The 48,827-nt window shown below is 65.3% G+C and carries 56 protein-coding genes, 1 tRNA gene and 1 pseudogene; 17 read left to right on the top strand and 41 right to left on the bottom strand.

All coding sequences use genetic code 11. The features are described from left to right. Positions 1-755, bottom strand: a 755-nt coding sequence (locus KBZ22_RS12670; protein ID WP_255022230.1) for a hypothetical protein, incomplete at its 3' end; no start/stop codon positions are given. 57 nt (positions 756-812) lie between these two features. Here KBZ22_RS12670 and KBZ22_RS12665 point away from each other — a divergent pair. Beyond that, positions 813-1,079 carry a hypothetical protein gene (locus KBZ22_RS12665; RefSeq protein WP_255022229.1) on the top strand — a complete coding sequence of 89 codons (267 nt, stop codon included), beginning with the start codon at positions 813-815 and terminating at the stop codon, positions 1,077-1,079. A 152-nt stretch (positions 1,080-1,231) separates the two neighbouring features. Here the strand turns inward: KBZ22_RS12665 and KBZ22_RS12655 are convergent, their stop codons facing one another. The 5 genes from KBZ22_RS12655 to ftsH all read right to left on the bottom strand — a co-directional run bounded on the left by KBZ22_RS12655 (position 1,232) and on the right by ftsH (position 6,062). Next, positions 1,232-1,402: a hypothetical protein gene (locus KBZ22_RS12655; RefSeq protein ID WP_255022235.1), complete on the bottom strand. Its 171-nt coding sequence runs from the start codon at positions 1,400-1,402 to the stop codon at positions 1,232-1,234. 994 nt (positions 1,403-2,396) lie between these two features. Then, positions 2,397-2,469, bottom strand: a tRNA-Ala gene (locus KBZ22_RS12650). Between the two features lie 87 nt (positions 2,470-2,556). Continuing rightward, positions 2,557-3,195, bottom strand: a complete 639-nt coding sequence (gene lexA, locus KBZ22_RS12645; RefSeq protein WP_396112096.1) for a transcriptional repressor LexA — start codon at positions 3,193-3,195, stop codon at positions 2,557-2,559. Positions 3,196-3,238: 43 nt separating this feature from the next. After that, a complete protein-coding gene (argF, locus tag KBZ22_RS12640; RefSeq protein WP_255022228.1) occupies positions 3,239-4,192 on the bottom strand; it encodes an ornithine carbamoyltransferase in 954 nt (317 codons plus the stop codon). Between the two features lie 10 nt (positions 4,193-4,202). Further along, positions 4,203-6,062: an ATP-dependent zinc metalloprotease FtsH gene (ftsH, locus tag KBZ22_RS12635; RefSeq protein ID WP_254941974.1), complete on the bottom strand. Its 1,860-nt coding sequence runs from the start codon at positions 6,060-6,062 to the stop codon at positions 4,203-4,205. A 95-nt stretch (positions 6,063-6,157) separates the two neighbouring features. On the opposite strand from ftsH, the gene KBZ22_RS12630 reads away from it, so the two are divergent. Genes KBZ22_RS12630 through KBZ22_RS12620 form a run of 3 tightly spaced genes read left to right on the top strand, consistent with a single transcriptional unit; the run spans position 6,158 to position 7,526 of the window. Next, positions 6,158-6,796 carry an SOS response-associated peptidase gene (locus KBZ22_RS12630; RefSeq protein WP_255022227.1) on the top strand — a complete coding sequence of 213 codons (639 nt, stop codon included), beginning with the start codon at positions 6,158-6,160 and terminating at the stop codon, positions 6,794-6,796. Next, on the top strand, positions 6,793-7,038 hold the full coding sequence (locus tag KBZ22_RS12625; RefSeq protein ID WP_106502241.1) for a Nif11-like leader peptide family RiPP precursor: 246 nt from the start codon (positions 6,793-6,795) through the stop codon (positions 7,036-7,038). Before KBZ22_RS12630 ends, KBZ22_RS12625 begins: the two co-directional genes overlap by 4 nt. Continuing rightward, positions 7,038-7,526: a DUF427 domain-containing protein gene (locus KBZ22_RS12620; RefSeq protein WP_255022226.1), complete on the top strand. Its 489-nt coding sequence runs from the start codon at positions 7,038-7,040 to the stop codon at positions 7,524-7,526. Before KBZ22_RS12625 ends, KBZ22_RS12620 begins: the two co-directional genes overlap by 1 nt. Here the strand turns inward: KBZ22_RS12620 and KBZ22_RS12615 are convergent. From KBZ22_RS12615 to KBZ22_RS12585, 7 genes are all read right to left on the bottom strand, one after another. Further along, positions 7,492-8,511 (bottom strand): mechanosensitive ion channel family protein, encoded by a 1,020-nt coding sequence (locus KBZ22_RS12615; RefSeq protein ID WP_255022225.1) that lies wholly within the window; start codon positions 8,509-8,511, stop codon positions 7,492-7,494. The genes KBZ22_RS12620 and KBZ22_RS12615 overlap by 35 nt on opposite strands. Next, positions 8,508-9,611, bottom strand: coding sequence for a bifunctional diaminohydroxyphosphoribosylaminopyrimidine deaminase/5-amino-6-(5-phosphoribosylamino)uracil reductase RibD (gene ribD, locus KBZ22_RS12610; RefSeq protein ID WP_255022224.1), 1,104 nt, complete (start codon positions 9,609-9,611; stop codon positions 8,508-8,510). The genes KBZ22_RS12615 and ribD overlap by 4 nt, the downstream gene beginning before the upstream one ends. Before the next feature lie 7 nt (positions 9,612-9,618). Next, the gene (locus KBZ22_RS12605; protein ID WP_255022223.1) at positions 9,619-10,113 is read right to left on the bottom strand and encodes a DUF3122 domain-containing protein; all 495 of its coding nucleotides are present in this window, start codon (positions 10,111-10,113) and stop codon (positions 9,619-9,621) included. Beyond that, positions 10,110-12,611, bottom strand: a complete 2,502-nt coding sequence (locus KBZ22_RS12600) for a GH116 family glycosyl hydrolase (protein ID WP_255022222.1) — start codon at positions 12,609-12,611, stop codon at positions 10,110-10,112. Before KBZ22_RS12600 ends, KBZ22_RS12605 begins: the two co-directional genes overlap by 4 nt. Positions 12,612-12,754: 143 nt before the next feature. Continuing rightward, positions 12,755-13,159, bottom strand: a complete 405-nt coding sequence (locus KBZ22_RS12595; RefSeq protein ID WP_254941967.1) for a PIN domain nuclease — start codon at positions 13,157-13,159, stop codon at positions 12,755-12,757. Beyond that, complete coding sequence (locus tag KBZ22_RS12590; RefSeq protein ID WP_255022221.1) at positions 13,156-13,353, bottom strand: hypothetical protein; 198 nt, start codon at positions 13,351-13,353, stop codon at positions 13,156-13,158. Before KBZ22_RS12590 ends, KBZ22_RS12595 begins: the two co-directional genes overlap by 4 nt. A 121-nt stretch (positions 13,354-13,474) precedes the next feature. After that, entirely contained in the window at positions 13,475-13,717 is a 243-nt protein-coding gene (locus KBZ22_RS12585) for a hypothetical protein (RefSeq protein ID WP_255022220.1), read from the bottom strand. Positions 13,718-13,787: 70 nt separating this feature from the next. Here KBZ22_RS12585 and cbiE point away from each other — a divergent pair, with 70 nt between their 5' ends. Next, the gene (cbiE, locus tag KBZ22_RS12580) at positions 13,788-15,068 is read left to right on the top strand and encodes a precorrin-6y C5,15-methyltransferase (decarboxylating) subunit CbiE (protein ID WP_255022219.1); all 1,281 of its coding nucleotides are present in this window, start codon (positions 13,788-13,790) and stop codon (positions 15,066-15,068) included. Here cbiE and KBZ22_RS12575 read toward each other — a convergent pair. From KBZ22_RS12575 to pheS, 4 genes are read right to left on the bottom strand one after another with little or no spacing between them, the layout of a single operon-like run. Next, complete coding sequence (locus tag KBZ22_RS12575) at positions 15,031-15,522, bottom strand: DUF192 domain-containing protein (RefSeq protein ID WP_255022218.1); 492 nt, start codon at positions 15,520-15,522, stop codon at positions 15,031-15,033. The two genes, cbiE and KBZ22_RS12575, sit on opposite strands and share 38 nt — an antisense overlap. Further along, positions 15,519-16,190, bottom strand: a complete 672-nt coding sequence (locus KBZ22_RS12570) for a response regulator transcription factor (RefSeq protein WP_255022217.1) — start codon at positions 16,188-16,190, stop codon at positions 15,519-15,521. The genes KBZ22_RS12575 and KBZ22_RS12570 overlap by 4 nt, the downstream gene beginning before the upstream one ends. After that, on the bottom strand, positions 16,187-17,104 hold the full coding sequence (locus KBZ22_RS12565) for an NAD(+) kinase (RefSeq protein WP_255022216.1): 918 nt from the start codon (positions 17,102-17,104) through the stop codon (positions 16,187-16,189). The genes KBZ22_RS12570 and KBZ22_RS12565 overlap by 4 nt, the downstream gene beginning before the upstream one ends. A 55-nt stretch (positions 17,105-17,159) precedes the next feature. Further along, complete coding sequence (gene pheS / locus KBZ22_RS12560; protein ID WP_106502230.1) at positions 17,160-18,167, bottom strand: phenylalanine--tRNA ligase subunit alpha; 1,008 nt, start codon at positions 18,165-18,167, stop codon at positions 17,160-17,162. Between the two features lie 72 nt (positions 18,168-18,239). Between pheS and surE the strand changes: the two genes are divergently transcribed. Further along, positions 18,240-19,025, top strand: coding sequence for a 5'/3'-nucleotidase SurE (gene surE / locus KBZ22_RS12555; RefSeq protein ID WP_106502229.1), 786 nt, complete (start codon positions 18,240-18,242; stop codon positions 19,023-19,025). A gap of 11 nt (positions 19,026-19,036) precedes the next feature. Here the strand turns inward: surE and KBZ22_RS12550 are convergent, their stop codons facing one another. Beyond that, a complete protein-coding gene (locus KBZ22_RS12550) occupies positions 19,037-19,618 on the bottom strand; it encodes a DUF3611 family protein (protein WP_255022215.1) in 582 nt (193 codons plus the stop codon). Positions 19,619-19,695: 77 nt separating this feature from the next. Between KBZ22_RS12550 and KBZ22_RS12545 the strand changes: the two genes are divergently transcribed. From KBZ22_RS12545 to KBZ22_RS12525, 5 genes are all read left to right on the top strand, one after another. After that, the gene (locus KBZ22_RS12545) at positions 19,696-20,679 is read left to right on the top strand and encodes a bifunctional riboflavin kinase/FAD synthetase (RefSeq protein ID WP_255022234.1); all 984 of its coding nucleotides are present in this window, start codon (positions 19,696-19,698) and stop codon (positions 20,677-20,679) included. 76 nt (positions 20,680-20,755) lie between these two features. Beyond that, positions 20,756-21,835: a thiamine phosphate synthase gene (locus KBZ22_RS12540; RefSeq protein ID WP_255022214.1), complete on the top strand. Its 1,080-nt coding sequence runs from the start codon at positions 20,756-20,758 to the stop codon at positions 21,833-21,835. Next, complete coding sequence (thiS, locus tag KBZ22_RS12535; RefSeq protein ID WP_254998420.1) at positions 21,835-22,038, top strand: sulfur carrier protein ThiS; 204 nt, start codon at positions 21,835-21,837, stop codon at positions 22,036-22,038. Before KBZ22_RS12540 ends, thiS begins: the two co-directional genes overlap by 1 nt. Positions 22,039-22,120: 82 nt before the next feature. Further along, complete coding sequence (locus tag KBZ22_RS12530) at positions 22,121-23,038, top strand: DUF1517 domain-containing protein (protein ID WP_254942843.1); 918 nt, start codon at positions 22,121-22,123, stop codon at positions 23,036-23,038. Between the two features lie 106 nt (positions 23,039-23,144). Then, a complete protein-coding gene (locus tag KBZ22_RS12525) occupies positions 23,145-23,303 on the top strand; it encodes a hypothetical protein (RefSeq protein WP_254937779.1) in 159 nt (52 codons plus the stop codon). Here KBZ22_RS12525 and larB read toward each other — a convergent pair. Genes larB through KBZ22_RS12505 form a run of 4 tightly spaced genes read right to left on the bottom strand, consistent with a single transcriptional unit; the run spans position 23,277 to position 25,433 of the window. Further along, positions 23,277-24,023: a nickel pincer cofactor biosynthesis protein LarB gene (gene larB, locus KBZ22_RS12520; protein WP_255022213.1), complete on the bottom strand. Its 747-nt coding sequence runs from the start codon at positions 24,021-24,023 to the stop codon at positions 23,277-23,279. The genes KBZ22_RS12525 and larB overlap by 27 nt on opposite strands. Then, positions 24,020-24,412, bottom strand: a complete 393-nt coding sequence (locus KBZ22_RS12515; RefSeq protein WP_255022212.1) for a TIGR03792 family protein — start codon at positions 24,410-24,412, stop codon at positions 24,020-24,022. Before KBZ22_RS12515 ends, larB begins: the two co-directional genes overlap by 4 nt. A gap of 56 nt (positions 24,413-24,468) precedes the next feature. Beyond that, positions 24,469-24,954: a 2-C-methyl-D-erythritol 2,4-cyclodiphosphate synthase gene (gene ispF / locus KBZ22_RS12510; RefSeq protein ID WP_255022211.1), complete on the bottom strand. Its 486-nt coding sequence runs from the start codon at positions 24,952-24,954 to the stop codon at positions 24,469-24,471. A 59-nt stretch (positions 24,955-25,013) separates the two neighbouring features. Then, complete coding sequence (locus KBZ22_RS12505) at positions 25,014-25,433, bottom strand: NfeD family protein (RefSeq protein WP_255022210.1); 420 nt, start codon at positions 25,431-25,433, stop codon at positions 25,014-25,016. 75 nt (positions 25,434-25,508) lie between these two features. Here KBZ22_RS12505 and KBZ22_RS12500 point away from each other — a divergent pair, with 75 nt between their 5' ends. Beyond that, a complete protein-coding gene (locus tag KBZ22_RS12500) occupies positions 25,509-26,390 on the top strand; it encodes an SPFH domain-containing protein (RefSeq protein WP_255022233.1) in 882 nt (293 codons plus the stop codon). On the opposite strand, the gene KBZ22_RS12495 is transcribed toward KBZ22_RS12500, so the two are convergent. The 5 genes from KBZ22_RS12495 to era are packed head-to-tail and all read right to left on the bottom strand — an operon-like array spanning position 26,381 to position 29,348. Then, a complete protein-coding gene (locus tag KBZ22_RS12495) occupies positions 26,381-26,809 on the bottom strand; it encodes a heavy metal-binding domain-containing protein (RefSeq protein ID WP_396112087.1) in 429 nt (142 codons plus the stop codon). The two genes, KBZ22_RS12500 and KBZ22_RS12495, sit on opposite strands and share 10 nt — an antisense overlap. Before the next feature lie 11 nt (positions 26,810-26,820). Then, entirely contained in the window at positions 26,821-27,522 is a 702-nt protein-coding gene (trmD, locus tag KBZ22_RS12490) for a tRNA (guanosine(37)-N1)-methyltransferase TrmD (RefSeq protein ID WP_255022209.1), read from the bottom strand. Between the two features lie 4 nt (positions 27,523-27,526). Then, positions 27,527-28,030 (bottom strand): phycobiliprotein lyase, encoded by a 504-nt coding sequence (locus tag KBZ22_RS12485; RefSeq protein WP_255022208.1) that lies wholly within the window; start codon positions 28,028-28,030, stop codon positions 27,527-27,529. A gap of 13 nt (positions 28,031-28,043) precedes the next feature. Continuing rightward, positions 28,044-28,382, bottom strand: a complete 339-nt coding sequence (locus KBZ22_RS12480) for a hypothetical protein (RefSeq protein ID WP_255022207.1) — start codon at positions 28,380-28,382, stop codon at positions 28,044-28,046. 36 nt (positions 28,383-28,418) lie between these two features. Then, a complete protein-coding gene (gene era / locus KBZ22_RS12475) occupies positions 28,419-29,348 on the bottom strand; it encodes a GTPase Era (protein WP_255022206.1) in 930 nt (309 codons plus the stop codon). An 87-nt stretch (positions 29,349-29,435) separates the two neighbouring features. Between era and KBZ22_RS12470 the strand changes: the two genes are divergently transcribed. Together KBZ22_RS12470 and KBZ22_RS12465 are read left to right on the top strand one after the other, a co-directional pair. Continuing rightward, on the top strand, positions 29,436-29,957 hold the full coding sequence (locus tag KBZ22_RS12470) for a hypothetical protein (RefSeq protein WP_255022205.1): 522 nt from the start codon (positions 29,436-29,438) through the stop codon (positions 29,955-29,957). Positions 29,958-30,000: 43 nt separating this feature from the next. Beyond that, complete coding sequence (locus KBZ22_RS12465; protein ID WP_255022204.1) at positions 30,001-31,566, top strand: alpha/beta fold hydrolase; 1,566 nt, start codon at positions 30,001-30,003, stop codon at positions 31,564-31,566. A gap of 43 nt (positions 31,567-31,609) precedes the next feature. Here KBZ22_RS12465 and KBZ22_RS12460 read toward each other — a convergent pair whose 3' ends face one another. From KBZ22_RS12460 to KBZ22_RS12435, 6 genes are all read right to left on the bottom strand, one after another. Continuing rightward, entirely contained in the window at positions 31,610-32,347 is a 738-nt protein-coding gene (locus tag KBZ22_RS12460; protein WP_255022203.1) for a Bax inhibitor-1 family protein, read from the bottom strand. Between the two features lie 124 nt (positions 32,348-32,471). Continuing rightward, entirely contained in the window at positions 32,472-32,978 is a 507-nt protein-coding gene (locus tag KBZ22_RS12455; RefSeq protein ID WP_255022202.1) for an aromatic acid exporter family protein, read from the bottom strand. After that, positions 32,975-34,006: a PhoH family protein gene (locus KBZ22_RS12450; RefSeq protein WP_255022201.1), complete on the bottom strand. Its 1,032-nt coding sequence runs from the start codon at positions 34,004-34,006 to the stop codon at positions 32,975-32,977. Before KBZ22_RS12450 ends, KBZ22_RS12455 begins: the two co-directional genes overlap by 4 nt. 11 nt (positions 34,007-34,017) lie before the next feature. After that, positions 34,018-34,464 carry a 30S ribosomal protein S16 gene (rpsP, locus tag KBZ22_RS12445; RefSeq protein WP_255022200.1) on the bottom strand — a complete coding sequence of 149 codons (447 nt, stop codon included), beginning with the start codon at positions 34,462-34,464 and terminating at the stop codon, positions 34,018-34,020. Between the two features lie 49 nt (positions 34,465-34,513). After that, positions 34,514-35,995 (bottom strand): signal recognition particle protein, encoded by a 1,482-nt coding sequence (ffh, locus tag KBZ22_RS12440; RefSeq protein WP_255022199.1) that lies wholly within the window; start codon positions 35,993-35,995, stop codon positions 34,514-34,516. Between the two features lie 75 nt (positions 35,996-36,070). Continuing rightward, positions 36,071-38,017: an IMS domain-containing protein gene (locus KBZ22_RS12435; RefSeq protein ID WP_255022198.1), complete on the bottom strand. Its 1,947-nt coding sequence runs from the start codon at positions 38,015-38,017 to the stop codon at positions 36,071-36,073. A 164-nt stretch (positions 38,018-38,181) separates the two neighbouring features. On the opposite strand from KBZ22_RS12435, the gene pdhA reads away from it, so the two are divergent. After that, positions 38,182-39,294 (top strand): pyruvate dehydrogenase (acetyl-transferring) E1 component subunit alpha, encoded by a 1,113-nt coding sequence (gene pdhA, locus KBZ22_RS12430; RefSeq protein ID WP_396112081.1) that lies wholly within the window; start codon positions 38,182-38,184, stop codon positions 39,292-39,294. A gap of 10 nt (positions 39,295-39,304) precedes the next feature. Here the strand turns inward: pdhA and KBZ22_RS12425 are convergent, their stop codons facing one another. Continuing rightward, positions 39,305-40,231: a sigma-70 family RNA polymerase sigma factor gene (locus KBZ22_RS12425; protein WP_255022196.1), complete on the bottom strand. Its 927-nt coding sequence runs from the start codon at positions 40,229-40,231 to the stop codon at positions 39,305-39,307. Positions 40,232-40,372: 141 nt separating this feature from the next. Continuing rightward, the gene (locus KBZ22_RS12420) at positions 40,373-41,926 is read right to left on the bottom strand and encodes an NAD(P)H-hydrate dehydratase (protein ID WP_255022195.1); all 1,554 of its coding nucleotides are present in this window, start codon (positions 41,924-41,926) and stop codon (positions 40,373-40,375) included. A 23-nt stretch (positions 41,927-41,949) separates the two neighbouring features. Here KBZ22_RS12420 and mnmA point away from each other — a divergent pair, with 23 nt between their 5' ends. Further along, positions 41,950-43,161, top strand: a complete 1,212-nt coding sequence (gene mnmA / locus KBZ22_RS12415) for a tRNA 2-thiouridine(34) synthase MnmA (protein ID WP_396112073.1) — start codon at positions 41,950-41,952, stop codon at positions 43,159-43,161. Positions 43,162-43,219: 58 nt separating this feature from the next. Here the strand turns inward: mnmA and KBZ22_RS12410 are convergent, their stop codons facing one another. The 3 genes from KBZ22_RS12410 to KBZ22_RS12400 are packed head-to-tail and all read right to left on the bottom strand — an operon-like array spanning position 43,220 to position 45,396. Further along, complete coding sequence (locus KBZ22_RS12410; protein ID WP_255022193.1) at positions 43,220-43,465, bottom strand: 2Fe-2S iron-sulfur cluster-binding protein; 246 nt, start codon at positions 43,463-43,465, stop codon at positions 43,220-43,222. After that, positions 43,466-44,956, bottom strand: coding sequence for a cobyric acid synthase (locus KBZ22_RS12405; protein ID WP_255022231.1), 1,491 nt, complete (start codon positions 44,954-44,956; stop codon positions 43,466-43,468). It abuts the gene before it with no gap. Between the two features lie 44 nt (positions 44,957-45,000). Beyond that, positions 45,001-45,396: an Npun_F0494 family protein gene (locus KBZ22_RS12400; RefSeq protein ID WP_255022192.1), complete on the bottom strand. Its 396-nt coding sequence runs from the start codon at positions 45,394-45,396 to the stop codon at positions 45,001-45,003. A gap of 21 nt (positions 45,397-45,417) precedes the next feature. Between KBZ22_RS12400 and KBZ22_RS12395 the strand changes: the two genes are divergently transcribed. After that, positions 45,418-45,996: a nucleoside triphosphate pyrophosphatase gene (locus KBZ22_RS12395; protein ID WP_255022191.1), complete on the top strand. Its 579-nt coding sequence runs from the start codon at positions 45,418-45,420 to the stop codon at positions 45,994-45,996. Here KBZ22_RS12395 and KBZ22_RS12390 read toward each other — a convergent pair. From KBZ22_RS12390 to KBZ22_RS12380, 3 genes and pseudogenes are all read right to left on the bottom strand, one after another. After that, entirely contained in the window at positions 45,974-46,957 is a 984-nt protein-coding gene (locus KBZ22_RS12390) for a YcgJ family protein (protein WP_255022190.1), read from the bottom strand. The genes KBZ22_RS12395 and KBZ22_RS12390 overlap by 23 nt on opposite strands. Positions 46,958-47,136: 179 nt before the next feature. Then, positions 47,137-48,558: a photosystem II reaction center protein CP43 gene (gene psbC, locus KBZ22_RS12385; protein WP_261354064.1), complete on the bottom strand. Its 1,422-nt coding sequence runs from the start codon at positions 48,556-48,558 to the stop codon at positions 47,137-47,139. Next, a pseudogene (locus KBZ22_RS12380) lies at positions 48,506-48,827 on the bottom strand (photosystem II D2 protein (photosystem q(a) protein)); the annotation flags it as partial. The pseudogene KBZ22_RS12380 and the gene psbC, both read right to left, overlap by 53 nt.

The raw sequence follows: 48,827 nt of genomic DNA, 5'->3' as shown, positions 1-48,827 counted from the left end.
GTCACACCCAGGGAGTTGTTGATCTGGGTAGCACCACCGATGGTTGCAGTACCGGAGTTGGTGAGGTTACCAGTGTTGGCAAGTAGGCCGGTGTTGCCGATACCAGCAGTGGTGGTCTGGCCCGTCACACCCAGGGAGTTGTTGATCTGGGTAGCACCACCGATGGTTGCAGTACCGGAGTTGGTGAGGTTACCAGTGTTGGCAAGCAGGCCGGTGTTGCCGATACCAGCAGTGGTGGTCTGGCCCGTCACACCCAGGGCGCCGGTCACCGTGGTTCCTGTAACCGAGTCGACGCTGACACCGTTAGCACCGGCCTGCAGGACTGCAGTGCTCGCCACCACTGGATCGGCGGTGCCCACCCTTGTGGTCACCTGAGTTGTAGTCCCGTCAGTCGTCGTCTGGAATGCAGTCTGCGGGGCCCCGCCACCGCTGCCGGAGATCGTGATGGTTGAACCCGCGGTCGAACCCGCGCCGGCGTCACCATCTTGCAGCGTCAAAATGCCACTGTTTGTGCCTCCTTTAATGACCGCCTGACTGGCAGTAGCTGTTACGCCCGTGCCGATAGCGACTGAATTAGGACCTGTGGCGGAGGCACCTGAGCCGATGGCAATGGCGCCAGCGCCATTCGAGACAGCACCTGCCACCAAGCCATTGGAGGAGCCGAGGGCGATGGACCCACCGCCGGTTGCACTGGCACCATCTAGGGTGCCTACGGCGTTACCGATGGCCAAGGCTCCGGTACCGACAGCGGCCACGTTGCCGCCGGTCGCACCAACGGCACCGCCAGTACCGGCAACCCCAGCTACACCGTTTTGCCCGGCCGTTCCAGCTGTTCCTGGCGTGACGACCCCGGTCAGAGGATCTACCTGGGCCTGAGTTCCGCCAGTACCAGCAAGGCCTGGATCGCCGGCGGTGCCGTTGGTGCCATTGCCTCCGGTAAGGCCAGCACCAGCAGTGCCGATCACCATGGCGCCATCGCCATTCGCCGTGATGGAGCCGCCATTGCCCCCGTTGCCAGCTGCGCCACCAGAACCACCGGCACCACCGGCGCCACCAGCACCACCAGCGGCTCCCTGTGAACAGGTATCAAGGGAATTGAACGTATTGCATATAGCCTGGCTGCCCGATCCACCGCTACCACCTGCACCGCCAACGCCGGCAATACCGGCTGATCCTGCAATTCCAGCGGCACCAGCGGCCCCGATGGCCAGGCTTCCTGTACCAATCTGTGTCAGGCTCCCGATTGATCCGGCACTTCCAGCGGCACCTTTTGGTGCGCCAGAACCACCAGCTCCACCAGCTCCACCAGCTCCACCGCCTGCAGAGGCGGCCCCGAGACTGGCGGCATTCCCGCCGCCGCCGCCATTTCCTCCGACTCCACCAACTGAGCCAGAGGGATCATTTATGCCACCGGCGCCAGCGGCGCCACCGGTTCCGCCTAATGCAGGAGGAGCACTTGTGCCAGAAGCTCCTGGGCTTCCGTTCGGGGCAGCAGAAGCAGGGGCAATCTGCAAGCTGGCCGCAAGCACTAAGGATAGTCCTGATGCTTTGAAGAGCGATTGACGAGTTAGATCTTTTTTCAGACTAGCCATTTCAAATTTAAATTAACCCCTGAATTGTCATCTGCGGATTTGTGGCAACAAAGTGGAGCTGTTCACCTTTTAATAGTGATTCTTTATTTTTGGAGATTCTGGCTTGCCTAGGCCTTTGCATAAGATCTTTTTGGCTTTCCGCTAGTCCGCTAGTCCGCTAGTCCGCCAGTCCGCTAGTCCGCTACTCCGGTACTTCAGGGCTTCAGGCTGTCGAATTTCACTCCTTGGTGCTAAATTTGACCAATAATTCTTTTGGTGCATTTTGAAAAAAATCACACTGGATGTTCGCCCTGAACTGCACTACCGGCTTCGTCTGCTCTCAGTTGTGCTTGACCGATCCATCGCAAGCCTCGCGAGCGAGGCTGTCGAGAAGCTGCTTGATGGTTATCCGTCTGTCACCGCAGAGGCTTTGCGGGTGGGCGGTTCAACTAACGGTAATGGAAAAGCCACGGATCTTCCCTAAGGACCGCTGTACGTGTATCAACATATTTATGCGGTTTTGGCATTAACTTTGAGGCTCTGAATATTGTGAATTGATCATTGCGCCGATGCCCCCCCCCCCATTGCAGAAAAAGTCGTCAATTAGGCAATAGCAAAACGATCGACCCACGCAGGGGGGGGGACTGGTTTTGCTCACCACCCGCTGTTACCAGGGTGATAGTGGTTTTTTTAGTCGCTCATGCTTGGGCTCGAGCTCTGTTGATTTGTAAAGTGCGCTCAGCTTTTTCCAGGCTCTTGAGAGGGTCCCAGGCGGGCCAGGCCACCGGGCATTAAAAAACCCCTCAAGGAGAGGGGTTCTACTGATGGAGCCAAGCGGATTCGAACCGCTGACCCCCTGCATGCCATGCAGGTGCTCTACCAGCTGAGCTATGGCCCCGATAGAACGCCATGGCAACGGAATGCTGGTCATTCCGCTTGGCTTGTGGCCTTGCCTTGCGCTAACTGAGCTTACAACGCCATCCGTTTAGACCTGGCGCCAGACGGCCACTAGCTTGCCCTGCACCGTTACCTGGTCGGCGGGGAGCACGATTGGGGCATAGGCGGGGTTGGCTGCTTCCAGGGTCACCGTGGCTCCGCTGCGGTGGAAGTGCTTCAAGGTGGTGCCACTGCCGGGCACCAGGGCGCTGACAATCGTGCCTGCTTTGAGCCGGCTCGGGTCGCTGACAGGTTCGAGCAGCACCACATCCCCGTCGGCGATGTGGGCGTCCACCATTGAATCGCCATTCACGGTGAGGGCAAAAAGGCCGCGGGTATCGAGCACGGGGGCCAGGTCGAGGCGCTCCTGGATGTCGTCGAAGGTTTCAACCAAGCCGCCGGCGGCCACGGCGCCGAGCACCGGGATGCCGCTGGCCATTCCGCCCAGCAGCTGAAGGGTGCGGGCTTGGCCCTCTTGCCAGGTGATCCAGCCCTTCTGCTGCAGGTGGCGCAGGCGGCTCTGGATCGGCGCCGGAGAGCGCAGCCCCATCGCTTCCATCATTTGGCGGATCGAGGGGCTGTGGCGGTTGCTGCCGATGTAGTCGCTAAGCCAGTCGTATAGCTCTTGCTGGGCAGAGGAGAGCTCTTGCTGGACTTGGTTGTTGCTGGGATGGGGCACGGACGCCACGTCGCTGATACAGATGTACCGCCTCGCGGCCTGTTTGTCCAGCTCAGATGCCGCCGAGTAGGGCTGCCAGTAGGGCTTGTTGGGCGTGGAGGCGGTTTTCGGCCTGGTCAAATATGCGGCTGGAGCTGCCCTCCATGGCGCCGGCGCTGATTTCGAGGCCGCGATAGGCCGGCAGGCAGTGCAGCACGATTGCGCTTGGATCTGCTTCTGCCACCAGCTCTTCGTTGAGACACCAGCCGGCGAAGGCCCTTTGCCGCTCTGCCTTTTCCTCCTCCTGCCCCATGGAGGCCCACACATCTGTGTAGAGGGCGTGGGCGCCGCGCACGGCAGCCACCGGCTCGTGCAGCACCACCACCTCGGATCCGCGAGCCGCCGCTAGGCGGCGTGACTGCTCAAGCACGGCTGCATCGGGTTCAAATCCAACCGGGCAGCCGATGCGCACATTCACCCCGAGCAGGGCGCCGCAGAGCATCAACGAGTGGGCCACGTTGTTGCCGTCGCCCACGTAGCTGAGGGTCAGGCCCTCCACTGCTCCGAAGACCTCCTGCAGCGTCAGATAGTCGGCGAGGGCCTGGCAGGGGTGCTCCAGGTCGGTGAGGGCATTGATCACAGGGATCGTGGCCCAGTGGGCGTACTCCTCGAGTTCGTCCTGGGCGAAGGTGCGGATCGCCAGGGCATCCACATAGCGGCTCAGCACCCGTGCCGTGTCTGCCACCGGCTCACCGCGGCCTACCTGGCTCACCTGGGGATTGAGATCGATCGTTTGGCCACCAAGCCTGGCCATGGCCACCGAGAAACTCACCCGAGTGCGGGTGGAGGCCTTACTGAAGATCAGTCCGAGGGTTTTGCCCCCTAAATCGATACTGCTGCGGCCGGCTTTTAGGTCTGCCGCCAGCTGCAGCAGGGCCTGGGTCTGTTCGCCGTTGAGGTCGGCAGAGGAGAGCAGGTCTCGCCCGCGCAGCTCTTCTAGGGGTGGATAGGCACTGATGGCGGCCATGGCTCAACTCCTAGGGCATGACGCTGCTGGCCAGCAGCTCCTTGAGATCGTCGCCTTCGATCACCTCCTTCTCGAGGATCTTTTCGGAGATCGATTCGAGCAGCTCGCGGTTGTGGTTAAGGATCGCCAGCGCCTTGTTATGGGCGTTGTCGACCAAGGAGCGAACCTCCTTATCGATCGCTTGGGCCGTGGCGTCACTCACCACCCGGCGGGGGTTGTTGTTGCCGCCGAGGAAGCGGCTGCCGCCCTGCTTGTCGTAGGCCAGGGGGCCGAGGGTTTCGCTCATGCCGAAGGTGCCCACCATCTGCTCGGCGATGTCGGTGGCGCGTTGCAGGTCGTTGGCGGCGCCGGTTGTGACCTCACCAAACACCACCTCTTCAGCGCTGCGGCCGCCCAGCAAGGTGGCAATTTGACCTTCGAGGTCTTCCTTGGAATTGAGGAAGCGCTCTTCGGTGGGCAGCTGCAGGGTGTAGCCCAGGGCGCTCATGCCGCGGGGCACGATCGAGATCTTGGCCACCTTGCTGCCGCCGGGCATCAGGTGCCCCACGATCGCGTGTCCAACTTCGTGATACGCCACCACTTTTTTCTCATCGGGTTGCAGCACCCGGCTCTTCTTCTCCAGACCAGCCACCACGCGCTCAATCGCCTCGTTGAGGTCGCCTTGCTCCACCTCGGTGCGATAGGAGCGGGCTGCGAGCAGGGCCGCTTCGTTCACGAGGTTGGCCAGGTCGGCGCCGGCAAAGCCGCTGGTGGCCTGGGCAATTTTGTCGAGGTCGACGGCGCTGGAGAGCTTCACCTTCTTGGCGTAGATCTCCAGAATCAGCTTGCGACCAGACAGGTCGGGGCGATCCACCAGCACCTGGCGGTCGAAACGGCCTGGCCGCAGCAGCGCAGCATCAAGGGTTTCGGGCTGGTTGGTTGCAGCCAGCACAATCACCGGCTTGTCCTGGCCGGCAAAGCCATCCATCTCCGTGAGTAGCTGGTTGAGGGTCTGCTCGCGTTCGTCGTTGCCGCCGACCACACCCATCGAGCCCGAACGGCTCTTACCAATGGCATCGAGCTCGTCGATAAAGATGATGCAAGGCGCTTTTTTCTTGGCTTCTTCGAATAGGTCGCGCACTCGTGCAGCGCCAGCACCAACGAACAGCTCCACGAATTCGGAGCCGGAAATGATGAAGAAGGCCACGCCTGCTTCACCTGCAACGGCCTTGGAGAGCAGGGTTTTGCCCGTGCCGGGAGGGCCCACCAGCAGCACACCTTTGGGAATGCGGGCGCCGATGGCGGCGTAGCGCTCGGGTTTTTTGAGGAAGTCGACGATCTCTGCCAGCTCGGCCTTGGCCTCATCCACGCCAGCAACGTCGGCAAAGGTGACCCGTGATTCCTCATCGGGCACGTAAACCTTGGCTTTGCTCTTGGTGAAGCTCAAAGCTCCCTGGGCGCCACCGCCCATCTGGCGGCGGGCGAAGAATTGCAGCACCAGGATGAAGATCAGAGGCGGCACCACCCAGCTCAAGGCGGTGGTGAGGAAGCTGGGCTTCTGGGGGGGCGCGGCGGCGAATTCCACCCCGTGCGACTCGAGCCGCTGGGGCAGATCCATGTCGAAGATCGGCGTGGTGGAGAGCACCGTGGGAGCACCTTCCTCTTCTGGCTCCTTGAGCTCGTAGCGGATCTGGTCTGAGGTGATGTAAGCCCGTTTGACGTTGCTGCCGTTCACCTGGTCGATGAACAGGGAGTAGGGCACCCGCGGCACCTGGGCGGCTGGATTGGGCAGGAAGTTGCTGAACAGCAGCAGCACACCAAAACCGATCAACACCAGGTTGATGATTCCGAAGCGGCGGTTAGGGCGGTTGTCGTCCTGGCGGATCGCCATGGTGCGGCAGCCAAAGGTGCACCCAAACTAGGGCTGTGGTCCCCTGGTCGTTTCGGCGACGGGTTGGGAGAACCGTACGAGGACCCAATCCAGCTATGTGTGGTCGCTATTCCCTCTGCGCTGGCTTCGATCGCCTGCAGCCCCGCTTGCAGGGCCCTCTGCCGCCCGGTCTGGCGGCCCACTACGCGCCGCGCTTGCAAGTGCTTCCCGGCGAACCCCTGCTGATTCAGCGCCAGGAAAATGGCCAGCTGCAGGTGGGGTTAGCCCTTTGGGGCCTGCTGCCCGACTGGGTCAAGGATCCCGCCACCGCCCACCGCTGCCTGCATGCCCGCGCCGAGACGGTGGCCTTCAAGCCCAGCTTTCGCGCCGCCTGGCGCCATCGCCGTTGTTTGATTCCAGCTGATGCTTTTTGGGAGCAGGGCCAGTGGCTGCGCCGCCGCGATGGCGATCTGTTTTGGCTTGCCGGCCTCTGGGAGCGCTGGATCGGCCCCGATGGCAGCGAGCTCGACAGCTGCTGCGTGCTCACCACCGCCCCCAATGCCCTGGTGGCGCCAATCCACCGGCGCATGCCGGTGGTGATTCCCAACGGCCTAGAGCAGGCCTGGCTCGAGCCCACCGATGGCCATGGCCTACGGGCCCTCGAACCGCTGCTGCTGCCCTGGGATGGGGGCGACTGGCAGGCCGATGGGGCAGCGATGGCGCTAGACCAACCGCAGTTGGAGCTGAACCTTTGAGCCTCGAGCGCCTCGATGCCTTTTTGGCGCATGCCCGCCAATCGCCCCAGCTGGCGACCCAGCTGGCGGAGCCCTTGGAGCTGCAGGACTTCCTGGAGCTGGCCCGCGGCGCTGGCTATGCCCTTGAGGAGGCTGATGTGATCGCCGCGCAGCAGCGGCAGGAGTCCAGCCTCAGCGATGCGGAGCTGCAGGAGCGGGCTGGCGCTGAAGGCCGGCGGTTGCGCAATTTCATCTATTCCTGATGGCCGCCCCTGAGCAGGTAGGCGCCTACCCCCGCCCACCGGCCCTGGTTGAGAGCAGCCAGCTGGTGCGGGTTGAGGCCCTGGGCCAGCTTCTGGCCGAGAGCCGCCGCAGTTTGCGGGTGCTGGAAACCTTTCACCCACCCACCTACTACCTGCCGCCTGAGGAGGTGCGCCAGGAGCTGCTTTTGCCCAGCAGCGGAGCCAGTTTTTGCGAGTGGAAGGGGGTGGCCCGCTACTTCGATGTGGTGGTTGATGCGGGCGGCCCGGCCGAGCGCCGGCTGCGGCGGGCGGTGTGGACCTACCCCGAACCCACCCAGGCCTTTGCTGCTTTGGCCGGTTGGTTTGCGGTGTACCCGGCCTTGATGGACGGGTGCTGGCTGGATGGTGAACCCGTGCAGCCCCAGCCTGGCGGCTTCTACGGTGGCTGGATCACATCCCAGGTGCAGGGGCCGTTTAAGGGTGATCCCTTGCATCCGGAGCTCGTATGAGCAGCCTGGTGGGGTAAGGCATCGAGCCACCGGCCTGGTCCACCACCTCGCCGATCAACAGCAGGGCTTGCTGCCGCAGGGCCCAGGCAGCGTGGATGTCGCTGCTGGCGGCGTAGCAGAGCAGGCGCAGCTGGAGGCTGGACTCGCCGTAGCCCACGAAGTGGGCTAGCTGATCCTTGGCCGGGTCTACGCCGGGCAAGTTTGAGAGGCGCTGCTCCAGGTTTTGGGTGATCGTGGCGACGCGCTCCCGGTCGGCGTAGCTGAGGCCGAATTCGATCCAGATGCGGCGGTTGTCGATCTGGGCCAGATTCAGGATTGCTTGGCTGGTGAACACCCCATTCGGCACATAAATGCGCTGGCGTTCCGGATCGCGCAGCTCGGTGTAAAACCAGCCCACCTGCTCCACCGTGCCCAGCAAATTCAGGCCGGGCAGGTTGATGGTGTCGCCGAGCACGAAGGGGCGGTTGACGTAGAGGCTCAAGCCACTGAGGCCGTTTTCCACGATGGTGCGGGCGCCGAAGCCCAGGGCCGCTGCTCCAACCCCCCCTGCGGTGATCAGCACTCCTGCCGATACACCCAGCAGATCTAGGCCCATGACCAGCACCACCAGTAGGGCTGCTGTGGTCAGCAGCTTGTCGAGCACGTCGAATAGGAACAGCTGATCCTTGCTGGAGAGATGCGGCAGTAACTGGGCGGCGTAGTGCTCGGCGCGCTGTTTGAGTTCGCCGCGCCAGCGCAGCAGGGTCCAAATCACGCCGATGGTGAGCAGCAGATTGCGCACCTCCAGGCCCGCCAGCCACCAGCCCGCACTGCTGAGCAACACCGTGCCCGCCAGGCTGACTCGCCCGCTCAGCAGCAGGGCTTGGCCTAGGGAGCCGCTACGGCAGCGCCTGCCGAGCCGGTCCAGCAGCAGCCAGGTGACTAGGGCCAGCAACACTCCCGCAAGGGGAATCTGCAGATCGAAGGGCAGCTTTGCGGCGATCATGGCTTCAGGTCTGCAGGTGAGCTGAGTTGCCAGACCAGATCGCTGCCCAGGCGCTGGGGCGCTTGAGCCTGCCAGCTCCGCACCTGGGCCATAGATGTGAAACCCAGCTCACCAAGGGGGGTGCGGGCCGGCTGGCCGCCCATCAGTTTCGGGGCGATCACGGCGGCCAGCTCCTGCACGCAGCCTTCGGCTATGGCGACGGCTGCCAGTTCAGGGCCGCATTCCCAGAGCACCTGGTTGCAGCCCCGCAGCGCCAAGGCCTCCAGTAGCAGCAGGGGGCTGCAGCCCACTAGCTCCAGTCGGGGCACGCCGCGTTTATCCAGGGAGGCTGCGGCCGCGGTGGGAGCCTCTGGCCCATGCACCACCAGGGTGGCGGCGGCGCTCTGATCCCAGAGCTTGGCCTCTGCGGGGAGCTCCAGGCTGCGGCTGAGCACCACCCGCAGCGGCTCGGGCTGGCGTTGGCCGCGGCTGGTGAGCAGGGGGTCGTCGGCGCGCACGGTGCCGCCGCCGACGATCACCGCATCGCAGCGGCAGCGCAGCTGGTGCACCCAAGCGCGGGCCTCGGGGCCACTGATCCACTGGCTGGCGCCATTGCTCAGGGCGGTGCGGCCATCGATTCCCATGGCCCACTTGAGGATGCCCAAGGGGCGGCCGCTGCTGATGCGGTGAATGAAGGCCCGGTTGAGGCAGCGGGCCTCGGCCTCGGCTACGCCGGTGATGACCTCGATGCCGGCGGCCCGCAGCTGGGCTAGGCCGCCCCCAGCCACCTGGGGGTTGGGATCGGCCATGGCCACCACCACCCGGGCGATGCCGGCGGCGATCACCGCCTGGCTGCAGGGGGGGGTGCGGCCGTGGTGGCAGCAGGGCTCCAGGGTCACCACCAGGGTGCCGCCGCGGGCCCGCTCGCCCGCCTGGGCCAGGGCGCCCACCTCGGCGTGGGGCTCGCCGGCTCGGGCGTGATAGCCCTCCCCCACCAGCGAGCCGCCGGCATCGAGCACCACCGCTCCCACCAGGGGGTTGGGGCTGGTGCGTCCGGCGCCCAGCTCAGCTAGCTGCAGGGCCCGTTGCATCCAGGGAAGCCAGGGCGCCGTGGAGTGCATCACTGGCTCATCCAGCAGCGCTGGGCAGGCTGCGCCATTCCGCCACCACAAATGGCGGCACCGGCAGCTCCACAAACACCCCCGGCAGCACCAGGCGCAGCGGCCGGTCCTGGTGCAGGTCGGCCAGCAGGGGGGCCAGATCAAACTCGGCGGCGGCGGCGCGGCCATCACCCGCCAGCTGGGGATTGGCCAGGGTCACATCGGCCAGCTCCCAGCTGAAGTGGCCGCTGCGCACCTGCAGGGATGTGGGGTGATCTAGCCGCACCTTGCCTGGATAGCCCACGATGCGCAGCTTCAGGGGGCCGCCTGGGGGGCCTTCGCGGTAAGCCACCACCTGCCAGCTCTGGTAGTCGAGGTCGCGCAGGCTTTCGAGGCTGCGCACCACCGGGATGCCGTTCTCGTCGTTGTGGGCGTGCACTAGGGCCTGGGCCGGTATGGGCAGGCTCAGCCAGAGCCCTAGCGCCAGCAAGGGGGCCAGCAGCAGGGAAAGCAGGTGTTTCATGGTTGGCGCTCAGCGCCTGGAATCCCTTGCCAGTTGGTGTGGGTAGCCCATAGGGCCCAGATCGCCATGGCGCGCAAGTAGTGGCAGGCCCGGAAGGTGTTCACGCCAGTGATCGCCTCGGGGGTGCGGAACTGCAGGCCGCCGCTATACACCTGCTCCACCACGGCGCCCGTGATGGCAAAGGCCGTGCTGGTTTCTCCCATCAAGCGGTAGTAGGCCGCCAGGCCGAAGTTGATGCCGGTCCACACCTCAAGGGGATGGGTGCCGTTGGGATCGAGCGGGGTGCCATCGCGGCGCAGGCCATTGGCCACGCCAAGCCGCCCGCCCTGGAAACCCTCAAAGCACGACTCTTTAATCGCTTTGAGCGCACTGCTGGCGCGCTCATCAGCCACCACGGCGGGCAGTCCCAGCAGGCGGGCATAGAAGTCGCCGCAGAGCTGGTCTGCCATCACCACCGGCGTGCCGCTCTCGGCATCGATTTTGTAAAACTCGCCGTTCCAGAGCAGCAGGTCGAAGTTGGCGCGCGACTGCTCCAGCCAGCCGCCCAGTTGGCGCTGTTCGCCGCTGGTGTCTAGCCCTAGCTCCAGTTGCAGCTGCTGGGCGATCGCTAGCCCCGCCTCCAGGGCGGCGATCCAGAGGGCGCCGCAGTAGGCACTGACGCCCTTAAGCGGCCAGTCGTCGAAGGTTTGGTCGGGGGCGCCGCCGTTGTCGGGCAGGCCGTCGTTGTTGACGTCGAAAGTTTTGAGGTAGGTGAGGGCCTGGATAGCCGCCGGCCAGCACTCGGACAGGAAGCCGAGGTCTGGGCCGTTGGGAGCGAGCTTGAAGGTGCGCCACACCTGCAGCACATAGTCGCTGGCCAGGTCTTTCCAGAGATTGCAGTCTTGATAGGCGGTGTAATTGGTGGCCTCAAACGGCCGCTCGTTGGGGGCACCCAGATCGTGGGGGGTGGCACCGGCCAGTTTGCGGGCGGCCTCCACCCGGCCCTTGCCCTGGGTGAAATACCAGCCGATCGGCCGCAGCGTGGAATCGGCAGCGGGGATGGCGCGGGCGAAACTGCGCAGCACGGCCTTGTCGAGCTCGGGCCAGAGCTGCAGCAGGGCAAAGGAGCCATAAAGCCGCACGTCCAGGCTTTCGTACCAGGCGTAGTCGAGGCACTCGAGCACGCCAAACTGACCCACCGGATCGCCTGCAGCCGCAGCTGTCCAGAGGCTGCCGCCACTGGCTAGGTCGTATAGCTCGTTGAACAGCGCCATCCGCAGTGGTTCGGGCAGATCGCTGCGCTCCAGCACCGGCTTTTGCCAGGCCTCGATCTGGGCGCGCCAGTCGCGCCAGTCGCGCAGAGCCTCGGCGGCGATGGCGGCGGCGCTGGTGCCGCTATCGCCGCTGGCCTCTCCGCCAAAAAAATCGCTGTAGCGGCGCAGGGCGCGGCTGCCGGTGGCGAAGGCCGTGACCGGCAGGTCCCAGCTGATCACCAGGGGGATTTCGATGCTGGCTCCCGGCTCCAGGCAGCACTTCACCGCCAGGGCGGCGCTGGCAGGGTCGCTATCGCCACTGCGGCGGTCGTTGTTGCTATCAGGAATCGAGCCGTCGCGGGCGAAGGGTTCCCACAGCTCAGCGCCACTGCCGCTGGGATCCCAACGGCTGCAGCGCTGCACTTCGAGGTGGTCGGCGGTGGCGATGCACCACTGGCCCTGGCCCTCGGCGAGGGGGGTGACGCGCTCACCATCAAGCAGCACCCCCTTGAGCCCCGGTTGCTCCACCCAGGTATTGCGGTGGCCCTTGCTGCGGCCGATCGCCGGCACGTAGTTGTGCTCTGGGCTGCCGTCATCTCGAAACGTGACTGCTGCTGTGGGATCTGTGTTGGTGAACCAGCCCGTGGTGTTGCGCCAGCTCAGCAGCAGGGAGAGGTCGAGGGGCCGGTTGGTGGGGTTGGTGAGGGTCCAGACGAACACCGCCACCGGGTAGCTGGTGCGCTGGTAGTCGCCCGGCAGGATCGGACTGAAGGCTTCGCAGCTCACCTCGGCTTGGAACACACCCGTGTACTGGGTGCTGCTGATCGGGTAGCGGGCGGCATAGGTGCCGGTGCGCTGCTTGTCGCTACTGGCGGGATACCAGCTCCAGGCGCTCAGGGGTTCGCCGGCTGCGGGCCTGGAGGCATCGACCTCTGGCTTCACCGCTAGGGCATGGGCGCGACTCTGGTCGCCGTCGGTTTCAAACAGGGCGAACTGGCAGTCGGGCAAGTTGCCAAACCAGTGCTCGCCGCCATCGAGGTGCCACAGGTTGAAGGAGCCATCGGGGGCGCGGCCGATGCAGCCGGCGCCGAAGCCCCCCAAGGGCATGCCGTGGTTGGGGCCGTCGTCGAGGTTGCTGGCATAACGCACCGTGTAGGGCTGCTCCCAACCCAGGCCAAAGGCCCGGCTCCAGCTACTGCTGCCAGCGGTGGGAGCCCCGTTGCCCTTCAGCAGCGATGTGAGGGCTGAAAGGCCGAAGCGCGCCATGGGGCCAGAAAAGGTGCGTCCAGCTTGTCAGAGGTTGCTGGCGGCTGGGACTGGGCTTCCTGCAGGGGCTCTAACGGAAGTGGTGTGAGCAGAAGATGGCAGGAAAATGCGATGGCTAGATGAACGTAAAGGCCTCGAATGGGTCAGGCAGGGCGTTCAAGGCGCTGCAGGCGCAGCTCACTCACCGAGGCGATGGCTTCGAAATCGGCATCGAAACTCACCAACACCGCGTTGTGGTGCAGAGCCACGGCGGCCACAAGGAGGTCGAGGCTGAGAACCGTCTGACCGATCTGGCGGCAGGCCTGGCCCAGGTCGATCGCCCGCTGCCACAGATCTGCAGGGGTGGAGAGCGTGGGCAGGGTGGCGAACTGGGCTGTCAGTTGGTGGGTTTCGTCTGGACGGGCTGAACGCAGCATCTCAAAACGCACCGGTTCCGCCAGGTGGGCCTCAGGGTCGAGCACGAAGGGCGCAATGAACTGTTTGAGGGGGGCCGGGCTCCGGGAACGGGTGAAGTCGATCCACAGGCTGGTGTCGAGCAGCAGGGTCATGGAGCGAACTCCTGGTTCCGTTGGCGCTCGCGCTCCTGGTCGGCCTCGTAGCTCTCCAGCTGCACGCCCCATTCGCCGCTGAGAAATCGCTGAGCGATCTGGGCGCGACGGTGCTGCTGCAGGGCCTCCTCCATCAGGCGGCGGATGGCGGGCCCCTTCTTGCGCTCGCCGGTGAGCTCCAGGATTTCGGTCATCTCAGTATCCGAAAGTTCAACAGTCACTTTCATGGTTTCAGTCTCTTCAAGTCCGACCCTGGGAGCAGTTTATGCGGATTTTGATGTTGGACTGGTGGTCGGGATTGAGCAGAGCCGATCACTAGGCCTGGTTCGCTGGCGCCTGGAAACCCCCATTCACCTCCTGATCCACCAGGGCGTCGAGGGTTACGGCCGAGCGCACCAGGGCCTGATAGCGCTGCACCACCCGGCGGTTGCGTTCGATCCAATTGCCGGGATCGCCGCTGGGCAGGCCCGTGCCGTCGCCGGCCAGCAGCTCCAGGTCGTTTTGCTGGGCTAGCAGGGCCAGCACCAGGTCGTGGATGCGCTGGCGGCGGTCGCTCATGGCTGGGTCCGGTGGCACAGGCCGGCCATCATGGCTGCAGTGACCGTGGGGCGCCCTGGCTCAGCAGGCCGTGTTGGAGGTGGTCGGCACCGATGCCGGGGGGGTGGCTGCGCTGCCGGCCCCCAGCCTCGCCTTGGTGCGAGATGCCCAGCTGCTGCTTGCCCCCCAGCGCTTGCTGGCGGAGCTTGGCCCCTGGTGGCAGGAGGAACAGGGGGGCGGCCGCATCCCGGCGGGGAACCCCTGCCCCCAGCTCCTGGCCAGCGATCGGCCCGAGCAGATTTTCGGCCCGCTGGAGCAGGCCCTGGCGACGGGCCGGCCGGTGGTGCTGCTCGCTAGTGGCGACCCGCTTTGGTTTGGCATCGGCCGCCTGCTGCTGCAGCGCTTTCCGGCCGCCCAGCTGCGCTTTCATCCCGCCCCCTGCTCGCTGCAGCTGGCCTTTGCCCGCCTCGGTCGCCCCTGGCAGGACGCCAGCTGGATCAGCCTGCATGGCCGCGACCCCGAACCCCTGGCCGCCGCCTTGCAGAAGCGACCACCTGCCTTGGCGGTGCTCACCGACCCGGGCCGCGGCGGCGCCGAGGAGGTGCGGCGGATCCTGGCGGCCTCTGGCCTGGAGGCGGCCTATGCCTTCTGGCTGTGCGAGCGGCTGGGCCATCCGGCGGAGCGGATGCAGCGGCTGGTCCCCGGAGCACCGCTGCCGATCGACTTCGATCCGCTGCATCTGGTGCTGCTGATCGCTGAGCCGCCGGCGCCCCCGGCTGATCCCGCCGCCCTACCCCTGTTTGGCCTTGAAGACGGCCTGTTCCTCCAGCACGACGACCGCCCCGGCTTGATGACCAAGCGGGAGGTGCGCATTCAGCTGCTGGCCGATCTGGAGCTGCCCGAGTGCGGCGTGCTCTGGGATATCGGCGCCGGCGTGGGTTCGGTGGGGCTCGAGGCGCTGCGGCTGCGGCCTGGCCTGGCTCTCTGGGCCTTGGAGGCGCGGGGCGGCTCTGCAGCTCTGATCGCAGCCAATGCCGAGCGGCTGGGGGTGCGGCCGGAGGGGATTCACGAGGGCCGGGCCCCCGAGGCCCTGGCGGAGCTGCCCGATCCGGATCGGGTGCTGATCGGCGGAGGTGGCCGGGAGCGGGTGGCGGTGCTGGCGGCGGTGCTGCAGCGACTGCAGCCCGGCGGGGTGGTGGTGATCCCCCTGGCCACGGTGGAAGCTTTGGCGGAGTTGCGGCCGCTGCTGGAGCAGGCTGGCTGCCAGGTGGCGCTGGCCCAGCACCAGGCCTGGCGCGGTGCCCCCCTCGCCGATGGCACCCGTCTGGCGCCGCTTAATCCCGTGCTGGTGCTGAAGGGGCGGCTGCCTTGATGGCCTCTAGCCGCACCGCCGTGCCCACCTGGATGCCCTGGGCTGCGGCCTGGCCGGCGGCAAGCTCCAGCACGCCGTCCACCTCCTGATCAGGGCCGTAGCTGCGGCAGGGCAGGTGCAGGCAGGGTTTGGTGTGGGCTTCGATCGCCACCACCCGGCCGCCCTGCACAAACAACATGTCGAGGGGTTCGGGGGTGCGATGCATCCAGAAGCGCGCCAGAGACGGCGGGTTGTAGGGGAACCACATGCCCCGCAATGGCGTTAGCGCTGGGCGCAGCTGCAGTCCCTTGATTTGCTTTTCGGGGGTGTCGGCCACCTCCAGCGCGATGCAGCGATCAGGCGCCAGGCACCACCGGGCCGTGATCGGCAGCCATTGGGGCGGCGGCGGCGTGAAGCCGCACAGCAGGGCAGCCACTCCAGGCAGGGCTAGCCCCCAGCCGCGTCTGGCGCTCATTCGCGGGTCTCCAGCTGGGGCAGCCGCTCGCTCAGGCAGTAGCCCTGACCGCGGATCGTGTGGATCAGCCGTCGTTCGCCGCCCTCCTCCAGCTTCTGGCGCAGGTAGCGCACATACACCTCAATCACGTTGCTGCTGCTGTTGCTGGCCTGCTCATCGTTCCATACCTGGCGCAGGATCAACTCCCTGCTCACCACAGTGCCCTTGCGCTCCAGCAGCAGCAGCAGCAGCTGGTATTCCCTGGCCGTCAGGCCCACGGGCCGCGCTCCCCGTTTCACTTGGCGGGTGCTGGGATTCAGCACCAGGTCGCTCACCTGCAGTAGCTGGGCTGGCACATTGGCGCGGCTTGTGAGATCTAGATGCAACCGCAGCCGCATCAGCAGGTCGCTGGGGCCGAGGCTCGAAAGCCAGAAGTCGTCTGCTCCTGAGCTGAGGCAGTGGACCCGCGCCTCCACCGTGTCGTCGCCCACATCCAGCAGGACGGGGATGGTGCCCCACTGCTCTCGCAGGGAGGCGATGCGGCCCGAATCGCCGCTGGAGAGCAGCACCGCATCTGGGGTTGCCCCAGCCGGCACAGGCTCCCTGCTGCACGAGTAGCCGGATGCCTCCAGCCGCGGCGCCAGGGCCTCGGCCTCCGGGCCCAGCAGCAGGATGTGGGAATCGTTCATGGCGCCGTGCCGTTGCCGGGCTTGGCCACGTGGGGCAGACCCCAACCCAATTTGTTGCGCAGCACCTGGAAAAACTCGTGGTTGGCCAGCCGCACGAAGCGCACGGGCTGCTCGCTGCGGCGCACCAGGATTCGATCCTCCGGCCAGATGTAACAACCAGCGCTGCCATCCACCACCATCATCAGCCTCTCAGGCGTGGCGGGAAACACCGTCACCGGCTCGCGGTCGCTGAACACCAGGGCGCGCGAAGCCAGCGAATGGGGCGCGATCGGCGTGAGTTGCAGCACCGGGCAGTCGGGGGTGATCACCGGTCCGCCGGCGCTGAGGGCGTAGGCGGTGGAGCCAGTGGGGGTGGCAAGGATCACCCCGTCGGCGGCGATATCGACCGGCGCATGGCGGCCGATGGCGATTTCGAAGTGGCACATCGAGGTGAGCGGCTCGCGGTGCAAGGCCATTTCGTTGAGGCAGAGCACTTCCCAGCGCCGCTGCTCGCCGCGCATCACGCTGACGATCAGCATCGTGCGCTCCTCCACCGTCCACTCGCCGGAGAGCACCTGCTCCAGTGCCCCCTCCAGCTGGTGCAGGTAGGCCTCCGCCAGAAAGCCCAGATGGCCCGTATTGATGGTGAGGATCGGGACGCCAACCGGAGCCGTTTGACGGGCGGCTGAAAGCACGGTGCCGTCGCCGCCCAGCACCACCGCCAGGCTTAGATCCCGGTCGAAGCCGGCCGGCACGCAGGCCGCATAGCCCAGGGTGCGCAGGTGCTGGTCGGGGTTGGCGAAACCCACCATGCCGCCGGAGCTGCTAACCCGCACCACGCCGTATCCGGCCGCCGTAAAGCGCGCCTCGATGGCATCGGCGGTGGACAGGGCGAGGTCCTTGCCGTCATTCACGATCAGTCCGACGCGGGGCACCGATCGGGAAGCGAGGGGCTGCCCGAGTTTATGGGGCTCCAATCAAACCGCCCAACTAAAACTGCTCCAGGAAGCGCAGGTCGCTGGTGTAGAGCCGGCGAATGTCGTCGATGCCGTGGCGCACCATGCAGAAGCGCTCGACACCCAGGCCAGCGGCAAAGCCGCTCCAGCGCTCTGGATCGAGGCCCATACCGGTGAGCACGGCGGGGTCGACCATGCCGCAGCCCATCACCTCCAGCCAGCGGCCACGCCACTGCACATCCACCTCGGCGCTGGGTTCGGTGAAGGGGAAGTAGCTGGCCCGAAAGCGCACCGGTAGGTCGCCGAAAAACTGCTGCAGAAAGGCCGTGACGGTGCCGCGCAGGTGGCTGAAGTCCAACCCCTCATCAATCGCCAGCACCTCCACCTGGTGGAACACGGGCGAGTGGGTGGCATCCACGGCGTCGCGGCGATAAACCCGCCCTGGGGCGATCACCCGCACTGGCGGTGGGTTGTTCTCCAGGTAGCGGATCTGCACCGGCGAGGTGTGGGTGCGCAGCAGTTGGCTATCGCCCAGATAAAAGGTGTCCTGCATGTCCCGGGCGGGGTGATGCTCGGGGATGTTGAGGGCCGTGAAGTTGTAGTAGTCGCTCTCGATCTCAGGCCCCTCCGATACCCGATATCCCAGGCCGGCAAAGATGTCGACGATCTCCTCGATCGTGCTGATTAAGGGGTGGCGGTGGCCCGGCGGCGTGAAGCTGCAGGCCGCAGTGACGTCAATGGTTTCGCCGGCGAGACGCTCGGCCATGGCTGCGCTTTTCACTGCCGTAAGCCGCTCGCCAAGGAGCGCCTGCACCTGCTCTTTGAGCACGTTGGCCCTTTGGCCGATCAGGGGCCGCTCATCGCCAGGCAGCTTGCCCATGGCGCCGAGCACGCCAGAAAGGCGCCCCTTCTTGCCGAGCAGTCCCACTCGAAGTTCTTCCAGTTCAGCAGCGGTGCTGGCGGTGGAGATCTCTGCTGCAGCCTGGCTTTCCAGCGCCTGGAGCTGGTCGGTGAGCTGCTGCAGGGAAACGGTGGCGCTCACGGCAGGGGCGGAGGGATTGCTGACTGTAAGGAGCCGCCCCAGTTACCTTGCGGCTAAATGGCGTTAGGCCCGATGGCACCGCTCAAGATCCTGATCAGCAACGACGACGGGGTCTTCGCTGAAGGCATTCGAACTCTGGCCAATGCGGCTCTGGCCCGCGGCCACCAGGTGAGTGTGGTGTGTCCTGACCAGGAGCGCTCCGCTACGGGCCACGGTCTCACCCTGCAGACCCCCATACGGGCGGAGCGGGCTGATGAGTTGTTCGATGATGGCGTCCAGGCCTGGGCCTGCAGCGGCACCCCCTCGGACTGCGTCAAGCTCGCCCTGTTTTCCTTGCTGGATGAGTGGCCGGATCTGGTGCTCTCCGGCATCAACCACGGCCCCAACCTGGGCACAGATGTGCTGTATTCCGGCACGGTGAGTGCGGCGATGGAGGGCACGATTGAGGGCCTTCCCGCCCTGGCAGTAAGTAGTGCCGACTTTCAATGGCGCCAATTTGCGCCAGCGGCACGCCTCGCCCTCGATGTGGCTGAGCGGATGCTGGCGGAGGGTTGGCCCAGCAACATGTTGCTCAATCTCAATGTGCCGCCCCGGCCGGCTGAGGCGATTGGAGAGCTGCGCTGGTGCAATTCAGCGGTGCGTCGCTACACCGACCAGTTCGAGCAGCGGGTAGACCCCCGCGGCCGCAGCTACTACTGGCTGGCGGGGGAGGTGGTCAACGATCTGGAGGCTCAGGTGTCGGGGCCGGCGGCCTGGCCCACCGATGTGGCCCAGATCAATGCCGGTGGTGTCTCCCTGACGCCGCTCCAACCGGATATTTTTTGGCGCGGCCGCACGGCTGATCTGCCGGTTTGGTGAGCGGCCGTTAATCAGGCTGTGCGGTAAACCCGCTGCAGCAGCCAGAGGCTGATCCAGAGCCCGATCAGATGGGCAAACAGCACTTGGGTGTTGCCCAGCACGGCCAACATCTCGATCGAGGTGATCGGTAGACCGATCACTCGCCCGGCCACGCCAGGGGTTGCCTGGATCTGGGCACCAAAGAAGCCGGGCACCTGTTGGGAGGCCTGCACAAACAGGCTGCCGGCCAGCGACTGATAGCCCAGCACCGCCAGGGTGATGCCGGCCAGGTCGGCCAGCACGCCCCGCTTGATCAGCCGCGAGGTTTCACCCTTGCTGGGCCGCACCGGCGAATTGAGGGCCCGGCCGCAGCGCACCACCAGCCAGCTCTGCCAGATGCACCAGATCAGCAGCAGGAAGGCGATGGTGGTGAGCGAGATGCCAGGCCCCAGGCCGAGGGCGCGGGCTGAATTGGCCGCCAGGCGGCCGCCGATGTTGTTGAAAAGCAGCACCCCAACCACCACCACTCCCAGCACCACCTGGGACCAGAGCCGAATCCAGCCCAGGCGCCGCAATGCCGCGGCGATTAGCTGCAGGTCGAGGCGGTCAGCCATTCAGCCATCCAGATGGGTGCCCCAAAGGTGCCATGGGAGGATCGATTTGGCTCCCGTTGCCTTTGGGTTCCGTAGCGTTGATACCCCTGCGATCCCCCCAGGAGGCCCTGCGCCCCACGGCCATCGCCCTCGGCAGCTTTGACGGCCTGCACCAGGGCCACCGCCGCGTCATCGCGGCGGTTACTGCTGCGGCTGGCGACGAAGTGGCGGCGATTCCCACGGTGGTGAGCTTTTGGCCCCATCCCCGCGAGGTGCTGCACGGCGAGGCGCGCTTACGGCTAGACCTGCCCGCTGAAAAGCTGCATCTGCTGGAGCCCCTGGGCATTGAGCAGCTGGTGCTGGTGCCCTTCAGCCGGGAGCTGGCCGCCCTCAGCCCCGAGGCCTTCGTGGAGCAGGTGCTGGTAGGCCAGCTGGCGGCCCAGCGGGTCGCCGTGGGTGACAACTTCCGCTTCGGGGCCAGCCGCAGCGGCGACAGTCAGGCCTTGGCGGTGATTGGTGCCCGTCACGGCATCGAGGTTCAGGTGCTGCCGATGCTCTGGGATGGTGAGGAGCGGGTGAGCAGCAGCCGCATCCGCCGGGCCCTAGGGGCCGGAGATCTGGCGGAGGCCCGCCGCTTGCTGGAGCGTCCCTATCGCTTCAGCGGCCTGGTGGTGCGTGGCCGCGGGCTTGGTAAGCAACTCGGTTGGCCCACCGCCAACCTGCAGGTGGATGGCCGTAAGTTTTTGCCGCTGGAGGGGGTTTATGCAGCCACCGCATCGGTGGCCGGCGGCCCGATGCTGCCGGCGGTGATGAACCTCGGCCCCCAGCCCACGGTGGATCCCACGGCTCCCTCGGCGGTGGAGGTGCACCTGCTCGATCGGCAGCTGGAGCTTGAGGGATTGGAGCTGGTGGTGGAGCCGCTACAACTGCTGCGCCGCCAGCAAACCTTCGCCAGCTTTGAGCAGCTCGCAGCCCAGATTGCGGACGATGCCCAACTGGCCCGCGCCTTAAGCGCTGGGATAGGCGTGGGTGAGGCCCCAGCCAATGAAGGTGGCGATCCCGCCGAGCAGCAGAATTCCTGAAATCAGCACCAGCATCGGGCTGTCGGTATTGGCCCGATTTGGATTGCCTGGCTCGCCTGCCATTGGCCTCTGTGTGATGGATCCCACCCTAGACAGCTCCTCCAGCCCAGCTCGCGACCGGCTGCTTGATGCCAACCTCGATCGGGCTCGGGAGGGCTTGCGGGTGCTGGAAGATTGGGCCCGCTTTGGCCTCGATCGGGGCGATTTGGTGGTGCGCACCAAGGACATGCGCCAGCGGCTGGGCAGGTTGCATCGCGATGCCTACAAGTTCGCTCGCCATACCGCCACCGATCCGGCCGCGGGCCTCGGCCATCCGGCCCAAGCGGAGCGATCCAGCCCCAGCGCCGTGGTGGGTGCCAACGCCGGCCGGGTGCAGGAGGCTTTGCGGGTGCTGGAGGAATTTGGGCGCAGCAGTGATCCCCTGCTGGCGGAGGAGGCCTCAGCTCTGCGCTATCTGCTCTACGACCTGGAAGTGGATTTGTTGCAGGCCTGTCGGCTGGCCGCTGCGGGCGGGGCGGGCCGCCGAGAGCTGCTGGCTAGCTGCCATCTTTATTTAGTTACCTCGCCAGTGCCAAACCTGGAGGGGGTGGTGGCCGCCGCCCTGGGGGCCGGGGTACGCCTGGTGCAATACCGCGCCAAGGAGGCCGCCGGTCTCGATGACCTGCAAAAACTCAGCCAGGCCCGGGCCCTGCGCCAACTCTGCGCCGCCCATGGCGCCCTGTTTTTGGTGAATGATCGAATTGATATTGCCCTGGCGGTGGAGGCCGACGGGGTGCACCTGGGCCAGGGGGATCTGCCGCCGGCGGTGGCGCGCCAGCTGCTGGGCCCCGATCGGTTGATTGGCCGCAGCACCCATGCCCTGGACCAGCTGCAGCAGGCGGTCAGCGATGGCTGCGACTACCTGGGAGTCGGCCCGGTGGAAGCCACCCCCACCAAGCCCGGCCGGGAGCCGGTGGGGCTCGATTACGTACGCCAGGCCGCGGCGGCTAGTCCGATCCCCTTCTTTGCCATCGGCGGGCTGGAGGCCAGCAAGGTGGCGGCGGTGCGGGCTGCTGGAGCCCAGCGGATTGCGGTGGTGCGGGCGATCACCGAGGCGGTTGATCCGGCTGCTGCCACCGCCGAGCTGCTGGCAGCACTTGAGGCGCCGGCTCTGTGATCACCCTGCAGGTAAACGGCGATCAGCGAGTTTGCTCAGACGGGCTCAATTTGGAGCAGGCCCTGCTGGAACTGGGCTACAAACCCCGCTTGGTGGTGGTGGAGTTCAACGGCACGATTTTGCCCAGACAGCTCTGGCCTGCCCAGCCGGTGGTGGAATCCGATGTGCTGGAGGTGGTCACCATTGTGGGCGGTGGTTCCTAGATTTCGACCAATCGCTTTCAGCGCCTTGGCGCTTTCAACCCGGTTGGTTTTGCGGCGCTGTTTCAGCTTGTTGGCCGTGCCGATGTTGGCCCTGAGCCTGTTGGTGGTGCACCCCAGCCCCAGCTGGGCCGCCAGTGGCGGCCGCATCGGTGGCGGCAGCTTCCGCTCGGCCCCCTCGATGCCAAGAAGCTATGGCGGTGGTGGCTACGGAGGAGGTGGTGGCTACAACAGCGGCTACCGCGGTGGCTACGGGGGAGGGGGCATCGGCTTTCCCTTCCTGATTCCAATGTTTGGTTTCGGTGGTGGCGGCCTGTTCGGTTTCCTTGTGCTGATGGCCGTGGGAGGTCTGTTGCTAAACGCGGTGCGAGGTGGCGGTGGCGGCGGCCAGGGGCCAGCAATTTCCGGCAGCCGCGGCGATCTGGTGGGCGGCGGCCGTCCCGATGGCCCAGTCACGATCAGCCAGCTGCAGGTTGGGCTGCTGGCATCGGCCCGCCAGCTTCAAACCGATCTGCGCCGTCTAGCTGGCAGCGCTGACACCAGCCATGCGGCGGGCCTCCAAGCCCTGCTTCAAGAGACCACCTTGGCCCTGCTGCGCCACCCCGACCTCTGGGTCTATGCCAATTCAGAGGTGGGTCAGGTTCCTTTTGGTAGTGCCGAATCCACCTTTAATCGCCTCTCGATGACTGAGCGCAGCAAGTTGCAGCGGGAGGTCACCACCAATGTGGGCGGCAAGCGCTTTAGCGATGACAGCGTGGCTGCAGGTGATAGCGATGCCAGTAGCGATTTCATCGCCGTCACCCTGCTGGTAGCAAGCCGCAGCCGGCTTGCTCTTAAGGGTTCGGGCAGTGCGGACCAGGTGCGTGATTCGCTGCAGCAGCTCGGCGCCGTCGGCGCCGCTGATCTGCTGGCGATCGAGGTGATCTGGCAGCCTGAAGGGGCCGGTGAAGTGCTGAGCACCGAAGAATTGCTGACGGCCTACCCCCAGCTCCAACACCTCTAGGACTGTTGTCCTGGTTCGAGTCCCAAACGGCGAGGGGAGATCGTTGCTTGTCCCCTTGCCCCTAACTGGCTAGCTACCCACACTGCGCTGAGTGCCGGCTGGTTTGATGCTGCGTCGCTCGCCAACCTGGGTTAATACAGCGGTGCTGCTGCAGGCCATCGAGCGCTACGAGCAGGGACTCTTGCCCCGCTCGATGCAGCTCTGGATCCAAGCGGTGCTCGAGATTGAGCAGCCCGGTTCAACTCCCCTGCGTCCAGGCTGCTGACCGGCCAGGCCCGCAGCCCAGGATCCGCAGGGCTGCCATAGCGGCGCCGTAACCGTTGTCGATGTTCACTACCGTGAGCCCGGGGGCGCAACTGGCCAACATGCCGTGCAGGGCGGCTACGCCACCGGCACTTACGCCGTAGCCCACCGCCACTGGCACGCCGATCACCGGCTGGGGCAGCAGCCCGGCCAGCACGGTGGGCAGGGCTCCCTCCATCCCAGCGCAGGCGATCAGCACATCGGCATGACGCAGGTCTTCGAGGCGCTCCAGCAGCCGGTGCAGCCCCGCCACGCCCACATCCAGCACCAGCTCGGTGGCGATGCCATGGCAGGCCAGGGCCAGCTGGGCCTCGGCCGCCACCGGTAAATCGCTGGTGCCGCCGCTTAGCACCGCTACCCGACCCAGCCTTGATTCTGGGCTTGGTAGGAGGCCGGCGCTGAGACAGCGGGCCTGGGAATGGTGCCGCAGAATCCAGGCCTCCCCTCGCTCCGGCCCAAGTAGTGCTGCCACGGCTTCCGCCTTCTCAGGGGAGACGCGGGTCACAAGCGCCAGCTCTCCTAAGCCATGCAACTCTTCCAGGATCCGGGCGATCTGCTCGGCACTTTTGTGCTCGCCCCAGATCGCCTCCACCATCCCCAGCCGCTGGCGGCGGCCAAGGTCGAGCCGATGCTCCGGGCTGCCGAGCACGTAGGTGGCCTGGTCTGCGCTGATGCGGCTCATGGCGGCAGCAGCTCTCCTTCAAACACCAGCGGGAAGGGGTTGCCTTGCGATTGGCCGGTGGCCGCCTGGGCCAGCTGCTCGAAGCGCTCCTGCACCGCCTGCACCGCTTGCGGCGGAATCGCCTTCCAGTGCTCGCGATCGACCCAGCGGATCAGCAGGGTGCCCTCCTCGGTGACGGGATCCCAGAGCAGCTGGCGATCGAGAAAGCCCTCCTGCTGGGCCAGCCAGGGTTCCCAGCTGCCCCGTTCCGCCTCAAGCCAGGCCTGGCGGCCCTCGGCCGGTACCTTCAGGCGCAGGTGTTCCACCACCACCACGTCGTAGGAGCCATCGGGCTCGGCAAAGGCCGCATGCACCGGGCTGGCTTGGCTGGAGAGCAGCACCAGGGTCATCCCTAGAAGCAATATCGATCTCACAAACTTAGAAAAGCTGGACTGCCAGAGGCGGCTCACGGCTTTTGCAGCAGGACCACGGCGTGGCAGGAGATGCCCTCTTCGCGGCCTTCAGCCCCCAGCTGCTCGTTGGTGGTGGCCTTGACGCCAACCTGATCGGCTGCCAGCCCCATGCGGGAGGCGATGGCAGAACGCATCGCGGCGATGTGGGGCTTGAGCTTGGGCCGCTCGGCCACCAGCACTGAATCCACATTCACCACGCTCCAACCCCGCTCCATCACCAGGGCCACTACCTGCTCCAGCAGCTCCAGGCTGTCGGCCCCCTGCCACTGCGGGTCTTCCGGCGGGAAATACAGGCCGATGTCGCCCAGGGAAAGGGCCCCCAGCAGGGCATCCATGATTGCGTGCACCAGCACGTCGGCATCGCTGTGGCCATCAAGCCCCAGACCGGCGGGATGCTCCAGCCGCTGGCCGCCCAGGATCAGGGCCCGACCGGGCACCAGCCGGTGGATGTCGTAGCCATTGCCGATGCGCAGTTGCATGGAGTGGGGGTGCTTGGTCCCAGTCTCCCCTAGGGCTGGATCTACACCAAGACCCAATCTCACCCAGGCCCCAGCACCTGCAGCTGATTGCCCTCGCGGCCTAGCACGGTCACGACCGCACCCGGGCTGAGGGCTTGGCTGCTGCCCAGGTTGACGGCGCTCCAGCTTTGGCCGTGCCAGCGCACCCGACCCGTTTCGCTGCCGTTGAAGCCACTGAGCACCGTTGCGGTTTGCGCTGGCGGCAGGCTGCGATGTCGCTGCCGCGTTGACCAGCGCCGCAGACCCAGCACCCCCAGGCAGGTGAGGCCCGCCAGTAGCCCTAGCTGCAGCAGGGGCGGCAGCGGTAGCCAGGCCGTCGCCACTGACAACACCAGGGCCACCACCGCCGCCGGCAGCAGGCCATCCACCTCAGCACCCGCCAGGGCAAGCAGCAGCAGGCCGGTGGCCAGCAGCAGCCAGAGGAGCGACACGGGAGCCATGGCGGCGCGGCGGGCGTGGGTGGTTCAGCCCGCCCATGCTGACTAGCGTTGGCATCTCCTGCTCGGATTCCCGCCGTGGAAGCTCTGCTCTCCCTGCCCGCCTTGGTGCTGATGGCCCTGCTGGGAGTTAGCAGCGTCAAGGTCACCAGCGGCGGCCAGTCGCGCCTGGTGGAGCGCCTTGGCAAGTACGACCGCCAGCTGCAGCCGGGCCTGTCCCTGGTGCTGCCGGTGCTGGAGAAGGTGGTGAGCCATGAATCACTTAAGGAGCGGGTGCTCGATATCCCGCCCCAGCAGTGCATCACCCGCGACAACGTCGGCATCGAGGTGGATGCGGTTGTTTATTGGCAGCTGCTGGAGCACGCCCGCGCCTACTACGCCGTCGACAACCTGCAGGCAGCCATGGTGAACCTGGTGCTCACCCAGATCCGCGCCGAGATGGGCAAGCTCGACCTCGACCAAACCTTCACCACCCGCCAGGAGGTGAATGAGGTGCTGATGAAGGAGCTGGATCAGGCCACCGATCCCTGGGGCGTGAAGGTGACGCGGGTGGAGCTACGCGATATCCAGCCCTCCCGGGTCGTGCAGCAGGCGATGGAGCAGCAGATGACAGCTGAGCGGGAGAAGCGGGCGGCGATCCTGCGTTCGGAAGGGGAGCGCGACTCCCAGGTGAATGCGGCCCGGGGCCGGGCGGAGGCCCTGCTGCTGGATGCCGAAGCCCAGGCCAAGCAGCAGACCCTGCTCGCCCAGGCCAGGGCCGATGCGGCCAGTCGGCTGGCCGAGGCGATGCAGGCCAACCCTCAAGCAGCAGAGGCGATGCGTTTGCTGCTGGCCGGCGACTGGATGGCCATGGGCGAGCAGATGGCCCATGCGCCTGGAGGCAGTGTGCTGATGGTGGACCCCCAGAGCCCGGCAGCCCTACTCACGGCTTTGCGGGGCCTGCAGCAGGGTCAGAGCTGAGGCGGCAGCGGCGGCGGTGGAAGGCCCCTATCCCCAGAAGCCCAATCCCCAGCAGCCCAATCCCCAGCAGCCTCGAGCCTTACGGCAGTGCCGATGGCGCAAGCCATCAACATTCCACCCGCCTGTCCCAGCACCTCGTAGTCCACCCGCACCCCCACAACGGCATCGGCTCCCAGCAATCGAGCGCGTCTGCCTAGTTCCTGCAGTGCCATCTCCCGGGCCCGCTCCAGAGTGACCTCATAGGACCTAGCCCGCCCGCCGATTAGGTCGCGGATTGAGGCCAGGATGTCGCGAAAGATATTGGCGCCCAAAATGGTTTCGCCGTGCACCAGGCCCAGGTAGTGCCGTATCGGCTGGCCCTCAAGGCTGGAGGTGGTGCTGAGCAGCATCGGTGTTACGGCAACCGGAGGCTTAGCCAAGTTTGCTGTTTCTACTGCTGGAGTTGCTGCTGCGCCTGCCAGCGCCCGAATAAATCCGGCCGGCGTTCGGCGGTGCGCTGCTGCTGCTGCTCAAAGCGCCAGCGGGCGATGGCGCCATGGTCGCCGCTGCGCAGCACCGCCGGCACCTCCAGCTCCCGGAAGTTGGCGGGACGGGTGTAGTGGGGATGCTCGAGCAGTAGGGCGCTGTGGCTCTCCTCCTCGAGGCAGGCCTGGGTACCCACGGTGCCGGGCAGCAGCCGCACTACGCCGTTGATGATCACCGCCGCCGGCAGCTCGCCGCCGGTGAGCACAAAGTCGCCGATCGACACCTCCTCATCAGCTAGGGAGCGGATGCGTTCATCGAATCCTTCGTAGTGGCCGCAGATCAGCACCAGCTGGTCGTAGCCGCTAGCCCAGCGGCGTAGATCGCTCTGCTGCAGGGGCTTGCCCTGGGGGCTCATCAGCAGCACCCGCCGCCGAAGCAGCACCGGGATCGCCTCCACCGCCGCAAATACCGGCTCTGGTTTGAGCACCATGCCGGCGCCGCCGCCATAGGGCTCGTCGTCGACCTTGCGGTATTTGTCGGTGGCGAAATCGCGGGGGTTGTGGGTGTGGAGCGCAGCGATGCCGGCAGCAAAGGCCCGGCCGATCACCCCCAGGCCCAGCAGTGGCGCAAAGGCCTCCGGTGCCAGGCTCACCACATCAAGGCGCATCAGCTCAGCTCGCGGGCACGGAGGGCCGGCTCACCCGGCGGATCTCGGAGCTGAAGCTGGCCCGGCCGGGGCTGCCATCAGCGCTGGTTTCCACCGTGGAGCGCAGCCTCAGATTGGGCTTGGTGAACCAGATCCGCTCGCGCACCTCCCGGCCATCACCTGGGATCACCAGCTCCAGGCTGCCGTCGGGCCAGAGCTGCCAGCGGCCCCGCTGTTCGCCGCTGCGGAAGCCACCTTCGGCGTCGAAGTGCAGCTGCTGCTGGGCCACCGCATCTTTCTGGCCCACTTGCAGGCCGCCCGCCCCACCAGCTGTCTCGGCCTCGAGAAAGGCCACCACCAGCTCGCCGCGGTCGCTTGTGTGCCAGCCGTCGTCGTCGTCATCGCCGGCACTTACCTCGCCGAGGGCGAACTGGCTGCGCAGGCCCATCCATTCGCCGGCGCAACAGCGCAGAAAGGCTCCGATTTCTTCGGGAGGAAATGGGGCGGTGTTGGGTCTGGGCTCGCTCATGGGCGTGATTCTCTCAGCCGCCTGCCCCGCCGTCGCCCATCCAGATCACCTGGTGGCCCTGCTGCTTCAGTCCCTCACGCAATTGAGCAGCGTCGACGACGAATCCAGGTTTGCCGAGGGAGGTTTTGAGGGCCAGTTCCCAGAGGCTCACCACGCTGTACAGCATGGGTAAGCGGCGGTCCATGAGGGTGCCACGCAACGTTGCCGGCAGGCGCTCAGGGGCGATGGCCAGCCTGAGCAGCAGCTCGGCTTTGAGGTCGCAGTCCAGAACCTCAGACCCCTGAAGAAAGCCGAGCGCTTGCTCGACATACCGGGAGAGATTGGTTTTGGCGTCGTGGAGGTTGACTTGCATTGCTTCGGCTTAGCCAGTAGTGCGGCTAAGCAGGTGTCACTCCCCCCGGTAGCCCAGTTCGCTCAAGCGCGCGGCGCTGCGGCGCCAATTGGGCACCACTTTCACGAACAGCTCCAGATACACCGGCCCGTCGATCAATTTCTGCATCTGCTGGCGGGCGCCGCTGCCGATCTCCTTAAGCATGCGGCCCCCTTTGCCGATCAGGATCCCCTTCTGGCTGCTGCGCTCCACCAACACCGTGGCCAGCACGGCGGTGCGCGGCCCGTCGTCGACGATGCGCTCGATCTGCACCGCCACCGAGTGGGGAATCTCCTCGCGGGTCTGGTGCAACACCTGCTCGCGGATCAACTCCGCCAGCAGCAACTGCTCGGGCTGATCGCTCACCGCATCCGGTGGATATAGGTGGGGACCCTCCGGTAGGTCGGCGGCGAGAGCTGCCACCAACTCGCTGGTACCCGCGCCGTTCAAGGCGCTCACCGGATGCAGGGGCCAGCCCGGCACCAGCTCGCGGTAGCTCTGGGCTAGCTCCTCGGTCCGGGCCGGATCCACCAGGTCATTTTTGTTGAGGGCTAGGTGCACTGGTGCGCGGCAGTGCTGCAACATCTCCACGATGAAGCCATCGCCCCGGCCAGCCGGCTCGCTGCCATCCACCAGCAGCAGCACCACATCCACTTCCCCGATGGCGCGGCGGGCGCTCTGCACCAGTCGCTCCCCCAGCAGGTGGTGGGGCTTGTGGATACCCGGCGTATCTAGCAGCACCAGCTGGGCTGTTTCGGTGGTGAGGATCGCCCGCAGCCGGTTGCGGGTGGTTTGGGCAACGGGCGAGGTGATCGCCACCTTTTCGCCCACCAGCTGGTTGAGCAGGGTGGATTTACCCACGTTTGGCCGGCCGATCAGCGCCACGAAGCCGGAGCGAAAGCCTTCAGGGCTCGTGGGTAGGGCCGGGATGGTCGTGGGAAACTCCATAACACCAGCCTGGCAGCCGGCAGGGCCACCCTTGCTGCCTCGGCAGAGTCCATAGGCTGGCTCTCTGGTTGTGCCCTATTCACCGCAATGACTGCTGCTGCCGAACCAACTTTTCAGCAGGCCATGGAGATCACGGCCCAGTGGCTGGCCCTCTGGGAGAACGGTGAACTCAGCGACGAGGTGCTGGCCGACCGGGTGGCTGAGCTGTTGGCAAGCCGCGATGGTGCCAGGGGCTTTTTTGTTGTGAGCCTGGCCGGCGACTGCCCGCTAATGGACCGCCTGCCCGAAACCCTGCTGCTGCAGCTGCGGCTTGCAGGCGAGGGCGTCGTAGATCTCTCGGTCCGCAACCTGGCCATGAGTACGGCGATGGCCCTGCACCATCAACGTGCTGGCGATTCCAGCCAGCAGGGGGCTTCGGAGCGGGTGCAAGCCCGCTGCACCGAACTGCTGCGGAGCCTTGAGCCTCAGGCCGTTAAGGAGCGGCTGGAAATCCTGCTGGCGGCGACCGCCGGGCAGGGAGAAGACGTCGCCTTCCTAGATCGCTGGGGCTACGACGCCGAGCAGCGGAGCTCGATCGCCGCCGCAATCGAAGCTGTGGCTGAGGCTTGAAACGGGCCAAGATGACTTAACTGCCCCGCCGTAGCTTCTGCCCATGAATCGCCCCTTCAGACACCGGGCTTTATCCATTCTGGCCACGGGAATCGGTGCCGCCGCCTTGCTGGGCTCGGCGCCGGCCAGGGCGATTGAAACCATTAATTTGCGCCTGCCCCTGCTCGAGACAGACTTCAGCATCAGGGTCGCTGAATTGCGCAGTCCGGAAGCATTGATTGCCGGCGACAGCGATCTGGCCGAGCTCGACCGTGCCACCCGAGGTGAGATTGGCCGCAGGCTCAAGGCCGTGGTGAACTCAAACCTGCCCTTTGAGGCCAAGGCGGTTATTCGCCAGGCCCAGGGTTCACCGCTGCTTGATCAGGTGCTCCTGTTGGTGGGGGCCCTAGGCGACATCGATGGCTTGCCTGATCCGCTCGATCCGGCTCAGTTTGAGCAAGCCATGGAGCGGTCTGCCGCTAAGGGGGGCATCACCCTGCTGGATGTGATCGAGCAGCTACCAGGCCAGAGCGTCACGGTGGAGCTGGGCCGGTTGGGATTTTCAATTCAGCGGTTTCGAGACCAACGCCGCTCGGCTGAAAAGCTGATTGCCTCCATCCCCGCTGTGGGCAGTGCTGGACCACTGCAGGAGGCAGGGCGGCAGTCTGTTGCCCGCCAGGAATTAAGCATCGCCGTTGGCCATCGCCCGGAGCCGTTGGCTCTGGTGGTGCTCGAGCCAACCGGATCTGGAGCGGCGCCAAATCGACTGGTGGTGATTTCCCATGGGCTGTGGGATGACCCCAGCAACTTCGAGGGCTGGGCAGCCCACCTGGCTAGCCATGGCTACACCGTGGTGCTGCCCCGCCACCCAGGCAGCGATCAAAGCCAGCAGCGAGCCATGCTGGCCGGCAAGCAGCCCCCTCCCAGTCCGTCTGAGCTGGCCCTGCGGCCAAAAGACGTGTCGGCCGTGATCGATGCCGCCGCCCAGGGCAGTCTGGTCCTGCGCCGACCGGTGAACACCCAGGCTGTGCTGGTGGCGGGCCATTCCTGGGGGGCAACTACTGCACTGCAACTGGCTGGGGCCCGGCCGATCACCACCAAGCTTCAGCGGCTCTGCGATGAGGTGCGCGATCCCTCCCGCAATCTCAGCTGGGTGCTGCAGTGCAATTTCGTGGGCTCGGCGGACAGCGCCGCTCTGGTAGACCCCCGGGTGGCTGCTGCCATTGCTGTAAGTCCTCCAATGCGCTTGCTATTTGATGTCGATTCCGCCGCCAGCATGAAGGCGAAGGTGCTGGTGATCAGCGGTAGCCGCGACTGGGTGGTTCCGCCCGGGCCCGAGGCGATCGAGCCCATGGCCAGGGCGACCCGGGGCGGCGCCAGTGGCCATCGCCTGGTGCTGGCTGAGAATGCCGATCACTTCAATTTGCGTTCGCCCAGGGGCGAGTCCGGGGGGGCCTTGCGGGCTCTGATGTTGGCTTGGTTTAACTCTGCTGCTCGCTTAAGCCCAGGTAACCCGCCTGAATTGCCGCTTGCTGGTTGGGGCAGTGCAACCCATCCGCTGCGGGACGTGACAACGGCGTTGCCCAAGCCACCGTCGAAGCCACCGCTCAAGCCACAGGCTCAGCCATAAAAAAAGCGCCCCTTTGGGGGCGCTGAAGTTGCTGGATTGAAGCTCAGTCGCGGCGGCCGCCGCCCTGGAGGGCAATGATCAGGCGCAGGATGAAGATAAATAAGTTGATGTAGGTGAGATACATCCCCAAAGCGCCGGCCAAATATTGGTCGTCGCTGTAGGTGCGAGGCATCGTGTAGAAGTCGACGAAGGCTGCGCCTACGAACAGCACCGTGCCGAAACCTGCAATCAGCAGTTCGAAGGTGCCGCCGCTGAAAACGCCTGGGGCAAAAATGCCACCGATGATCTGCACCACCATGGCGATCAGCAGGCCGAGGATGCCCAGACCCACTACGCCGCTCAGGGCTTGGCCGATGTTGTCGCTCATGCGGCGACCCACCACTGAGGCCACCACAAAAGTGATGCCCGTAGCCAGGGTGGCTGTGCCGATGGCGCCTACACCAGCGGCACTTACGGCGTAGGCAACGATGCCACTGAGGGTGAAGCCGGTGATCAGGCTGTAGGCCGTCAGCAGCGGCAGGGCAGTGTTGTTGTTGCCCTTCAGGGCCACATTCTGGGCCACGAAGAACAGGATGAAGTTGCCGATCAGAGCCACCCAGAACAGGGGCATGAACAGGGCTGGGCTGCTGGCCATCAGGGCCAAGCCTCCCATCACCCCACCGGCGGTGAGCACCATGCCGCCGCCCACATAGGGCAGGGCCATGTTGACCACATTGGGGCCCACTAGGGCGCTTGATTGGGCCTCACGAATGGCCTGTTGAAAATTGCTGCTGGCCGGCATGGCGCACCAGTGGTTTCGAAGTTTCTATATCCTGCCAGTGATCTGCAGGCAACGGGAGGCCCTGCTGGCTGCCGTTGGTGCGGATCTCCCTATCGGGATTGGGCTCAGGTTTGGCGCCTGGGCTTCAGGAATCGCCATCGACCTGGTTGTTTGAGCTAGGCCAGAGCCCCGCCGCGAGCACCGCAACGCCGGTGCCGATGAATGATTCAGCCAAGCGCAGCAGGGCATTTAGCCCCGGACTCAGCTTCGGATCCAGGCTGCCGGTGACCATCACAACGATCACGGTGATCGCTGCGAGGCGGCCATGGCTGGGCACATTGATCGCTGCGCAGAGCGCAACTGTGGCGAAGATTGCCACGGCCATGCCAAGTGGGTGAAAGGGCAGCAGCGTCAGGTAAATCGCACTGGTGCCGGCGCCTATGGCTGAACCCAAAATTCGCAGCGAGGCTGAGGAGGTTGTCTCCCTGCGGGTGGCCTGGGTTACCACGATCGCTGAGATCGCCGACCAAAGCCCGCCGATCTTGGGTAGGTATCCCGGGAACAGATTTGTGAACCAGTAGCCGAGCAAATAAGCCACCAAAGCCGCTATGGCGATTTCTGCGGGGATGCGCAGGCGCTCTGCTTTGTTCATGGCTCAGGCTCAGTGCACGGGCTATCGAATCGCCTTTTAACGGCAGGCGCCAGCTTGGTGGCATCGCGATCGGCATAGGCCTCCACCAGCCTCTGCACTAGCGGGTGGCGCACCACGTCAGCCGCGGTGAGCTCGCAGATCGCCACCCCCTCCACCCCCTGCAGCACCTGGGCCGCTTCCTGCAGGCCGCTCTTTACCCCATAGGGCAGGTCCACCTGGGTGGGATCGCCAGTTACCACCATGCGGGAGTGTTCCCCCAGCCGGGTAAGCACCATCCGCATCTGGGCGGTGGTGGTGTTTTGGGCTTCGTCGAGGATCACAAAGGCGTCGGCCAGGGTGCGGCCGCGCATGTAAGCAAGAGGGGCCACTTCAATCACCCCTTTTTCCAGCAGGGCACCGGTGCGCTCGGCGCCAAGCAGGGCGTGCAGGGCGTCGTAGAGGGGGCGCAGGTAGGGATCAACTTTCTGCTGCAGATCGCCCGGTAAAAACCCGAGCCGTTCGCCCGCCTCAACCGCCGGACGAGTGAGCACCAACCGCTCGACCTTGCGCTCGGTGAGCATGCGCACCGCCTGAACGGCGGCCAGAAAGGTTTTGCCAGTGCCCGCCGGGCCGAGGGCAATGGTGAGGTCGTGGCGCTCCATAGCTTCCACATAGGACTGCTGGCGCAGGGTGCGCGGGCGCAGCAACTTGCCACTCTGGCTGCGGGCCAGCACTTGGCGCCCCATTTGCTGATGCTCCGCGCTCCTGCCGGTGTCGAGGGCCTGAAGGGCTACCCGCACATCCACTTGAGTGATGGCTTGGCCTTCCTGCCACAGGGGGCGAAGCAATTCCACCAACGCCGCAGCACGCTCCAGCTGGCTGGGGGGTGCCTGAATGACCAAATCCAGCCCCCGCAGCACTAGCGAAGCTCCGGTGAGGGCTTCGAGTTGGCGCAGGGTGGATGATTCGGCGTCACCTGCCAGGGCTAGAGCTGCGGCAGGATTGGGCAGGGGAATGGCAAAGCTTGTGGGCCCCTTTGGCTCTGCCATGGGGCGAAAGCTCAAGCTTCGGCGGTAGCGGCGGCTTCCGTAGTTGCTTCTTCGGCACTGGCGGCTTCAGCAGCAGCAGCTTCGGCAGCTGCTTTGGCTTCGGCGGCAGCAGCAGATTCGGCAGCTTTGGCCTCAGCAGCTTCCTTGGCAGCCTGCTTGGCTGCAGCTTCGCGGGCATCAGCCTGCTTTTGCTTGCCAACGACCTCAGCAGGGCGCAAGGTCTTCTCGATCAGACCACCCTTCTCCAGCAAGGAGCGCACCGTGTCGGTGGGTTGGGCCCCCTGGCCCAGGCGAGTGCGGATCGCCTCGGTGTCCAGACGGGTCTCTTTGGTACGGGGGTTGTAGAAGCCCAGCTCCTCAAGCGGACGTCCGTCGCGGCGAGAGGTGCTGTTGGTGGCCACAAGGCGGAAACTCGCTTCCCGCTTCTTTCCAAACCGCTTCAGGCGGAGCTTGATCATCGTGGCCTTGCGCTAGGTGTCCAAACAAGCAATGTACCCCGTCGGGTGCTCATAGCTGGCCGAATCCCTTGCGTTTCTTGGCGGGCTTGGCAACTCTTTGCCCCGCCCCACCGCCACCGCCACCGCCACTGCCACTGCCACTGCCACTGCCACCCATGGGGCCAGGCATGCCGGGCATCCCTGGCATTCCGGGCATACCCCCCATCCCTGGCATGCCGGGCATGCCGCCGCCGCGGGTCATCTGCTGCATGAAGCCGCGCATCTTTTGGAAATCGGCCAGCACCTTGTCCACCTCGGCTGAGCTGTGGCCGCAGCCAGAGGCGATGCGTCGCCTTCTTGAGGGTTGGGCGGCCAGCAGCTCCGGTTGCTGGCGCTCGATCTCTGTCATTGAGCCAATCATCGCCTCGATCTTCTTGAGCTGAAACTCGCCTTGCTTGAGCATGCCGTCGTCAATTTTGTTCATGCCCGGGATCAGCTTCATCAGCCCGCCCAGGGAGCCCATGCGCCGGATCATGCGCATCTGTTGCAGAAAGTCGGAGAAGTCAAAACTGGCTTCCTGGAGTTTTTGCTGCATGCGGGCCACGTCGGCCAGCTCCACCTCCTTGGTGGCCTTCTCCACCAGGGTGAGCACGTCGCCCATGCCGAGGATGCGGCTTGCCATCCGCTCGGGATGGAAGGGCTGGAGCGCCTCTACCTTCTCGCCGGTGCCGATGAACTTGATCGGCGCACCGCTCACCTTGCGGATCGAAAGGGCTGCACCGCCGCGGGAGTCGCCGTCGAGCTTGGTGAGCACGGCTCCTGTGATGCCAACCTGCTCGTGGAATGCCCGGGTGAGATCGGCGGCCTCCTGGCCGATCATCGAATCCACCACCAGCAGCACCTCGTCGGGCTGCACGGCCTGACGGATCCGCACCATCTCCTCCATCATCGACGTGTCGATTTGGAGTCGGCCAGCGGTGTCTACCAGCACCGTGTCGAAGCCCTCCTCGCGGGCCTTGGCGATGCCGGCGGCGGCGATGTCCTCGGGCTTGGCTTCGGTGCCAAGGCTGAATACCTCCACGCCGATTTGGGCGCCCAGGGTTTTTAGCTGCTCAATGGCGGCAGGTCTGTAGACGTCTGCTCCCACCAGCAGGGCCTTGCGCCCCTGTTCCTTGAGGTGCAGGCCGAGCTTGGCGGTGGCGGTGGTTTTGCCGGCGCCCTGCAGGCCGGCCATCAGCACCACCGAGGGCGCGCCGGGTTTGCCTCCTGCGGCCAGGGGGGCGTTCTCGCCTCCCATGGTTTCAACCAGCTGTTCGTGCACCAGCTGGATAAATTTCTGATCCGGGCTAACGCCCCGGACCACCTCGGCGCCCACGGCCTTGCGGCGCACCTCCTCGACGAAGTCCTGAACCACCGGCAGGCTCACATCCGCCTCCAGCAGGGCTCGACGCACCTGCTTGAGCGCGCCTTCCACGTTGGTTTCCGTGATCGAGGCCTGCCCTCTCAGGCTCTTAACCGCCTCTTCAAATCGCTGGGAAAGCTCGTCAAACATCGCGGTGCCACTCCGGGGCCAGGGGTTGGGGCCTGGGCCCCATATTCAAACGATCGTAAAAACCAGTCCGGCTGGTCAGGGAGCTTTCTGGAAGCTCACCAGGCGCCAGATACCTCCGTCGCGGCCAAACACATAGTGGTTGCGAAGCTCCATCTTGCTGGGCTCGCCTTGAGGATCCCCCTTGGAGTTGAGCCGCTGATCGGTGTAGCTCAGGCCCACCGTGGCGGCGATGCGGTTGGCGTCTCGCTCGTTGATCACCAGATTGGTGATGTCGGTGCTGATGGTCTGGGTTTCGCCGCGGGCCTGGTCGGCGTCGCGCTCCGATCCGAGTCGATCCAGCTGGCTTGGCCGGGCCAGCACCTCCAGGGGAATGCGACTGTCTTTGCCTGCCAGGATTGCGGCCTTGGCGTCGAGCCATGCTTCGAGCAGGGCCTGCACCTGGGCTTCACTCGGCGCTTCCTCCCGCAGGGGCAGGCTGGGCTCGGCGGCAGGGGTTGCCTTGACGGGAGCGGTGGGCTTGATGGGAACAGCTGGTGGGGCGACCGGTTGCACCGCGATGGGAGTGCGGCCCGGGCCGGGGGCGGGAGAGCGCAGCCTCACTAACGAGGCGATGGCAAGCAGTGCCACCCCGGCTGCCACGGCTACTCCGGTAGTTGTGCGGCGCGACGGCCACTGCCGCTGCCGCTGCCACTGCCAGTGGGGCATGCGCTCCATCCAGGAGGCAGGACCATGGCTATCCCAGGCTTCCCGCAGGCTCTCTAGCCAGGCCGTCCCGTCCCAGTCCCACTGCTCGTCTTCGTCTTCCTGTTCCGGGAAGCCGCCGCTGGGCCTGGCTGGGGCCGCGCTAACCGGGGCTGAGCCCATGTCCCAGGTAAAGGCGCTTTCGGTGGTCGCTGGCAATCGCTCTGAGGGGCTGTCGTGCTGCTCGACATAGGCCTGTACGTCGCGGTCGGCGAAGTAGGCCTCCAGATCCGGATCAGCCTCCAGATCGCGGTAGCCGGGCAACACATCACGCGCCAGCCAGTCGCGGCAGTAGGCGCAAAGTTGGGCAAGGGAATCGCTGCTTTGCTGCTCCGCCCAGCGCTTCAGTTCGGGGGTGGCTCCCTGATCGAAGGCGCTGCGGGCTTTGTCCACCTGCCCAAGCAGCAGATGCAGGCAGGCCAGCAGCGGTTGCAGTCCGTCTTGACCGCTGGCCTCCAGCCGTTCGCGGGCCGCGGCGATGCGCTCGGGCTTGCGTTGGGCAAAGCCGGAGGCGGTGAGGGCGGTGCTCGCCAAAAAATCTGCAGCCGCAGAGGCTTCTGCCCAGCGACTGAACAAATCCACCTGCTCCTGCACTGTCAGGAAGGCACGGATCTGCTTAAAAAAGGCCTGAAATTCCTCTGGGCCCATGCTCGGGTCACCGAAACCCTCCAGTCCGCCCCGGCGGGCCACCAGCTCTTCAAGCAGGGTCAGACCCTCGGCCCTTTCCGCTTGAGCCGTGAGGTTGCGGCTGAGTAGGTCCAGCACTCGGTAGGGCCGCAAACCATCGAGCTCGTCGCTGAGTTGCTGGCGAATGGCTGGTAACTGGCCCATCCGCTGCAGCAGGTGCTGGCCCTGCCGCAGGGTCTGGGCGGCGGCCTCGTAGCGCCGTTGCTGGCGCAGGTCGACGGCGGCCGCCAGGCAGGCGAGGCCAGCTAGCAGGGCAAGGTCGGCCTCGCGAGTGCTCCCAAGCGCTGGCGTCTGAGGTGGCTGCAGGGCTCGGCAGGCGAGCTCGAAGCTTTCGAAGGCTTGACCCGCTTCGAGCAACAGCAGCAGGCCGCCCACCTCCTTGCTGGTGGACACATCAAGGGCGGGCATCAGCGCTGGCCCGCTGCCGGCCAGCGCCGTCAGGCCGGATTCGTAGGCTTGGCGCCGGCTGCTGTCGCTGAGTAGGTCGGCGCTGGCGCGCAGTAGTTCCTCACGGGCTAGCAGGGTTTCCTGGGTAAATCCCTTATCTGGCGCCCGGTCGACGCGTTGCTGCAGGGTCCGCAATAGGGACTGCAAGTCCGTGTTCGGGTTGACTCCGAGCAACCTGAAATGATCGATCGGCAGTTCCAATCCATGCCTTCCACTGGTGGCTGACTGTAGGCAGGGTCAGCGGTTGTGGCAAAAATTGTCAGCTGCTGCGGGAACAGACCTCGTACAGTTGGGCAATGACGCAGGCGGACATGGGCCACGACATTGCGGCGGCACCAGGATCAGCCTCCGGAGCACCGACCTGTTCAGCCGACGTCACCAGTTTGGTGGGGGCTCACGCTGAGCGCCTCGAGAACCTTTACCCATCCGTGCCTGCCACGGTGAATCGCGACGAGGGCTTGATGCTCTATCGCGACATGACCCTGGGCCGGCGTTTTGAGGACAAGTGCGCGGAGATGTATTACCGCGGCAAAATGTTTGGCTTTGTGCACCTCTACAACGGCCAGGAGGCCGTTAGCACGGGCGTGATCAAGGCGATGAAGCTGCAGCACGATTGGTTTTGCAGCACCTACCGCGACCACGTCCATGCCCTGAGCTGCGGCGTGCCGGCCCGCGAGGTGATGAGCGAGCTATTCGGCAAGGAAACCGGCTGCAGCAAGGGCCGTGGCGGCTCCATGCACCTTTTTTCCAAAGAGCATCACCTGCTCGGTGGCTACGCCTTCATCGGTGAAGGGATTCCCGTGGCCATGGGGGCTGCCTTCACTAGCCGCTATAAGCGCGATGCCTTAGGGGATGCCAGTAGCGACTCTGTTACTGCCGCCTTCTTCGGCGACGGCACCTGCAACATCGGCCAGTTTTATGAGTGCCTAAACATGGCGGCGCTTTGGAAGCTGCCGATTCTGTTTGTGGTGGAGAACAACAAGTGGGCCATTGGTATGGACCACAACCGTGCCACCAGCGATCCGGAGATCTGGCGTAAGGCCGCTGCCTTTGGCATGGCTGGTGAGGAGGTGGACGGCATGGACGTGCTGGCGGTGCGTGCCGCCGCCCAGCGCGCCGTTGAGAGGGCCCGGGCCGGAGAGGGCCCCACCCTGCTGGAGTGCCTTACCTATCGCTTCCGCGGCCATTCCCTGGCTGACCCCGACGAGCTGCGCGAAGAGGCTGAAAAGGAGTTTTGGGCCAAGCGAGATCCGATCAAATCCCTTGCCAGCCGCTTGATCGAGCAGGGCTTGACTACGGCCGAGGAGCTCAAGTCGATCGAGAAGGAGATCGATGCCGAAGTGGCAGATTGCGTCGAATTCGCCCTGGCGGCTCCCGAACCCAAGCCGGAAGAGCTCACTCGCTACATCTGGGCGGAAGACTGATACCCGTGCCCTAAAGCGTCGTGGGGGTGCGGCGGGTGAGATTGCGCAGCTTGCGTAGAGCTTTGAGTTCTACCTGGCGCACCCGCTCCCGGGACACATCGAGCCGCCGGCCGATCTCCGCCAGGGTTTGACGCTCCTCTCCTTCCAGCCCGAAGCGCAGTTGCAGCACCTGGCGCTCCTGGTCGCTCAAATGGCTCAGCCAGCGCCCTAGCTGCTCTTGATGGATGCCGCGCTCCACCCGGTCGAGGGGCTCCTCATCGGAGGAATCGGCGATCAGATCGCCTAGGAAGCTGCGGCCTTCATCACCATTTACTGGCGCATCCAGGCTCGAGGTGGTGAGGGACTGGCGCAACAGGCCATCAAGCTCTTCGATCGGCATGGCCATGGCCTCGGCGATCTCCTGGCGGCTGGGCATGGCGCCGAGCTTGTGGGCAAGGTCGAGGCTCACCTTGCGAATGGCGGTGAGGCGCTCGCTGAGATGCACCGGCAGTCGAATCGTGCGCGACTGGCAAGCGATCGCTCGGGTCATGCTCTGGCGAATCCACCAGAAGGCATAGGTCGAAAACTTATAACCACGGGTGGGATCAAATTTCTCAACAGCCCGCTCCAGTCCCAGTGAACCTTCCTGGATTAAGTCGAGCAGCTCGAGACCCTTGCCTTGATATTTTTTGGCAACACTTACGACTAAGCGCAAATTGGCCTTCATCATGCGCTGCTTAGAGCGCTTGCCGATGCGCATCAATTTCTTTTCCAAGTCGCTGAGCTCCCGATCTCCCTCCTCCGTGAGGCGCATCATTGTTTGCACCTGATTGCCGAGTTCGATCTCTTCAGCTGGCGTCAACAGGGGCTCCCGCCCGATCGTGGCCAGGTACCAAGTAATCGGGTCGCTACTTCTACGGCGGCTGCTTTCGCTGACCCTCGTCGGGGATGAGGTCATTGGTGGCCTATCGAAGGAATTGACTATCGAGGCAAATTCGGCTCTATGAGGGTGTTTTCAGCAACCCTTTAGCTTTCACTTGCAAAACAACACAGAAGCAGCCCTGTCCTGGTCTGACATTTACTGATTTCCGTGTTGTGATCAACACAGCTGAGCCAGTTTTTCTGCCACCTGCATTGGTGTGAAACCGCTCTCGGAGTTTTCCCCCCGTCGCCCGGCCTGGGCGTGGGCCAGTGCTGCCGCGGCGAGCCAAGTGGCGTCGGCGTTGCCGCTGGCGGCCAGGGCCATCGCTCCCAGTCCGGCGGCGTAGCCGGCCAGCACGTCTCCGAGTCCTGTTCTTGCACTACCGGGGCTGGCTTCTAGCAATTGCCAGCGGCGGCCATCCGGGGCCGCCACGATGCTGCGGGCCCCTTTGAGCAATACGCAGGCCCCACTACTCATGGCCGCCTGGGCGGCCGCCTCCAGGGCGGTGCTGCCGGCGAGCTCGGGAAAGAGGCGGGCGAATTCGCCGGGGTGGGGGGTGATCCAGGTAGGCCCCTGTCGCTGCTGGAGCCAGCGGCTTGCCTGCAGACCGAGCCCTTGGCTCACTGGCCCCGCCAGGCGGTTGAGGCCGTCTGCATCAAGCACCAGCAGTCCTTGCCAGCTCAGCAGCTCACTCCAACTCGGCGGATTGGGCCAGCAGTTGGCCTCCCCCAGGCCGGGCCCGACCAGCAGGGCATCCAGCCGCTGGGGATCGAGTTCGGCCGGGGGATCGAGGCATACCACTACCTGTGGGTGCTGCTGCCAGATGGTGCCGGCCAGGGCCTCGGGCAGGGCGGCCCGGACACTGCCGCAGCCGCTGCTGCTGGCGCCGGCCAGGGCCAGGCTGGCGGCACCCCGATAGGTATCGCTGCCCGCTACCACCAGCAGTCGGCCGCGTTGATATTTCGATGCCGCCGGGTTGAATTTGGGTTTAGGCCTTGCCGCCAGATCCCGCTCCGCCAGAGCCAGGGGCACGCTTATAGGAAGCTCCTGCAGCAGCGATGGCGGCAGGCCCAGGTCGACCCAGTGCAGCGACCCCACAGCCTCCAGGGCCGCGTCTTGAACCAGGCCGGTCTTGATGAGGCCGATTGCATAGGTGCTGATGGCCTGGGCCGTGTATGAGCCGGTGGCCTGGCCGCTGTCGGCGCATAGGCCCGTGGGCACATCAATCGCCACTAGCCCATGTGGCCGCTGGCGCTGGCGCTGCCGCAGCAGGGCTTCGATCGCCTCTCCAGGTGCTCGCCGCTGGCCGATGCCCAGCAAGGAATCGATCCAGAGGGCGGCACCGCTGGGATCGGGGCTTGACTCCAGCCGGGGAATGCCAAGCCACAGGGCGTGGCGCAGGTGGGCGGCGCTGAGCGGCTTGTGGTGCCCAAACGGGCTCCAGATGGCCGTTGAGATGCCAGCCAGGTGCAGTTCCCGGGCGATCACCAGCCCATCCCCGCCGTTGTGGCCTGGCCCCACCAGCACCAGCGCCCCATGGCGCCCCAGCCGCTCGCCGTGCTGCTCCAGCAGCAGCCGACTCACCGCCAGGGCGGCCTTCTCCATCAGGGCTTCCACCGGCAGGCCGCTGGCGAAGAGTTGCTCCTCCAGCGCTGCCATCTGGGCGCTGTTGACCAGCAGGTGGCTGCTATTGCGTTCCGGCCAAGGGGCTACTGCGGACGGCTCTCCCAACCCCTTTAAGGCATCTGGGTTTCATGATGGGAGTACTCCCGCCAGCTGTCTGCCCTTTGCCTGCTCCAGTGGCTTCTTCCGCTTTTGTGCCGCCTGCCTCTACGCCCGCTGGCCAGGCCGCTTTAGAGCGGCTGCGGGCCTGGCCCGGGGAGCATCGCGTTGCGGTGGGCCTCTCAGGCGGCGTTGACAGCTCCTTGACGGCAGCCCTGCTGGTGGAGGCGGGCTGGCAGGTGGAGGGCCTCACCTTGTGGCTGATGAGTGGCAAGGGTGCCTGCTGCGCCGAGGGCCTGGTGGATGCCGCCGGCATCTGCGAGCAACTCGGCGTGCCCCACCACGTGGTGGATTTTCGCGAGCACTTCCAGGCCCAGATCGTTGATTTTCTAGTGCAGGGTTATCAGGCCGGCGTGACGCCGCTGCCCTGCTCTCGCTGCAATCGGGAGGTGAAATTTGGGCCGATGCTCCAGTGGGCTGAAAGCGAGCGGAGCATCGGTCGGCTCGCCACGGGGCATTACGCCCGGGTGCGCCATGGCGCTAACAGCGATAACGGCCGTCACCAGTTGTTGCGCGGCTTAGATGGCCAGAAGGATCAGAGCTACTTCCTCTACGACCTCCCCCAGGAGGCCCTGGGCCGGCTGGTGTTTCCCCTCGGCGAGCTCACCAAGGCAGACACGCGGCTGGAGGCGGAGCGCCATGGGCTGCGTACGGCCCAGAAGCCCGAGAGCCAGGACCTCTGCCTGGCCGATCACCACGGCTCGATGAAGGCCTTTCTCGATGCCTACCTGCCGCCGCGCCAGGGACAGATCGTGCTTACCGATGGCACGGTGGTGGGCGAGCACGACGGCATTGAGCATTTCACGATCGGCCAGCGCAAGGGCCTGGGGGTGGCCTGGAGCGAGCCACTGCATGTGGTGCGCCTTGATGGGGCGATGAACCAGGTGGTGGTGGCTCCCCGCGCTGGGGCGGCCCGGGGCGAAGCGTTGGTGGGGGCGGTGAATTGGGTGTCGATCGAGCCACCTACGGCGCCCATGGAGCTGGCGGTGCAGGTGCGTTACCGCAGTGCACCCGAGCCGGCCCGACTGATTCCCTTGCCCGCCACCGACGCCGATATCGCAGCCCTGCGGCCCCACCGGGTGCGGTTGGAGTTTGCCGAGGAGCAGTTTTCGATTACGCCTGGTCAGGCGGCGGTGTTCTACGCCGGTGAGGTGCTGCTCGGTGGAGGCCTGATTCAGTCCTGAGCACAGGCAGGCCTAAGCTCAGGCAGTTCTAAGCCCAGGCAATTCTGAGCCCAGCCAGTCACCAGTAGGGGTCGCTGGCTAGCTCCACCGTTAGCGAGCCGGAGCGGCTGGCGGGCACCGTGGCAATGCAGGCCCGCACCACCTGGCCGTTGACTTCGATCTCGCAGGCGCCGCAACTGCCGCCCAGGCAGCCCGTGGGGATCAGAAAGCCTGCGGCCTGGGCTGCCACTAGCCAGTCACACCCGGCGTTGCAGCTGCTGGTGTGGCCGTTGGGCCAGTGGATGCTGGTGGCGGAGGCGGTCATTTAGGGGCTCAGCAGGGGGGTGAGGTTCACGTGGGCCTCAAAGGCATCGGCGAGTCGCTCTAGGAGGGCGTCTCGCTGCCGGCTGTGGTGGGGCGGGTTCTCCGGCAGGGCAGCCAGGCCGAGACGCTGGCGAAGTTGGTTGAGCCAACGGCGCCGCCAGGGCCCGCTTTCGAATACCCCATGCAGGTAGGTGCCAGCCACCAGACCACCCGCTTCGCCAAAGCTGTACCAATGGCCCAGGTCGGGATCGGTGGCGAGGGGCTGCAGGGGGCCGGTGGTTTCGATGGGGCTGCTGAGGCCGCGATGCAGTTCGAATCCCTCCAGGCTCAAGCCCTCGCTGGGCCAGCGGGCCGTGCTTTGGCGCTGGCGCAGGGCCTTGCGGCCGCCGAAGCGGGTGCGTAGCGGCAGCAGATCCAGTCCGGCCACCACTTGCCCGGCGGCGCAATCACCGCCCTCAAGGCCCTGCGGATCCAGTAGCTCCCGGCCCAGAAGCTGTAGGCCGCCGCAAATACCAAACACCTGCCCCCCGCCGGCGACGTAGCTGCGCAGCTCCTGCCCCAGCCCAGCTCGCTGCAGGGCCGCCAGATCTCTCAGGGTCTGCTTGCTGCCCGGCACGATTACCGCATCGGGGCGCCCCAATGGTTCCCCCGGCGTCAGCCAGCGCAGCTGCACGCTTGGTTCGGCCTCGAGGGGATCGAGATCGGAGAAATTGCTCAGTGATGGCAGGCGCAGCACAGCGATCTCCAGCTCGGCGCCGCTTTTGCGGCCGCGGCGCTCCAGCAGATCGAGGGAGTCTTCTGGCGGAAATAGCTCGTCGAGCCAGGGCATCACCCCCAGCACGGGGATGCCGGTGTGGGCCTCCAACCAGCGGCGCCCCTCGTCAAACAGCTCACGCCGGCCGCGGAAGCGGTTGATCAGCAGGCCGCGGATCAGGGGCCGCTCCACCGGCCGCAGCAGCGCCAAGGTGCCCACCAGTTGGGCAAACACGCCACCGCGCTCGATGTCGGCCACGAGGATGCAGCGGGCCCGCAGAAATTGGGCTAAGCGCAAATTTGTGAGGTCGCGGGATTGCAGGTTTACCTCCACCGGGCTGCCCGCTCCCTCCAGCACTAGGCGCCCCCCCGGATGGGCCGCCTGCAGCTCGCTCAGGCCGGCGCGAATGGCCGCCCAGCCTGGCCGGAACCAGTCGCGGTAGTAGTGCTCGGCGCGGGCCAGCCCCACCGACTGGCCCAGATGGATCAGCTCGCTGGTGGAGTCGCCCTGGGGCTTGAGCAGCACCGGATTCATGCTGTGGTGTGGTTCGAGTCCGGCGGCCCAGGCCTGCAGCGCCTGGGAGTAGGCCATTTCGCCGCCGTCCTGATCAACCCAGGCGTTGTTGCTCATGTTCTGCCCCTTGAAGGGCAGGGGCGTTTCGCCGCGACGGCGCAGCACCCGGCAGAGGGCAGCGGTCATCAGCGACTTGCCAGCCCCGCTACTGGTGCCCAGCACCATCAGCGGGGTGGGTGCGGCTGGGGCCGGCTGAGCAGCTTTTGCGCTCATAGACGCGGCCGGTGGCGGCGAAGCCAGTGCTGCAGGCGAATGGGGCCGTTGGCGCCGGGAATTTCGCCAGGCCATTGGGCCAAAACTTCGCGTCCCATGGGTGTGAGCCGCACCCGCTCGGTGAGGCCCTGGCCATCCACTTCCCGCCGCAGCACCCCCAGTTGGATCAGCCAGATCCAGTGGGCTTCAACCCGATCGGCCGTCGGTGCTCCCTGGCAAAGGCTCTGGAGGTCGTTCCGGCGGCAGAGCTCGCCGCCGCTGATAGCCCGATCGCTCACCTCCACGTAAAACGCCCGCCTAAATGGCAGGCAGCGCATTGCCTGGCTGGCCCTGGACAGGGAGCGTTTGTTTTGAAGCAGGGGGTCGATCGCGGCGGCTTCCCGGTGTTGCATAGAAGGATTCTCCCTGACCCCATGCTCGTGCTCGCCTCCGCCTCCCCAGCTCGCCGGCGCCTGCTGGAGCAGGCCGGCATCGCTCATCAGGTGCAGGTGAGTGGCGTTGATGAGGAGTCGATCAGCGATCCCGATCCCGCCCAGCTCGTGCAGCGGCTGGCCCGGGCCAAAGCCGAAGCCGTGGCACAACAACTGCCCCAGGGCCCCAGGGTGCTTGGCTGCGATTCGCTGCTGGTTTTCAACGGTCAGGTGTATGGCAAGCCCGCTGACGCTGGCGAAGCTCGGCAGCGCTGGTTGCAGATGGCAGGTGGCTGGGGTGAGTTGATCACCGGCCATTGCCTCCTTCCTTGCTGCCAAGAAGCAGCTGATGGCGGGCCACTGCTGGCCGCGGTAGTGACCCGCGTGCAGTTCGCTGCCCTCAGCGCGGCGGAGATCGACGCCTATGTAGCCAGTGGCGAACCCCTCCAATGTGCCGGTGGCTTTGCCTTGGAGGGGCGTGGAGGGCTGCTGGTGGAGCGAATTGAAGGTTGCTTCAGCAACGTGATCGGCCTGAGCCTGCCGTTGCTGAGGCGATGGCTCAAGGCCCCATCAAGTTGTTGAGCAGCTGGCCGAAGCTATTGCCGTTACTGGGGGCAGCAGTGGGTGTCACGGTGAGTACCCGATCAGACCAGGTGAAGCTGACACTGCGGCCCTGGTCATTGACATTGACCGGCCAGGAGTTGCCCTTGACATCGCTGAGCTGGTAGCCGCCGCCCCTGGGCTTGCTAACGCTGTAAATGTTGCCGTCTTGAAGACTCACCTCTAGGAGTCGTCCTTTGCTAGTGCGGTTTTCCCGCAGTTCACAGTTGCCGTTGTACAGGGATTTAAACCAGCGGGTCATGCGGCATTGGGCCGCTCGGGTCTGGGTACTGCTGGCACCGCCAGCGCCAGTCCCATTCGCACTACCGAATAGTTGGTTGGAGAGAGCAACATTCACCTGCTGACGGTTCCAGCCATCGCTCCAGCAGGTGCGAGCGTTGAGATCACAGGCGCTGCCGTTGCTGAGCCGAAATTGACGTGGCGGTGCTTGGCCGGCGAGGTTGCGCAGGGCGGTTTGCTCGGCAAAGGATCCGAAGTACTCCCGCGTTAGTCCCAGGGATAGGCCGGACTGGTCGTAGCAGACAGGACTGGTGCCGGGGTCGCAGACGATTCCGGCACGGGGGGTTTGCAAACCCTGGAGACCGCCGCCGGATTGATTTGCTGTTGTTGGGAGTGAGCCGAATAGTTGCTGGGTGAGGTTGGGAGCCATTTGGGCCCTCTGCCAGCCATCACTCCAGCAGGTGGCCGCTCGCGAGTCGCAAACAGCTCCGTTGCTCAGTCGGAAGTCATTCGCCTGGGGGCGGTTGCCCAGCTCGGAGCTAAGACGGTTGGCAGCGATGCTGCCGAGGTAGGTCTGTGTTAGGCCGATGGAAGGTCCTTGCTTGTCGTAGCAGGTGGGTCCAGCTTGGTCGCAGATCACACCGGCAGCAGGAGAGGTGATAGCTCCTTGGGCCTGGGCTGGCTGGGCCAGTAAAGGAACCATATTCAGACCAGTTGCCAGCAGAACAGCCTCCAATAGCCGTGATCTTGAGCTCAGGTTTTGAACTGAATGGCGGGCCATTAATAAAGGTCTTATTTCTCCGAAAGCTAGGCAGATAGGGGCGGGGCGGCAACAAAAAAGCCCCCGCTCGAAAGTGGGGGCCAGCAACGATCACTTTGTGATCAATCCAGATCCGGCATAGCCAAGGTGGGCTCTGCTTTGCGATCAATGCCCTTCTCGAAACCAGCAGCTGCAGCGCGAGCGCGACCTGCATGCCACAGGTGGCCGACCAGGAAGAAGAAGGCGAGGACAAACTGCGTGGACGCCAGCCATTGGCGGATGTTCACGAAGTTCACCGAGTTGGGCTCGGTGATGATGCCGCCAACGGAGTTCAGGGAGGCGTTCGGAGCGTGGGTCATGTATTCAGCCGCGCGGCGCACTTGCCAGGGCTGAATGTCGTTCTGGAGTTTGTCCAGGCTCAGGCCGTTGGGGCCGCGCAGGGGCTCCAGCCAGGGACCGCGGAAGTCCCAGAAGCGCATGGTTTCACCACCGAAGATGATCTCGCCTGTGGGTGAGCGCATCAGGTACTTACCCAGACCGGTGGGGCCCATGGCCGAACCGATGTTGGCGCCGAGGCGCTGGTCACGCACCAGGAAGGTGAAGCTCTGGGCCTGGGAGGATTCGGCGTTTGTGGGGCCGTAAAACTCCGAGGGATAGGCGGTGTTGTTGAACCAGATGTAAGCCGAGGCGATGAAGCTCATAAAGCTGAGGGCGCCGAGGCTATAGCTCAAGTAGGCCTCACCATTCCAGATGAACGCGCGACGCACCCAGCCGAAGGGCTTGGTGATTGCGTGCCAGATGCCTCCGAAGATGCAGATCAGGCCGATCCAGATGTGACCGCCGATGATGTCTTCCATCGAGTTGACCCCGATGATCCAGCCCTCGCCACCAAATGGTGCACGGGTGAGATAACCGAAGATCACGCCGGGGCTGAGGGTTGGGTTTGTGATGATGCGCACATCGCCACCGCCCGGTGCCCAGGTGTCATAAACACCGCCGAAGAACATGGCCTTGAAGACCAGGAGCAGGGCGCCGACGCCGAGAAGAATCAGGTGATAACCAATGATGTTGGTCATCTGATTCTTGTCGCGCCAATCCTGGGAGAAGAACGTGGAGTAGTTCTCCAGCACTTCAGGACCACGCAGGGCGTGATACAGACCACCAAGGCCGAGCACGGCCGAGCTGATCAGGTGCAGCACACCAACGACAAAGAACGGATAGAGGTCGGTGACTTCACCGCCAGGACCAACGCCGTAACCCAGGGTGGCTACGTGGGGGAACAGGATTAGACCCTGCTCGTACATGGGCTTATCGAAGGTGAAGTGACTCACCTCGAAAAGCATCATGGCCCCAGCCCAGAAGACCATCAGGCCAGCATGGGCGACGTGGGCGCCGAGCAGGCGACCGGAGAGGTTGATCAGACGGGCATTGCCCGCCCACCATGCATAGCCGGTGGAGTCGAGGTCTTTGCCCCCGACCACCAGATTGGAATTAAAGGGCGTTTCCACGGGGCAGAACCTCTTCAGGGAAGACGAAGTTTTCATGCGGCTGGTCAGCCGGTGCCATCCAGGCACGCAGACCTTCATTCAGCAAGATGTTCTTGGTGTAGAAGGTTTCAAATTCGGGGTCCTCAGCAGCGCGGATCTCCTGTGACACGAAGTCATAGGCGCGCAGGTTGAGGGCAAGGCCGATGATGCCGATGCTGCTGGTCCAAAGACCCATCACCGGCACAAACAGCATGAAGAAGTGCAGCCAGCGCTTGTTGGAGAAGGCGATCCCGAAGATCTGGCTCCAGAAGCGGTTGGCGGTGACC

Origin of the sequence: Cyanobium sp. L1E-Cus, assembly GCF_024345755.1 — a bacterium.
GTDB classification, from domain to species: Bacteria; Cyanobacteriota; Cyanobacteriia; order PCC-6307; family Cyanobiaceae; genus Cyanobium_A; species Cyanobium_A usitatum.
Note: the sequence above shows the minus strand (reverse complement) of the source record. Positions and strands in the feature narration are given on the sequence as shown.

What these genes read in the sequence shown, in the direction of transcription:
- KBZ22_RS12655 (WP_255022235.1), bottom strand. Translation starts at nt 1,402, where the DNA reads ATGATCCCTCTGGCTCAGTTGGTGGAGTCGGAGGAAATGGCGGCGGCG.
- argF (WP_255022228.1), bottom strand. Translation starts at nt 4,192, where the DNA reads ATGGCCGCCATCAGTGCCTATCCACCCCTAGAAGAGCTGCGCGGGCGA.
- ftsH (WP_254941974.1), bottom strand. Translation starts at nt 6,062, where the DNA reads ATGGCGATCCGCCAGGACGACAACCGCCCTAACCGCCGCTTCGGAATC.
- KBZ22_RS12630 (WP_255022227.1), top strand. Translation starts at nt 6,158, where the DNA reads ATGTGTGGTCGCTATTCCCTCTGCGCTGGCTTCGATCGCCTGCAGCCC.
- KBZ22_RS12620 (WP_255022226.1), top strand. Translation starts at nt 7,038, where the DNA reads ATGGCCGCCCCTGAGCAGGTAGGCGCCTACCCCCGCCCACCGGCCCTG.
- KBZ22_RS12615 (WP_255022225.1), bottom strand. Translation starts at nt 8,511, where the DNA reads ATGATCGCCGCAAAGCTGCCCTTCGATCTGCAGATTCCCCTTGCGGGA.
- ribD (WP_255022224.1), bottom strand. Translation starts at nt 9,611, where the DNA reads ATGCACTCCACGGCGCCCTGGCTTCCCTGGATGCAACGGGCCCTGCAG.
- KBZ22_RS12605 (WP_255022223.1), bottom strand. Translation starts at nt 10,113, where the DNA reads ATGAAACACCTGCTTTCCCTGCTGCTGGCCCCCTTGCTGGCGCTAGGG.
- KBZ22_RS12600 (WP_255022222.1), bottom strand. Translation starts at nt 12,611, where the DNA reads ATGGCGCGCTTCGGCCTTTCAGCCCTCACATCGCTGCTGAAGGGCAAC.
- KBZ22_RS12595 (WP_254941967.1), bottom strand. Translation starts at nt 13,159, where the DNA reads ATGACCCTGCTGCTCGACACCAGCCTGTGGATCGACTTCACCCGTTCC.
- KBZ22_RS12590 (WP_255022221.1), bottom strand. Translation starts at nt 13,353, where the DNA reads ATGACCGAAATCCTGGAGCTCACCGGCGAGCGCAAGAAGGGGCCCGCC.
- KBZ22_RS12585 (WP_255022220.1), bottom strand. Translation starts at nt 13,717, where the DNA reads ATGAGCGACCGCCGCCAGCGCATCCACGACCTGGTGCTGGCCCTGCTA.
- KBZ22_RS12575 (WP_255022218.1), bottom strand. Translation starts at nt 15,522, where the DNA reads ATGAGCGCCAGACGCGGCTGGGGGCTAGCCCTGCCTGGAGTGGCTGCC.
- KBZ22_RS12570 (WP_255022217.1), bottom strand. Translation starts at nt 16,190, where the DNA reads ATGAACGATTCCCACATCCTGCTGCTGGGCCCGGAGGCCGAGGCCCTG.
- surE (WP_106502229.1), top strand. Translation starts at nt 18,240, where the DNA reads ATGGCACCGCTCAAGATCCTGATCAGCAACGACGACGGGGTCTTCGCT.
- KBZ22_RS12550 (WP_255022215.1), bottom strand. Translation starts at nt 19,618, where the DNA reads ATGGCTGACCGCCTCGACCTGCAGCTAATCGCCGCGGCATTGCGGCGC.
- KBZ22_RS12540 (WP_255022214.1), top strand. Translation starts at nt 20,756, where the DNA reads ATGGATCCCACCCTAGACAGCTCCTCCAGCCCAGCTCGCGACCGGCTG.
- KBZ22_RS12530 (WP_254942843.1), top strand. Translation starts at nt 22,121, where the DNA reads ATGTTGGCCCTGAGCCTGTTGGTGGTGCACCCCAGCCCCAGCTGGGCC.
- KBZ22_RS12525 (WP_254937779.1), top strand. Translation starts at nt 23,145, where the DNA reads ATGCTGCGTCGCTCGCCAACCTGGGTTAATACAGCGGTGCTGCTGCAG.
- larB (WP_255022213.1), bottom strand. Translation starts at nt 24,023, where the DNA reads ATGAGCCGCATCAGCGCAGACCAGGCCACCTACGTGCTCGGCAGCCCG.
- KBZ22_RS12515 (WP_255022212.1), bottom strand. Translation starts at nt 24,412, where the DNA reads ATGACCCTGGTGCTGCTCTCCAGCCAAGCCAGCCCGGTGCATGCGGCC.
- ispF (WP_255022211.1), bottom strand. Translation starts at nt 24,954, where the DNA reads ATGCAACTGCGCATCGGCAATGGCTACGACATCCACCGGCTGGTGCCC.
- KBZ22_RS12505 (WP_255022210.1), bottom strand. Translation starts at nt 25,433, where the DNA reads ATGGCTCCCGTGTCGCTCCTCTGGCTGCTGCTGGCCACCGGCCTGCTG.
- trmD (WP_255022209.1), bottom strand. Translation starts at nt 27,522, where the DNA reads ATGCGCCTTGATGTGGTGAGCCTGGCACCGGAGGCCTTTGCGCCACTG.
- KBZ22_RS12485 (WP_255022208.1), bottom strand. Translation starts at nt 28,030, where the DNA reads ATGAGCGAGCCCAGACCCAACACCGCCCCATTTCCTCCCGAAGAAATC.
- KBZ22_RS12480 (WP_255022207.1), bottom strand. Translation starts at nt 28,382, where the DNA reads ATGCAAGTCAACCTCCACGACGCCAAAACCAATCTCTCCCGGTATGTC.
- era (WP_255022206.1), bottom strand. Translation starts at nt 29,348, where the DNA reads ATGGAGTTTCCCACGACCATCCCGGCCCTACCCACGAGCCCTGAAGGC.
- KBZ22_RS12470 (WP_255022205.1), top strand. Translation starts at nt 29,436, where the DNA reads ATGACTGCTGCTGCCGAACCAACTTTTCAGCAGGCCATGGAGATCACG.
- KBZ22_RS12465 (WP_255022204.1), top strand. Translation starts at nt 30,001, where the DNA reads ATGAATCGCCCCTTCAGACACCGGGCTTTATCCATTCTGGCCACGGGA.
- KBZ22_RS12460 (WP_255022203.1), bottom strand. Translation starts at nt 32,347, where the DNA reads ATGCCGGCCAGCAGCAATTTTCAACAGGCCATTCGTGAGGCCCAATCA.
- KBZ22_RS12455 (WP_255022202.1), bottom strand. Translation starts at nt 32,978, where the DNA reads ATGAACAAAGCAGAGCGCCTGCGCATCCCCGCAGAAATCGCCATAGCG.
- KBZ22_RS12450 (WP_255022201.1), bottom strand. Translation starts at nt 34,006, where the DNA reads ATGGCAGAGCCAAAGGGGCCCACAAGCTTTGCCATTCCCCTGCCCAAT.
- rpsP (WP_255022200.1), bottom strand. Translation starts at nt 34,464, where the DNA reads ATGATCAAGCTCCGCCTGAAGCGGTTTGGAAAGAAGCGGGAAGCGAGT.
- ffh (WP_255022199.1), bottom strand. Translation starts at nt 35,995, where the DNA reads ATGTTTGACGAGCTTTCCCAGCGATTTGAAGAGGCGGTTAAGAGCCTG.
- pdhA (WP_396112081.1), top strand. Translation starts at nt 38,182, where the DNA reads ATGGGCCACGACATTGCGGCGGCACCAGGATCAGCCTCCGGAGCACCG.
- KBZ22_RS12425 (WP_255022196.1), bottom strand. Translation starts at nt 40,231, where the DNA reads ATGACCTCATCCCCGACGAGGGTCAGCGAAAGCAGCCGCCGTAGAAGT.
- mnmA (WP_396112073.1), top strand. Translation starts at nt 41,950, where the DNA reads ATGATGGGAGTACTCCCGCCAGCTGTCTGCCCTTTGCCTGCTCCAGTG.
- KBZ22_RS12410 (WP_255022193.1), bottom strand. Translation starts at nt 43,465, where the DNA reads ATGACCGCCTCCGCCACCAGCATCCACTGGCCCAACGGCCACACCAGC.
- KBZ22_RS12405 (WP_255022231.1), bottom strand. Translation starts at nt 44,956, where the DNA reads ATGGTGCTGGGCACCAGTAGCGGGGCTGGCAAGTCGCTGATGACCGCT.
- KBZ22_RS12400 (WP_255022192.1), bottom strand. Translation starts at nt 45,396, where the DNA reads ATGCAACACCGGGAAGCCGCCGCGATCGACCCCCTGCTTCAAAACAAA.
- KBZ22_RS12395 (WP_255022191.1), top strand. Translation starts at nt 45,418, where the DNA reads ATGCTCGTGCTCGCCTCCGCCTCCCCAGCTCGCCGGCGCCTGCTGGAG.
- KBZ22_RS12390 (WP_255022190.1), bottom strand. Translation starts at nt 46,957, where the DNA reads ATGGTTCCTTTACTGGCCCAGCCAGCCCAGGCCCAAGGAGCTATCACC.
- psbC (WP_261354064.1), bottom strand. Translation starts at nt 48,558, where the DNA reads ATGAAAACTTCGTCTTCCCTGAAGAGGTTCTGCCCCGTGGAAACGCCC.